General features: G+C 71.4%; 50 protein-coding genes and 1 tRNA gene (2 of these 51 running past the window's edge). 26 read left to right on the plus strand and 25 right to left on the minus strand.

The genetic code is table 11. From position 1 onward, the window contains the following. The 3 genes from ABZ642_RS31190 to ABZ642_RS31200 all read left to right on the plus strand — a co-directional run. Positions 1–881 carry the 3' portion of an alkaline phosphatase family protein gene (locus ABZ642_RS31190; protein WP_360489874.1) on the plus strand. Its footprint begins 1,873 nt before the window's first position, so the window shows 881 of its 2,754 coding nt (coding positions 1,874–2,754); its start codon lies off the left edge, out of view; it ends in the stop codon at positions 879–881. 140 nt (positions 882–1,021) lie between these two features. Further along, on the plus strand, positions 1,022–1,903 hold the full coding sequence (locus ABZ642_RS31195; protein WP_360489876.1) for an NAD(P)-dependent oxidoreductase: 882 nt from the start codon (positions 1,022–1,024) through the stop codon (positions 1,901–1,903). A gap of 94 nt (positions 1,904–1,997) precedes the next feature. Next, positions 1,998–2,273, plus strand: coding sequence for a DUF1876 domain-containing protein (locus tag ABZ642_RS31200; RefSeq protein ID WP_360489878.1), 276 nt, complete (start codon positions 1,998–2,000; stop codon positions 2,271–2,273). A 160-nt stretch (positions 2,274–2,433) separates the two neighbouring features. Here ABZ642_RS31200 and ABZ642_RS31205 read toward each other — a convergent pair whose 3' ends face one another. The 6 genes from ABZ642_RS31205 to ABZ642_RS31230 all read right to left on the minus strand — a co-directional run bounded on the left by ABZ642_RS31205 (position 2,434) and on the right by ABZ642_RS31230 (position 7,462). Next, complete coding sequence (locus ABZ642_RS31205) at positions 2,434–3,603, minus strand: serine hydrolase domain-containing protein (RefSeq protein ID WP_360489880.1); 1,170 nt, start codon at positions 3,601–3,603, stop codon at positions 2,434–2,436. A gap of 135 nt (positions 3,604–3,738) precedes the next feature. Then, the gene (locus tag ABZ642_RS31210; RefSeq protein WP_360489882.1) at positions 3,739–4,185 is read right to left on the minus strand and encodes an organic hydroperoxide resistance protein; all 447 of its coding nucleotides are present in this window, start codon (positions 4,183–4,185) and stop codon (positions 3,739–3,741) included. A 194-nt stretch (positions 4,186–4,379) separates the two neighbouring features. Beyond that, on the minus strand, positions 4,380–4,841 hold the full coding sequence (locus ABZ642_RS31215) for a MarR family transcriptional regulator (protein WP_360489884.1): 462 nt from the start codon (positions 4,839–4,841) through the stop codon (positions 4,380–4,382). A 53-nt stretch (positions 4,842–4,894) separates the two neighbouring features. Continuing rightward, a complete protein-coding gene (locus tag ABZ642_RS31220; protein ID WP_360489886.1) occupies positions 4,895–5,662 on the minus strand; it encodes an ABC transporter ATP-binding protein in 768 nt (255 codons plus the stop codon). Beyond that, positions 5,650–6,411: a cobalt ECF transporter T component CbiQ gene (gene cbiQ / locus ABZ642_RS31225; RefSeq protein ID WP_360489888.1), complete on the minus strand. Its 762-nt coding sequence runs from the start codon at positions 6,409–6,411 to the stop codon at positions 5,650–5,652. The genes ABZ642_RS31220 and cbiQ overlap by 13 nt, the downstream gene beginning before the upstream one ends. A gap of 1 nt (position 6,412) precedes the next feature. Continuing rightward, complete coding sequence (locus ABZ642_RS31230) at positions 6,413–7,462, minus strand: energy-coupling factor ABC transporter permease (protein WP_360489890.1); 1,050 nt, start codon at positions 7,460–7,462, stop codon at positions 6,413–6,415. Between the two features lie 211 nt (positions 7,463–7,673). Here ABZ642_RS31230 and ABZ642_RS31235 point away from each other — a divergent pair, with 211 nt between their 5' ends. After that, positions 7,674–8,021, plus strand: coding sequence for an SsgA family sporulation/cell division regulator (locus ABZ642_RS31235; protein WP_360489892.1), 348 nt, complete (start codon positions 7,674–7,676; stop codon positions 8,019–8,021). Positions 8,022–8,027: 6 nt separating this feature from the next. Here ABZ642_RS31235 and ABZ642_RS31240 read toward each other — a convergent pair whose 3' ends face one another. Both ABZ642_RS31240 and ABZ642_RS31245 read right to left on the minus strand, forming a co-directional pair. After that, entirely contained in the window at positions 8,028–9,695 is a 1,668-nt protein-coding gene (locus tag ABZ642_RS31240) for a penicillin-binding transpeptidase domain-containing protein (RefSeq protein WP_360489894.1), read from the minus strand. Between the two features lie 103 nt (positions 9,696–9,798). Then, positions 9,799–11,415, minus strand: a complete 1,617-nt coding sequence (locus ABZ642_RS31245; protein ID WP_360489896.1) for a penicillin-binding transpeptidase domain-containing protein — start codon at positions 11,413–11,415, stop codon at positions 9,799–9,801. A 531-nt stretch (positions 11,416–11,946) separates the two neighbouring features. On the opposite strand from ABZ642_RS31245, the gene ABZ642_RS31250 reads away from it, so the two are divergent. Next, complete coding sequence (locus ABZ642_RS31250) at positions 11,947–12,615, plus strand: hypothetical protein (RefSeq protein ID WP_360489898.1); 669 nt, start codon at positions 11,947–11,949, stop codon at positions 12,613–12,615. A gap of 224 nt (positions 12,616–12,839) precedes the next feature. Here ABZ642_RS31250 and ABZ642_RS31255 read toward each other — a convergent pair whose 3' ends face one another. Further along, on the minus strand, positions 12,840–14,630 hold the full coding sequence (locus ABZ642_RS31255; protein ID WP_360489900.1) for a phospholipid carrier-dependent glycosyltransferase: 1,791 nt from the start codon (positions 14,628–14,630) through the stop codon (positions 12,840–12,842). A gap of 126 nt (positions 14,631–14,756) precedes the next feature. On the opposite strand from ABZ642_RS31255, the gene rsmI reads away from it, so the two are divergent. The 10 genes from rsmI to ABZ642_RS31305 all read left to right on the plus strand — a co-directional run bounded on the left by rsmI (position 14,757) and on the right by ABZ642_RS31305 (position 28,051). Further along, positions 14,757–15,605, plus strand: a complete 849-nt coding sequence (rsmI, locus tag ABZ642_RS31260) for a 16S rRNA (cytidine(1402)-2'-O)-methyltransferase (RefSeq protein WP_360489902.1) — start codon at positions 14,757–14,759, stop codon at positions 15,603–15,605. A 454-nt stretch (positions 15,606–16,059) separates the two neighbouring features. After that, positions 16,060–16,497 carry a hypothetical protein gene (locus ABZ642_RS31265; RefSeq protein ID WP_360489904.1) on the plus strand — a complete coding sequence of 146 codons (438 nt, stop codon included), beginning with the start codon at positions 16,060–16,062 and terminating at the stop codon, positions 16,495–16,497. A 47-nt stretch (positions 16,498–16,544) separates the two neighbouring features. Next, entirely contained in the window at positions 16,545–17,447 is a 903-nt protein-coding gene (locus ABZ642_RS31270; protein WP_360489906.1) for a TatD family hydrolase, read from the plus strand. 157 nt (positions 17,448–17,604) lie between these two features. After that, entirely contained in the window at positions 17,605–19,107 is a 1,503-nt protein-coding gene (locus ABZ642_RS31275; RefSeq protein ID WP_360489908.1) for a ubiquitin-like domain-containing protein, read from the plus strand. Positions 19,108–19,145: 38 nt separating this feature from the next. Then, positions 19,146–20,075 carry a 16S rRNA (adenine(1518)-N(6)/adenine(1519)-N(6))-dimethyltransferase RsmA gene (gene rsmA, locus ABZ642_RS31280; RefSeq protein WP_360489910.1) on the plus strand — a complete coding sequence of 310 codons (930 nt, stop codon included), beginning with the start codon at positions 19,146–19,148 and terminating at the stop codon, positions 20,073–20,075. Beyond that, complete coding sequence (locus tag ABZ642_RS31285; protein ID WP_360489912.1) at positions 20,072–21,001, plus strand: 4-(cytidine 5'-diphospho)-2-C-methyl-D-erythritol kinase; 930 nt, start codon at positions 20,072–20,074, stop codon at positions 20,999–21,001. Before rsmA ends, ABZ642_RS31285 begins: the two co-directional genes overlap by 4 nt. 137 nt (positions 21,002–21,138) lie before the next feature. Next, positions 21,139–22,941 carry an ABC-F family ATP-binding cassette domain-containing protein gene (locus tag ABZ642_RS31290; protein ID WP_360489914.1) on the plus strand — a complete coding sequence of 601 codons (1,803 nt, stop codon included), beginning with the start codon at positions 21,139–21,141 and terminating at the stop codon, positions 22,939–22,941. Positions 22,942–23,438: 497 nt separating this feature from the next. Then, positions 23,439–25,250: a PQQ-binding-like beta-propeller repeat protein gene (locus ABZ642_RS31295; RefSeq protein ID WP_360489916.1), complete on the plus strand. Its 1,812-nt coding sequence runs from the start codon at positions 23,439–23,441 to the stop codon at positions 25,248–25,250. A 69-nt stretch (positions 25,251–25,319) separates the two neighbouring features. After that, positions 25,320–27,068 (plus strand): PQQ-binding-like beta-propeller repeat protein, encoded by a 1,749-nt coding sequence (locus ABZ642_RS31300; protein WP_360489918.1) that lies wholly within the window; start codon positions 25,320–25,322, stop codon positions 27,066–27,068. 293 nt (positions 27,069–27,361) lie between these two features. Further along, entirely contained in the window at positions 27,362–28,051 is a 690-nt protein-coding gene (locus ABZ642_RS31305; protein WP_360489920.1) for a response regulator transcription factor, read from the plus strand. Positions 28,052–28,060: 9 nt separating this feature from the next. On the opposite strand, the gene ABZ642_RS31310 is transcribed toward ABZ642_RS31305, so the two are convergent. After that, positions 28,061–28,393 (minus strand): hypothetical protein, encoded by a 333-nt coding sequence (locus tag ABZ642_RS31310; protein WP_360489922.1) that lies wholly within the window; start codon positions 28,391–28,393, stop codon positions 28,061–28,063. Between the two features lie 27 nt (positions 28,394–28,420). Next, positions 28,421–30,133, minus strand: coding sequence for a sodium:solute symporter family protein (locus ABZ642_RS31315; protein WP_360489924.1), 1,713 nt, complete (start codon positions 30,131–30,133; stop codon positions 28,421–28,423). 136 nt (positions 30,134–30,269) lie between these two features. Between ABZ642_RS31315 and galT the strand changes: the two genes are divergently transcribed. Genes galT through galK form a run of 3 tightly spaced genes read left to right on the plus strand, consistent with a single transcriptional unit; the run spans position 30,270 to position 33,444 of the window. After that, on the plus strand, positions 30,270–31,328 hold the full coding sequence (gene galT / locus ABZ642_RS31320; protein ID WP_360489926.1) for a galactose-1-phosphate uridylyltransferase: 1,059 nt from the start codon (positions 30,270–30,272) through the stop codon (positions 31,326–31,328). Then, positions 31,328–32,290 carry a UDP-glucose 4-epimerase GalE gene (gene galE, locus ABZ642_RS31325; protein ID WP_360489928.1) on the plus strand — a complete coding sequence of 321 codons (963 nt, stop codon included), beginning with the start codon at positions 31,328–31,330 and terminating at the stop codon, positions 32,288–32,290. Before galT ends, galE begins: the two co-directional genes overlap by 1 nt. After that, on the plus strand, positions 32,290–33,444 hold the full coding sequence (gene galK / locus ABZ642_RS31330; RefSeq protein WP_360489930.1) for a galactokinase: 1,155 nt from the start codon (positions 32,290–32,292) through the stop codon (positions 33,442–33,444). Before galE ends, galK begins: the two co-directional genes overlap by 1 nt. Positions 33,445–33,447: 3 nt before the next feature. Here the strand turns inward: galK and ABZ642_RS31335 are convergent, their stop codons facing one another. After that, a complete protein-coding gene (locus ABZ642_RS31335) occupies positions 33,448–33,894 on the minus strand; it encodes a GNAT family N-acetyltransferase (RefSeq protein ID WP_360489932.1) in 447 nt (148 codons plus the stop codon). Between the two features lie 272 nt (positions 33,895–34,166). On the opposite strand from ABZ642_RS31335, the gene ABZ642_RS31340 reads away from it, so the two are divergent. After that, complete coding sequence (locus tag ABZ642_RS31340) at positions 34,167–34,934, plus strand: response regulator transcription factor (RefSeq protein ID WP_360489934.1); 768 nt, start codon at positions 34,167–34,169, stop codon at positions 34,932–34,934. Here ABZ642_RS31340 and ABZ642_RS31345 read toward each other — a convergent pair. Continuing rightward, positions 34,893–35,390, minus strand: coding sequence for a MarR family transcriptional regulator (locus tag ABZ642_RS31345; RefSeq protein ID WP_360489936.1), 498 nt, complete (start codon positions 35,388–35,390; stop codon positions 34,893–34,895). The genes ABZ642_RS31340 and ABZ642_RS31345 overlap by 42 nt on opposite strands. An 89-nt stretch (positions 35,391–35,479) precedes the next feature. On the opposite strand from ABZ642_RS31345, the gene ABZ642_RS31350 reads away from it, so the two are divergent. Together ABZ642_RS31350 and ABZ642_RS31355 are read left to right on the plus strand one after the other, a co-directional pair. After that, entirely contained in the window at positions 35,480–36,295 is an 816-nt protein-coding gene (locus tag ABZ642_RS31350; protein ID WP_360489938.1) for a trans-aconitate 2-methyltransferase, read from the plus strand. After that, on the plus strand, positions 36,295–36,657 hold the full coding sequence (locus ABZ642_RS31355) for a VOC family protein (protein WP_360489940.1): 363 nt from the start codon (positions 36,295–36,297) through the stop codon (positions 36,655–36,657). The genes ABZ642_RS31350 and ABZ642_RS31355 overlap by 1 nt, the downstream gene beginning before the upstream one ends. Positions 36,658–36,729: 72 nt before the next feature. Here ABZ642_RS31355 and ABZ642_RS31360 read toward each other — a convergent pair whose 3' ends face one another. Both ABZ642_RS31360 and ABZ642_RS31365 read right to left on the minus strand, forming a co-directional pair. Then, positions 36,730–37,404: a TetR/AcrR family transcriptional regulator gene (locus tag ABZ642_RS31360; protein ID WP_360489942.1), complete on the minus strand. Its 675-nt coding sequence runs from the start codon at positions 37,402–37,404 to the stop codon at positions 36,730–36,732. Next, positions 37,401–38,411 (minus strand): fatty acid desaturase, encoded by a 1,011-nt coding sequence (locus ABZ642_RS31365; RefSeq protein WP_360489944.1) that lies wholly within the window; start codon positions 38,409–38,411, stop codon positions 37,401–37,403. The genes ABZ642_RS31360 and ABZ642_RS31365 overlap by 4 nt, the downstream gene beginning before the upstream one ends. 308 nt (positions 38,412–38,719) lie before the next feature. Here ABZ642_RS31365 and ppc point away from each other — a divergent pair, with 308 nt between their 5' ends. Then, complete coding sequence (ppc, locus tag ABZ642_RS31370) at positions 38,720–41,452, plus strand: phosphoenolpyruvate carboxylase (RefSeq protein ID WP_360489946.1); 2,733 nt, start codon at positions 38,720–38,722, stop codon at positions 41,450–41,452. Positions 41,453–41,614: 162 nt separating this feature from the next. Here ppc and ABZ642_RS31375 read toward each other — a convergent pair whose 3' ends face one another. The 6 genes from ABZ642_RS31375 to ABZ642_RS31400 form a co-directional block, all read right to left on the minus strand. After that, positions 41,615–42,124 carry a hypothetical protein gene (locus ABZ642_RS31375; protein ID WP_360489948.1) on the minus strand — a complete coding sequence of 170 codons (510 nt, stop codon included), beginning with the start codon at positions 42,122–42,124 and terminating at the stop codon, positions 41,615–41,617. A 42-nt stretch (positions 42,125–42,166) separates the two neighbouring features. After that, positions 42,167–42,775, minus strand: a complete 609-nt coding sequence (gene pth / locus ABZ642_RS31380) for an aminoacyl-tRNA hydrolase (protein WP_360489950.1) — start codon at positions 42,773–42,775, stop codon at positions 42,167–42,169. A gap of 74 nt (positions 42,776–42,849) precedes the next feature. Continuing rightward, a complete protein-coding gene (locus ABZ642_RS31385; RefSeq protein ID WP_360489952.1) occupies positions 42,850–43,449 on the minus strand; it encodes a 50S ribosomal protein L25/general stress protein Ctc in 600 nt (199 codons plus the stop codon). A 235-nt stretch (positions 43,450–43,684) separates the two neighbouring features. Beyond that, positions 43,685–44,665, minus strand: coding sequence for a ribose-phosphate diphosphokinase (locus ABZ642_RS31390; RefSeq protein WP_360489954.1), 981 nt, complete (start codon positions 44,663–44,665; stop codon positions 43,685–43,687). Between the two features lie 144 nt (positions 44,666–44,809). Then, complete coding sequence (glmU, locus tag ABZ642_RS31395) at positions 44,810–46,258, minus strand: bifunctional UDP-N-acetylglucosamine diphosphorylase/glucosamine-1-phosphate N-acetyltransferase GlmU (protein WP_360489956.1); 1,449 nt, start codon at positions 46,256–46,258, stop codon at positions 44,810–44,812. Positions 46,259–46,381: 123 nt separating this feature from the next. Further along, a tRNA-Gln gene (locus tag ABZ642_RS31400) sits at positions 46,382–46,453 on the minus strand. 417 nt (positions 46,454–46,870) lie between these two features. Between ABZ642_RS31400 and ABZ642_RS31405 the strand changes: the two genes are divergently transcribed. Next, positions 46,871–48,190 (plus strand): histidine kinase, encoded by a 1,320-nt coding sequence (locus ABZ642_RS31405; RefSeq protein ID WP_360489958.1) that lies wholly within the window; start codon positions 46,871–46,873, stop codon positions 48,188–48,190. Between the two features lie 212 nt (positions 48,191–48,402). On the opposite strand, the gene ABZ642_RS31410 is transcribed toward ABZ642_RS31405, so the two are convergent. Then, the gene (locus ABZ642_RS31410; RefSeq protein ID WP_360489960.1) at positions 48,403–48,900 is read right to left on the minus strand and encodes an SUKH-3 domain-containing protein; all 498 of its coding nucleotides are present in this window, start codon (positions 48,898–48,900) and stop codon (positions 48,403–48,405) included. 113 nt (positions 48,901–49,013) lie between these two features. After that, positions 49,014–49,553, minus strand: coding sequence for a YwqJ-related putative deaminase (locus ABZ642_RS31415; protein WP_360489962.1), 540 nt, complete (start codon positions 49,551–49,553; stop codon positions 49,014–49,016). Between the two features lie 297 nt (positions 49,554–49,850). Between ABZ642_RS31415 and ABZ642_RS31420 the strand changes: the two genes are divergently transcribed. The 3 genes from ABZ642_RS31420 (at position 49,851) to ABZ642_RS31430 (ending at position 55,079) form a co-directional block, all read left to right on the plus strand. Next, positions 49,851–50,867, plus strand: a complete 1,017-nt coding sequence (locus tag ABZ642_RS31420; RefSeq protein ID WP_360489964.1) for an SMI1/KNR4 family protein — start codon at positions 49,851–49,853, stop codon at positions 50,865–50,867. Between the two features lie 8 nt (positions 50,868–50,875). Then, on the plus strand, positions 50,876–53,893 hold the full coding sequence (locus tag ABZ642_RS31425) for an SUKH-4 family immunity protein (protein ID WP_360489966.1): 3,018 nt from the start codon (positions 50,876–50,878) through the stop codon (positions 53,891–53,893). A 313-nt stretch (positions 53,894–54,206) separates the two neighbouring features. Continuing rightward, on the plus strand, positions 54,207–55,079 hold the full coding sequence (locus ABZ642_RS31430) for a cellulose-binding protein (protein ID WP_360490088.1): 873 nt from the start codon (positions 54,207–54,209) through the stop codon (positions 55,077–55,079). A gap of 48 nt (positions 55,080–55,127) precedes the next feature. Here ABZ642_RS31430 and ABZ642_RS31435 read toward each other — a convergent pair whose 3' ends face one another. Both ABZ642_RS31435 and ABZ642_RS31440 read right to left on the minus strand, forming a co-directional pair. Then, entirely contained in the window at positions 55,128–56,738 is a 1,611-nt protein-coding gene (locus ABZ642_RS31435) for a cation acetate symporter (RefSeq protein ID WP_360489968.1), read from the minus strand. Continuing rightward, positions 56,735–56,823 carry the end of a DUF485 domain-containing protein gene (locus ABZ642_RS31440; protein ID WP_360489970.1) on the minus strand. It continues 322 nt past the right edge of the window, so only the last 89 of its 411 coding nucleotides appear in the window; its start codon lies off the right edge, out of view; it ends in the stop codon at positions 56,735–56,737. The genes ABZ642_RS31435 and ABZ642_RS31440 overlap by 4 nt, the downstream gene beginning before the upstream one ends.

The raw sequence follows: 56,823 nt of genomic DNA on the forward strand, positions 1-56,823 counted from the left end.
CGACCGGGGCCCAGACCGCCTACCCCATCAAGACGGGCTCGGCGATCCCCTCGCTCAACGACGTGTCGGTGCAGGGCTTCCCGCTGTTCGACCTCGACGTCCCGGACATCTACAAAGAGCAGATCTGGAAGCAGGACTTCGAGAAGAGCGGCCCGGCGAACCTGAACATGTTCTGGTTCTCCAACGACCACACCGGCGGCCCGGCCAACGCGGCCGCCGAGGTCGCCGACAACGACCTCGCGGTCGGCCGGATGGTCGACGAGATCACCCACAGCAAGTACTGGAAGGACTCGGCGATCTTCGTCGTCGAGGACGACTCCCAGGCCGGCCTCGACCACGTCGACGGCCACCGCGCCCCGGTCCAGGTCATCAGCCCGTACGCCCAGCACGGCACGGTCGACGACCACTACTACTCGCAGATCACCATGGTCCGCACCATCGAGCAGATCCTCGGGATCCACCCGATGAACCAGCTCGACAGCGCGGCCACGCCCATGTACGGGGCGTTCACCCGCAAGGCGGACGACACGCCGTTCACGGCGGTCCCCAACCGGACCTCCCTGACCCTCGGGGTGAACCCCCAGCCGTCCTGCGGCTCGGACACCCCGGCAGCCCAGGACACCGACGCGGCGGCCGCGCCCACGACCGTCTCCGTACCGGCCGCCGAGAAGACGCTTGCGGCACAGTGGCGGACCTGGGCCTCGCACCAGCGGCTGACCGGCCCGAACGCCGTGCCCGACTACGCCAACCCCACCCAGATGAACCGCTACACGTGGTACCAGACCCACAACTGGACCAAGCCGTACCCCGGCGACAAGAAGATCTACACGCCGGACGACGTACCGGGCGCCTACCTCCCGTCCTCGGAGAACGACGGCTGACAGCCCCACCACGCGGTCATGTGCGGGGCCCTTGGCCGGGCCCCGCACGCCCCCTCCCCGGTCCCGGGACGGCTGCCGCGCGCAGGCCGCCGCGCCATGCGCCAAGCTTGCTGCGGAACGTACGAGGACAGGGAGACGTCATGACCGACAAGCCGACCGTGGCTTTTCTGGGCACCGGCATCATGGGCGCCGCGATGGCCCGCAACCTCCTGAAGGCCGGGCACACCGTCCGCGCCTGGAACCGCACCCGTGCCAAGGCCGAACCCCTCGCCGCCGACGGCGCCCAGGTCACCGACACCCCCGCCGAGGCCGTCGAGGGCGCCGACGTCGTGCTGACCATGCTGTACGACGGCGCTACCGCCCTGGAGGCGGTCCGCGAGGCCGCCGGCGTGCTGCGGCCCGGGGCCGTCTGGGTACAGTCCACCACCGCGGGACTCGACCAGATCCCCGAACTGGCCGCCTTCGCCCGCGAGCACGGCCTGGTCTTCTACGACGCCCCGGTCCTCGGCACCCGCCAGCCCGCCGAGGCCGGACAGCTCACCGTCCTGGCCGCGGGGCCCGAACAGGGCCGGGAGACGGTCACGCCGGTCTTCGACGCGATCGGCGCCCGCACGCTGTGGACCGGCGACGACGGGTCCTCGGCCGCCGCGACCCGGCTCAAGCTGGTCGCCAACAGCTGGGTCCTCGCGGTGACGGCGGCGACCGGCGAGGTGGTGGCCCTCGCCCAGGGCCTCGACGTCGACCCGCACGACTTCTTCGACCTGATCGCGGGCGGCCCGCTCGACATGGGCTATCTGCGGGCCAAGGCCGGGCTGATCCTCGACGGCGGACTGACCCCGCCGTCCTTCGCCGTGGACACCGCCGGGAAGGACGCCCGGCTGATCGTCGCCGCCGGCGCGAGCCACGGCGTGCGCCTCGATGTCGCCGAGGCGGCCGCCGAACGCTTCGCCCGCGCCGCCGCCCAGGGGCACGCCGACGAGGACATGGCCGCCGCGTACTTCGCGAGCTTCGACGACAAGTGACCCGCGCGCGCGGGGGCGGCACGGTCCGGCGCCGACGTGACGGGCGGGGCCCCGAGGGAGCACCCTGGAAGCAGCGATTGCGGAGGTGGTCCCCATGATGCAAACCGTGGTGGGATGGCACGTCGAGCTGGAGTTCCTGGAGGACGACACGCACACGCGCGCGGTCGCCATGGTGCGTCTGCCCGACGGCACCGAGATACGCGCGCACGGTCATGCGAGCCGTCATGAATCCGACAGCAACCAGCCCAGAGTCGGGGAGGAGATCGCGGGAGCCCGCGCTATGAACGAGCTGGCCATGCAGTTGCTGAGCAAGGCGCACGGCGAGATCGACGCGGACTCCGGGCGGCACTCGCATCCGATCAACGTGTGAGGAAGCGCGGGCGCGCGGGCGTGGGCGTGCTCGCGCGGGGCGTGTGGGGTTGGCGCGCGCCGGGCGTGCAGGGCGTGCACTCGCGGCGCGCACGGCGCTGAAGCGCGGGCGCGGGTGGTGAGTCGCGTACACGGGCGCGCCGGGGTGCGTGCGGCGGTGGTTACGCCAGCGCCGTGCGCACCGCCCGCACCAGCGCCTGCGCCCGCGCGTCCGCCGTCACGCTCTTGCGGAAGCCGTTGGTGACATAGCCGAAGGCGATGCCCGACTCGGGGTCGGCGAAGCCGAGCGCGCCGCCGCGGCCCGGGTGGCCGAAGGACGCGGGGGAGAGCAGCGGGGACGCGCTGCCGTGCAGCATGTAGCCGAGCCCGAAGCGGGTGGAGACGACCAGTACCCGGTCCGGCCCCGCCGACTGCTCGGCGCGGGCCAGCTCCACGGTCTCCGCCGCGAACAGCCGCTTGCCGCCGTCGACCTCGCCGATGAGGGAGGCGTAGAAGCGGGCCAGGCCGTCGGCGGTGGCGATGCCGTTGGAGGCGGGCAGGGCGGCCGCGCGGTAGGCGGGGTCGTTCTCGTCCGGGAGCGGGCTGATCGCGCCGAACGCCCGGCGGGTCAGCGACCCGGAGTCGGCGTACGCCTCGGAGACGGCCCGCTTGGGCCGGGTCCGCAGCGCGCCGGCGGTCTCCGGGGCCTCGACGGGCCCGACCCGCCCCACGCGCGCGTGCTCCGCCTCCGGCAGCCCGAGCCACAGCTCGGCACCGACCGGTCCGGCGATCTCGTCCGAGATCCACTCGCCGACACTCCGCCCGGTCACCCGCCGCACCAGCTCACCGGTGAGCCAGCTGTAGGTCTGCGCGTGATAGCCGTGATCGGTGCCCGGCTCCCACACCGGCGCCTGCGCCGCGACCGCGGCCGCGCCCAGATCGGGGTCGGCGGCCTCCTCCGGCGTGAGCGGCCGGTCCAGCACCGGTACGCCCGCGCGGTGCGCGAGCAGGTGCCGCACCAGCGTCCGCTCCTTGCCGGCCGCCTTGAACTCCGGCCAGAGGTCACCCACCGGGGCGTCCAGGTCCAGCTCCCCGCGCTGCCGCAGAAGCAGCAGTACGGCGGCGGCGACGCCCTTGGTGGCCGAGCGCACGATCTGGGCGGTGCCGTGCTCCCAGGGTGCCTCGCCGGCGTCCCCGTCGAAGTCCCGGGCACCGCCCCACAGGTCGACGACCCGGTGCCCGTCCCGGTACACGGCGACCGCCGCGCCCCGGTCCCCGAGCAGCTCGAAGTTCTTCGCGAACGCGTCCCTGACCGGCTCGAAGCCCTCGGCCACAGTGCCGTTCACGTCCACGCCCGCCACATCCCTTCTGATCGCCTGCACCCTTGGGCGCAACGCACCCGCGGGGCCTGCGATTCCTGGGTACCGGGGCGGTACGGGCGTGAGCTGTGCCTCAGTGGGGTGCGGCTGAGTGGGAGGGGCGTCCGGTCAGCCGAGCACGATCGTCACGTCGATGTTGTCGCGGGTCGCGTTGGAGTACGGGCACACCTCGTGGGCGGCGTCCACCAGCTTCGCGGCGACGTCCGCGTCCAGGACCGGGAGCGAGACACTGAGCGCGACGGCGAGACCGTAACCGCGACTCCTGTTGGGGCCGATGCCGACCTTCGCGGCGACCGTGGAGCCGGTCAGGTCGTAGCCCGCGCGGTTGCCGACCAGGATCAGCGCGTTGTGGAAGCAGGAGCTGTAGCCCGCCGCGAACAGCTGCTCCGGGTTGGTGCCGTTGCCGTCGCCGCCCAGCGCCGGAGGCATCGCGACCTTGAGGTCGATCTGACCGTCCTGGCTGGTCACATACCCGTCCCGGCCGCCGTGTGCGGTCGCCTCCGCGACATACATGATCTTCGTCGGACGGGTGTCGACGGTGGCGCCTTCGGTCACGGCGGGACCTCCCCCAGGGCGGAAACGATGGTGGGCAACACGATGGTGTGCAAGTACATCGTGCACAAGGTACCGAGCGGTAGGAAGTCTTCGGATTACCAGGGGGTGGAAACCGTGGGTAACAGGGGGGCGGAGAGCGGTGAGAGTGGAGGTGGGGCGCGCGATGTCGGGGCGCGCGCCGGGCGCGAGCGCTGCTATGCGGGGCGCGGGGCCGCCCGGTTCGCGCGGTCCGCGAGCGCCCGCAACTCCTCGCGCAATCGTGCGACCTCCGCGCCGTCGAGTCCCGTCGTCGTGAGCAGGGCGCCGGGCACGCGCGCCGCGCGCTCCCGCAGTTCCTCCGCGCGCTCGGTGCACGCGACGAGCACCGAGCGCTCGTCCCGCTCCGAGCGCTCCCTGTGCACCAGACCCGCCGCCTCCAGCCGCTTCAGCAGCGGCGACACCGTGCCGTAGTCGAGGCGGAGCGCGCCGGCCAGTTCCTTCACCGTGGTCTCGCCCCGCTCCCACAGGACGAGCAGCACCAGGTACTGCGGGTAGGTGAGCCCGAGGTCGTCGAGGAGCGGGCGGTAGGCGGCGGTCACGGCGCGCTGCGCGGCGTACAGCGCGAAGCACAGCTGGTCGTCCAGCCGTAGCGGCCCCGTGTCCTCTTGATGCGTCACCCGCCCATTGTCACGGACGCGAGGACGCGCGGGACGGTCGTCAGGGAAACGCGTCAGGCGCCGCCGCGTCCCGCCGTCGCCGCGCGCGGGTCGAAGCCGAACGGCAGTTCCAGCCGGTGGGCGCGCATCAGGGCGTCGTCGGAGAGGAGTTCCCCGGTGGGGCCGTCGGCGGCGATCGTGCCGTCGCTGAGGATCAGGGAGCGCGGGCACAGCTCCAGGGCGTAGGGCAGGTCGTGGGTGACCATGAGGACCGTGACGTCCAGGGAGCGCAGGATGTCGGCGAGTTCGCGGCGGGAGGCCGGATCGAGGTTGGAGGAGGGCTCGTCGAGGACGAGGATCTCCGGTTCCATGGCGAGGACGGTGGCGACGGCCACCCGGCGGCGCTGGCCGAAGGAGAGGTGGTGCGGCGGGCGTTCGGCGAAGTCGGCCATGCCGACCCGTTCCAGGGCGGTACGCACGCGCGCGTCGAGTTCGGCGCCCTTCAGCCCGGCCGCCGCCGGTCCGAACGCCACGTCCTCGCGGACCGTCGGCATGAACAGCTGGTCGTCCGGGTCCTGGAAGACGATGCCGACCCGGCGCCGGATCTCCGCCATGTGCCGCTTGCCGACCGGCAGTCCGGCGACCGTCACCGTGCCCGTGCCGCCGCTCAGGATGCCGTTGAGGTGCAGCACGAGGGTGGTCTTGCCGGCGCCGTTCGGCCCGAGCAGCGCGACCCGCTCGCCGCGCGTGACGGTGAAGTCGACGCCGAACAGGGCCTGGTGCCCGTCGGGGTAGGCGAAGGCGAGGCCGGAGACCTCCAGGGAAGCAGTCACAGGGCCCATCCCAACACGCAGACGACAAGGGCGGACAAGGGCAGCGCGAGGGCGTGGGACCACTGCGCCCGGGACGCGGTCACCTCGTCGATGACCGGCATCGAACCGGCGTAGCCGCGGCTCACCATGGCCAGGTGGACGCGCTCCCCGCGCTCGTAGGAGCGGATGAACAGCGCGCCGGCGGACTTCGCGAGCACGCCCCAGTGGCGCACGCCCCGCGCCTCGAAGCCCCGCGACTCCCGCGCGATCCGCATCCGGCGCATCTCGTCGGTGATGACATCGCCGTAGCGGATCATGAAGGAGGCGATCTGGACGAGCAGTGGGGGGAGCTTCAGCCTCTGGAGCCCGAGGAGCAGTTCGCGCAGCTCCGTGGTGGCCGCGAGGAGCACGGAGGCCGCGACACCGAGGGTGCCCTTGGCGAGCACGTTCCAGGCGCCCCACAGGCCGTTCACGCTGAGCGAGAGGCCGAGGACGCCGACCCGCTCGCCCTCCGCCACGAACGGCATCAGCACCGCGAAGGCGACGAACGGCACCTCGATCAGCAGCCGGCGCAGGACGAAGGAAGCGGGCACGCGAGCGTGGTGCGCGACGCCCGCGAGGAGCACGGCGTACAGGGCGAACGCCCACATCGCCGTGCGCGGTGTCGAGACCACGACGACCACGAAGGCGAAGGCGGCGGCGAGCTTGGTGTGCGGGGGGAGCGCGTGCACGGGGGAGTGCGCGTGCCGGTAGAGCCTGTGGGTGTGCCCGGCGCCCATGTCAGAGCGCCTCGGACGGCGATTCCGCGCCCCGGCGCCTGCGTACCGCCCAGAACACCGTGCTACCGGCGACGACGGTCACGCCGACGCCGATGACGCCCGCGAGACCGCCGGAGAGACGGGCGTCGGAGACGTCCTTGACGCCGTAGTCGGCGAGCGGGGAGTCGGCGGCCGCGTGCTCCTGCGCCTTCACGTCGATGCCCTTGTCATGGGCGACCTTCTCCAGACCGTCCGGGTCGGCGGAGGCGTAGAAGCTGACGAAGCCGGCGAGGACCAGAGAGGTGGCGAGTCCCGTGATCCACAGCGCGCGCCGCGAGGTGCGCGCCGCCACGGGCGCCGTGGGCGCCGACCGCGACGGCGGCGCGTCCACCAGCACGCCGTTCACGCGCAACTTCAGCCCCTGCCGCAGCTCGCGCGCCCCGTACACCAGGTCCGGGCGCACCGCGATGACCGCACCGACCGTGAGCGCGGTGATCGCGGCCTCGCCGACGCCGATGAGGACGTGCACGCCGATCATGGCCGTGGCCACCTTGCCGATCGACACGTCGGTGGTTCCGCCGATCGCGTAGAGGAGGGTGAAGGCGACGGAGGCGGCCGGGACGGAGAGCAGGGCGGCGACGAAGGAGGCGGCGGTCACCGAACGCCGAGTGCGCGGCAGGACCTTCAGCAGACCCCGGAAGACGGCGTACGCGACGACGGTCGTCACGATCGCCATGTCGGTGATGTTGACGCCGAGCGCGGTCAGGCCGCCGTCCGCGAACAGGATGCCCTGCATCAGCAGCACCACGGAGACGCACAGGACGCCGGTGTACGGGCCGACGAGTATCGCGGCCAGCGCTCCGCCCAGGAGATGCCCGCTTGTTCCGGCCGCGACGGGGAAGTTGAGCATCTGTACGGCGAAGATGAACGCCGCCACCAGGCCGGCGAGCGGCGCGGTGCGCTCGTCGAGTTCACGGCGGGCGCCGCGCAGGCTCACTGCGAGGGCACCGGTCGCGACCACCGCGGTGACCGCGGAGGTGGGGGCGTCGATGAATCCGTCAGGTACATGCACGGTTCGATTTTAAGGTGTTGTTGCGAAGCTTTTGCAAGAGCGAGAGAGTTGTGTATCGCACACCGAGGCGGGCCGAAGCATGTGGAGGTGTACCGAGGAGTCGCATGAGATGTCACGGTCTCCACAAGCGCAATCAGGAAAATGTGCGACATTTGGATAAGAAGCGGATGCACAGCTTTCGCAAAGGTAACGGAGCGTAAAGGGCAGTCCGATGTCTGTAGTCGAGCAGTATGCGCGAGCCCACATCGTCACGGACGAGGACGCGCGGGAGGACCCGGGTGCGGTGCCCGTCGTCCTGCGCTATGACCCCGATGCCGATCCGCGATCGGTGCGGGTGGGCCTGCCCGGGACGGACGAATGGACGTTCTCGCGCGCGCTGCTGGAGCAGGGACTCAGGGCGCCGGCGGAGTGCGGTGACGTACGGGTGTGGCCGCTGGGGCGGGTGCAGGCCGTGGTGGAGTTCCACTCCGACCACGGCACGGCGGTGGTGCAGTTCGAGTCGAAGGCGCTGCTGCGCTTCCTCAGGCGCACCTACATGAGCACCCCTGTGGCCGGCTAGCGCCGCCTACAGCGACGACCCCAGCTTCAGCAGCGCCGCCACGATCGGCCCGGCCGTGTCGCCGCCGTGGCCGCCGGCCTGGACCACGCCCGCGCCCACCAGATCGCCCTTGTACGCCGTGAACCAGCCGTTCGGCTTCTTCTGCCCGTCGACCTCCGCCGAGCCCGTCTTGGCGCCGTAGTCCGGGCCGAGACCGGCCATCGCCTTGGCGGCCGTGCCGTACGCCGCCGTGTACTGCATGACCTCCTTCAGCTCGGACTGCGTCTTCGCGGACATCGTGCGCGAGGCCTTGGCGACGGTCCGGTTGTCGACCGAGGGGGAGACCAGGTACGGCTGGTGGAAGACGCCGGTCTCGACGGTGGACGCCACCGACGCCATGTTCAGCGGGTTCATCCGCACCCCGCCCTGCCCGATCAGCGAGGCGCCCATCTGCGCGCCGCTCTGCACCGGGACCGAGCCGTCGAAGGTCGGGACGCCGATGGCCCAGTTGTTCATACCGAGGCCGTAGACCTGCTGCGCCTCGGTCGTCAGGTCGCTGTTGGACAGCTTGGGCGCGAAGTTGATGAAGGCGTTGTTGCAGGACGCCCCGAAGGCCAGCTTGAACGTGCCCTTCTTGATCTCGGAGTCGTCGTCGTTGTGGAACGTCCACCCGGCCAGCTTGTAGGTCTTCGGGCAGGGGTGGGAGGCGTCCGGGGTGATGAGCCCCTTCTCGAACAGCATCGTCGAGGTGACGATCTTCATCGTGGAGCCGGGGGCCAGCGAGCCCTGGAAGGCCACGTTGAAGCCGTGGCTGGAGTTGGCCACGGCGTAGATCTCGCCGGTCGACGGACGCATCACGACGACCGAGGCGTTCTTCTGCGTGGTGACCTGCTTCTCGGCGGCCGCCTGGAGGGTCGGGCTGAGCGTCGTCCTCACCGTGCCCGGCGTGCCCTTGCTGAGCTCCAGGAGGGTCTTGTCGGACAGCTTCGCCTTCTCGGACGCCTTGCCGCGCACCACGCGCAGTTCGACGCCCGCCTTGCCGCCGGCCTTCTTGCCGAACTTCTCCCGCAGCCCGTCCAGGACCGTGCCCAGCGACGGGTACTTGGCGGTGGTGATCTCCCCGCCGTCGCGGTCCAGGGCCTTGATGGGCGGAGTACCGGACGCGCCGGTGGTGAGGGTGTCGCCGTCCGCGAGGTCCGGGTGGACGACCGCGGCGTGCCAGTCGACCACCGGCTTGCCGTCACCGGCGCGCCGCACGACGCTGAACGAGGAGTCGTACGACAGCGGCTTGCTGACGCCCTTGTACGACACCGTCGCCTTCACCGAGAACGGGACCTTGGCTCCGGTGCGCGTGCCCTCGGTGAGCGTGACGTCCTTGACGTGGGCGTCCTTGGCGTAGCCGGTGAGCAGCCTGACGCAGGCCTCGGCGTCGTCCGTGACGGCGGCGGCCTGCGGGACCTTGCCCTGCTGCCAGGACGTCAGGAAGGTCCGCGCCGTCGTCTGCACCTCGGTCGCCGACAACGGCCCGGTCTTGACGGGCTTGGCGGCCGACGCCTTCGACGCCGCGTCGGCCGCTCCGCCGCCGTACAGCGCGTAGAGGCCCAAGCCGGCGCCGCCGACCACGACGGCGATCATCCCACCGATGACGGCGGGTCTCTTCTTCCGCCGTTCGACGACGCGCCTTCTCTTGCCCACAGTTCAGTTCCTCCGCGCACTTCCCCAGGGCCCCCGCCGCCCCGTAGCCCTCACGCTCCCCAACGACTGCAACAGCCTAGAGTCCCGCCCTGTGGGAGTGACTTCAGCCACCGATCCGTAGCACACTCGCGACAATCGGACCGGCCGCGTCGATGCCGTGACCGCCGTCCTGGGTCATGGCTGCGGCCGCGACGTCGTCGCGGTAGCCGGCGAACCAGCTGTTCGACTTGGACTGCCCGTCGACCTCCGCCGAACCCGTCTTGGCGCCGATGCTGCCGTGCAGCCCGCTCATCACACCGGCCGCGGTGCCGCTGGTGGCGGTGCGGTTCATCATGGAGCGCAGCTGGCCGACCGTGTTCGCCGACAGGCCCTTCGCGGTGGCCACTTCACGGCCGTCCAGCTTCTGAGAAACGAGCACCGGCTGCCGGAAGGTTCCCGTCATCGCGGTCGCCGTCACCGATGCCATGTTCAGCGGGCTCATCTGCACCTGGCCCTGGCCGATGAGGTTGGCCGCGGTGTCCGGGCCGCCGGAGGCGGGGACACGGCCGTCGAAGCTCGGAATGCCGACCTTCCAGTCGTTGCGCCCGAGCCCGAAGCGGTCCTCGGCCTCCTTGGTGAGCGAGTCGACCTGGACGGAGTCCGCGTACTTCACGAACGCCGTGTTGCAGGACCGCGCGAAGCTGTCCGAGAGGGTGGCCTTCAGGTCCGGCTGAAGTCCCTTGAGGTTGCTGAAGGTCTGGCTCTGCCAGGTCGCGGTCGGCGGGCAGGGCGCCGGGCCGTTCATCGTGGTGATCCCGGTGTCGATAAGGGTGGCCGCGCTGATGATCTTCATGGTGGAGCCGGGCGCCAGCTCGCCGAGGAAGGCCGCGTTGAAGCCGTCCTCACGGTGGTTGGCGACCGCGAGCACCTCGCCGGTGCTGGGCTTGACGGCCACCACCGACGACTCGGCGTACTTCGTCACCGCGGTCTCGGCGGCGGCCTGCACGCGCGCGTCGAGCGTCGTGCGCAGCCTGCCCGCCCTGCCCGCCGCGAGGGTCAGCAGCGTGGTGTCGGCGGACTCCTGGGACGCGTGCTGGATCACCAGTTCCACGCCCGGGGTGCCGCCCGCCTTGTCGCCGTAGCGGCTGCGCAGCTCGTCCAGGATCGGGCCCAGGGACGGGTACTTGTCCTTGCTGAGGACCGTGCCGTTGCGGTCGACGGCCTCGATCGGCGGGCTCGCCGCCTCGCCGGTGGCCAGCGTGTCGCCGCGTCTGAGCTGCGGATGGACCACGGACGGCTGCCAGTCGACGAGCGCGCGGTGCGTGGTCTCGCCGCGCACGACCCGCAGCGTGCTCCGGTAGGTGAGCGGCTTCGACTTCCCGTCGTAGGACACCGTCCCCTTCACGCTGAATGGGACGGTGGCTCCGGTCACCTTGCCGGGCGTGATGCGCACGTCCTTGATGTGCGCGGTGGCGCTGAAGGAGGTGAGCACCGGTTCGGCGTCGGCGGAGTCGTTCGTGTACGACGCCGCGGTCACCGACTGGCCCTTCTCCCAGGCCGCGAAGAACTTGCCCGTGGTGTCCCTGATCTCGTCCGCGGTGGGCGGTCCGGTCCGTGCGGCCGGTGTGCCGCCGCCGTCGCCCCGCACCGCCGACAGCACGTTGTAGGCGCCGTATGCGGCTCCGCCCACCATCACGGTGCAGACGCTGCCGACTATGGCCGCCTTGACCCCCTTGCGCATGGTGCGAATCCCCTCCCCGTGAGCTTTTGCCGCATTTTGTGAACGCGTTCAAAAGCTGGCTGTGGTGCGCACTCTAGGCGGACGTGAGGGCCCTGTGTCAGATGTTGACTAATTGTTGTCTGAACGGAAATCAGGGATGTGGCTCATACCCAGGTATCGAGCCACATACGTGAACGCCAGGAGTCGATGGGAATCGCCGTGCCCGTGTGCAGCGGCCAGAAATAGATGAAGGTACCGCGTCGCGGTCGGCAAGGCACCTGAACAGGCACTTCACGCCGACTGGGCGCACGATCTCCACTCTGGGCCGTGTGTGGGCCGTGACTGTCGGCGGGGGCCGGGTGAGAGGGCGTGCCCTGCGTCGCATGCCGGTGAAGGCGGGGCACGTTCACCGCTCATCTAATCGGCTTGATCATTGCGCAGTTGGTCGGGCTAGGATCCGACGGCGCTTCCAGGGGTGGGGGCTCAGTCGCATGCTGGGGAGAGGCGAACGTGGAACGAAGACAGACTCTGATCGCGGGCTGGGTGGTTGTGGTGTCGCTGTCCGCGATCATGACGGGTTTGACCCACTGGTCGTCCAGGCCGGCCAAGAGCGCGCTGTCGTTCGCATATCAGCGCGAGGGGGGCGACAACTTCATCAGCCAGACATTGGCCATAAGGAACACGAACAAGGAGTCGGTCGTCCCCGTACTGGCGTTCACCGCGCTCGACCAGAACGGTGCCCCCCTGCCGAGGGTGCATGTCCGAACCGTCTACGGCAGCGACAGCGGCCGTCTGGTGGTTCCGTACGGGTCGGGTCTCGACATCCTGCGTTTCTCGGGGGCCGGTGAACACCAGGTCTATGACGTTCGCGTCACCGTCAAGCGTCTCGTCGCCGCCAAGAGCCGGGCCAGCGCGCACCCTGTGACCGTTCAGGAGCTGGACAGCGCTGGACGCACGGTGAGCAGGTTCAGACGCTTCACCACTGTGCGCGTGACGAATATCAACCCTTATCCGGTGACGACACGTGTGGCCTACCTCGTCTACGACCAGCCGGCGGAGGGCCAGACGCAGCAGGCGGTGTCCGTCACTCCCATCGGAGGGCTGGTCCTCGTCCCGGGTGGCGGCAGCGCGGTCGTCAAGGTCACCGGTGCCGCCGCCACTGCCGTGGCCAGGTATTCCGGCGGTCCGGCCGTGAGCGTCAAGGCGTACGACTCCCAGTGATCAGTGGCGGCGGGTCACTCCCGCCGCCACTCGGATCACTTACAGATACAGCTCATCCACAGACTGCGTGGAGCTGGCCCGCTGCAAATCAGCTCGCGTTCAGAGCCGGGCCGTCCTTGGGCCGTCCTCGGGCCGTCCGAGGGTGGCCCAGGACAACTGCCAACGACCAACAACGACCACGAGGGCGCGGCAGAGTGCCGCGCCCTCGTGACGTTTCTGCCCAGCTAGACCCACGTGTCCAGCCACATCCGGGAGCGCCAGGAGTCGATGGGGATCGCCGTGCCCGTGTACAGCGGCCAGAAATAGATGAAGTTCCAGACGATCAGCAGGACGAGTACGCCGGCGCCGGACGCGCCGACCAGCCGGCGGGTGTCGCTGGAGCCCGGCGGGCCGATGATCGCGCCGATCATCATCGCCACCGCCAGGCACAGGAACGGCACGAAGACGACGGCGTAGAAGAGGAAGATCGTGCGCTCCTGGTACATGAACCAGGGCAGGTAACCGGCCGCGATGCCACAGGCGATGGCACCGGCCCGCCAGTCACGGCGGAACGCCCACCGCCACAGGATGTACAGGATCGCGAAGCAGGCCGCCCACCACAGCAGCGGCGTGCCGATCGCCAGCACCTCGCGCGCGCACTTCTGTCCGGCGTCCGACGGGCAGCCGTCCGCGCCGGGGGAGGGCGACTCGTAGAAGTACGACACCGGGCGGCCCAGCACCAGCCAGGACCACGGGTTGGACATGTAGGTGTGCGGCGACGACAGGCCGACGTGGAAGAGGTACACCTCGTGCTCGTAGTGCCACAGGCTGCGCAGCCAGTCCGGCAGGAACGTCCAGTCGCCGCCCTTGCCGTCGGTGGCCGCCCAGTTGCGGAAGTAGCCGCCGCTGCCGTCGGTCGGGGACAGGATCCAGCCGATCCAGGACGTCAGGTAGACGGCGATAGCCACCGGGACCGTCGCCAGGAACGTGATCCCCGTGTCGTACTTCAGGACCGCCTTGTACGGGTGCCGGGCACCGGCCACCTTGCGGGCGCCGACGTCCCACAACACCGCCATCAGGCCGAACGCGACCATGATGTAGAGGCCGTTCCACTTGGTGCCGATCGCGAGGCCCAGCAGCACACCCGCCGCCCAGCGCCAGGGACGCCAGCCGAAGCGGAAAGCGTCGGCCACGCGCGCGTCGGGGCGGATCCGGCCGTCCGCGTCGGGCGGCAGCGCGGCCGCGAGTCTCTGCCGTGACCTGTCCCGGTCGATGACCAGGCAGCCGAACGCCGCCAGTACGAAGAACATCAGCACGCCGTCGAGCAGCGAGGTGCGGCTCATCACGAAGTGCAGCCCGTCCACCGCCATCAGGCCGCCCGCCAGGCAGCCCAGGAAGGTGGAACGGAACATCCGGCGCCCGATCCGGCACAGCAGCAGCACGCTCAGCGTGCCCAGCAGCGCCGTCATGAAGCGCCAGCCGAACGGGTCGAAGCCGAAGATCAGCTCCCCGAGCCCGATGACGTACTTGCCGACCGGCGGGTGCACGACGTACGCCGCGTCCGCCGGGACCGTGACATGGCCGTTCGCCTGCAGGATCAGATCGTTGGCGTTCTTGTCCCAGTTGACCTCGAAACCGCGGTGGACGAGCGCCCACGCGTCCTTCGCGTAGTACGTCTCGTCGAATATCACCGCCTTCGGGCTGCCCAGGTTCCAGAACCGCAGCAGGCCCGCCATCAGCGTCACCAGGAGCGGGCCGCCCCAGGCCGACCACCGCGTGATCCGCTCGGCGAGCACCGGGGGCACGCCCAGGCCGAGCCACAGCCGGGAGCTGGGCTCGGCGTACGGCGGGACCAGGCGGTCGACGACATCGGCGCTCGCGCCGGCGCCCGCGGCGCTTCTGCCGCCGGTGGTGTGCGCCGTGGGCGCCGGGCTCGCCGTGTAGCCGAATCGGCGCAGCCGCTGCTGCCACGTCGACCGCTCGTCGAGCGCTGCCTGGCCCTGCCGGGTGTCCGTGGAGGACGCGGTACTGGTCACCGCGCCATCGTAGGGAACCGTTCTGTGTGAGTCCCGTGCAATGGGGCTTAGAGGTGGGTTCCTTTGCGATCGGCGGCCGAGGTTGCCGGGGACGGTGCTGTCGGTGGCGGCTGCGAGGATGGAGGCGTGACTGGAACCCTTGTCCTCGCAGGCACCCCCATCGGCGACGTCGCGGACGCGCCGCCCCGGCTCGCGGCCGAACTGACCGGCGCCGACGTGATCGCGGCCGAGGACACCCGGCGGCTGCGGTGGCTCACGCAGGCGCTGGGCGTGACACCCAAGGGACGCGTGGTGTCGTACTTCGAGGGCAACGAGGCCGCCCGCACGCCCGAGCTGGTCGAGGAGCTTGTCGGCGGCGCGCGCGTGCTGCTCGTCACCGACGCCGGGATGCCCTCCGTCTCCGACCCCGGCTACCGGCTGGTCGCGGCTGCTGTGGAGAAGGAGATCCGCGTCACCGCGGTCCCGGGGCCGTCCGCCGTGCTCACCGCGCTCGCGCTGTCCGGGCTGCCCGTCGACCGGTTCTGCTTCGAGGGCTTCCTGCCGCGCAAGGCGGGCGAACGCCGCTCCCGGCTCCAGGAGGTCGCCGAGGAGCGCCGCACCCTCGTCTACTTCGAGGCACCGCACCGCCTCGACGACACCCTCGCCGCCATGGCCGAGGTCTTCGGCGCCGAGCGGCGGGCCGCCGTCTGCCGCGAGCTGACCAAGACGTACGAGGAGGTACGGCGCGGTCCGCTGGCCGAGCTCGCGGTGTGGGCCGCCGACGGGGTGCGCGGCGAGATCACCGTCGTCGTCGAGGGCGCTCCCGAGCGCGGGCCCGAGGAACTCGACGCGGCGGAACTCGTCCGGCGGGTGCGGGTGCGCGAGGAGGCCGGCGAGCGCCGCAAGGAGGCGATCGCGGCGGTGGCGGTCGAGGCGGGGATCCCGAAGCGGATCGTGTTCGACGCCGTGGTGGCGGCGAAGCGCGCCGACGGGTGAGGGCGTTTTCGGCGCCGTAGTCGTGGTTGCTCCTGTGTAGGGGAGCGCGGGTCGCCGGGGGCTGGTCGGGCAGTTCCCCGCGCCCCTGACGGGGCGCCCCGGGACCCGGAGTCGGCGAGGGGGCGCCCCTTGATCCTCGAGCGCGTCGCTCTTCCTCCGCGCATGCGCCTCTGACCTGCGGTGATGCGTCCTCTGAGCGGGGCGCTTCTCCTCTGAGCGCGCGCCCCACGGGACGGTAAAGCAAGGGCGGGAAACGCAAAGCCCAGCCCTACGCGACAAGGCCGATTTGGCAAGCAGACTCCAAATCGCATCCAACACTCGACAGGCCCGTCGCATTCGCGCCGGTGAAGGCGTCCACTGGTCAGCAGGGACGTACCCGTCCCTCACCTTCATGGGATTCCGGGGGGAATCCCAGCGGTCGGAGGTGCTTGTCCAGCGGACAAGAGGAGCTGGCATGAGTGAGATCGCAGGGCAGACCGGCCTCCGCGGTGCGGCCACAGCCGTCGTTCACGAGTCGTATTCCTTCGCCTGCATGCGATGCGGGCACGGCTGGGAGCAGTCGTACGAGATAGAGCACCACACGGACGCGGAGAACCACGAGTTCGTCATGTATGTGGCGAACGGCCAGGTCGTCCCGTCCCCGCTGAGCCGGCCCTCGTGCCAGAACTGCGATGGACACGTCCTGCGGATCATGCGCGCGGGCCAGGTCTCGTCGGTGCACAGTGCGGCCCAGCAGTCGTCCCGGCGACCGGTGCAGGGCGGCCTGGCCGAGGTGGCCGAGGAGACCGAGACCGGACCCGCGGCGGCGACGGAGGCCCCCGCGCAGGTCAAGGCGTCCCACCACTGGCACCTGTCCGATCTCCTGCATCCATTCCAGCGCAAGGCGAGCTGAGCCGGGCGCGGGTCCGGCGGGGCGTGCCCCTTTCGTAGGATCGGGGCATGCCTTCGAACGCCTCCGCGAACGCCACAGCCGCGGCCGACAAGAACGCGGCACCGCCGCTCCCGGAACCCCTCCGGGTACCGGTCGCCGACTCCCACACCCACCTCGACATGCAGTCCGGCACGGTCGAGGAAGGTCTCGCGAAGGCCGCCTCGGTGGGCGTGGCGACGGTGGTCCAGGTCGGCTGCGACCTCAAGGGCTCCCGGTGGGCGGCCGAGACGGCGGCCGCGCACACGAACGTCCACGCGACGGTCGCCCTGCACCCGAACGAGGCCCCGCGCATCGTCCACGGCGACCCCGACGGCTGGTCCCGGCAGGGCGCCCGCACGGCCGGCGGGGACGCGGCCCTGGACGAGGCGCTCGCCGAGATCGACCGGCTGGCCGCGCTGCCCCAGGTGAAGGGGGTCGGCGAGACCGGCCTCGACCACTTCCGCACCGGGCCCGACGGCAAGGCCGCCCAGGAGCGCTCCTTCCGCGCCCACATCGAGATCGCCAAGCGGCACGGCAAGGCCCTCGTCATCCACGACCGCGACGCCCACGCGGACGTGCTGCGCGTCCTCAAGGAGGAGGGCGCCCCCGAGCGGACGGTGTTCCACTGCTACTCCGGGGACGCCGCGATGGCCGAGGTGTGCGCCCGCGAGGGCTACTTCATGTCCTTCGCCGGCAATGTCACCTTCAAGAACGCCCAGAACCTCCGGGACGCGCTCGCCGTCGCTCCGCTGGAACTGGTCCTGGTGGAGACCGACGCGCCCTTCCTGACCCCGGCGCCGTACCGCGGACGGCCCAACGCCCCGTATCTCATTCCGGTCACGGTGCGTGCGATGGCCGCCGTACGGGGCATCGACGAGGACGCGCTGGCGACGGCCCTGGGCGCGAACACGGCCCGCGCCTTCGACTACTGAGGGTGCATCGATCATAACTGACGTATAACGCTCACGCGGGCACAGCTTGGGCCCGGTCGCGACCGTGCGTAGTCGTGCCGCTTTGGAGAGTGACCAACGCTCCGCTAGGTTCTGGGGGCCCGATCCGGACCCCTCTGGCCTTCTGGAGCGTGTCGGCGTGAGCACATCGCAGTACGAGACCTTTGAGGCGTACGACCCCTACGGTGCGCCCGGGGCGCACGGCGGGGGCGGCGCGCACGGGGCGCAAGGCGCGTACGCAGAGCACGGCGTGTACGACGCGCCCGTGGTGCCCGGCGTGCACGACGCCGTGACGCAGGGATACGGCGTGGCCGCCTACGGGGGTGACACGTACCGGCCGGCGTACGAGATCTCGGCCGAGGTGGGAGCGCGGGCCGCCGCGGCAGGGCAGGCGCAGGCGTATGCGAGCGAGCCGGGTGAGCCCGGTGAGCCGGCGCTTCCGCGTCAGGGCGGGCGCGTGCCGCAGAGCGGGGCGCCCGAGCCGGGAGTGCGCGCCGGGGCGGGCCGACGTGCCGCGCGCCGGCGGAAGGCGCGGTACATCCAGCGCCCGGATTCCGCCGTGCGCCGCCTGCTGCCGCAGGCGCTGGTCGTCGCCTTCCTCGCCGGCGGCACCACCGCGTTCCTCGCCAAGGACAAGGCGATCGAGTTGACAGTCGACGGCCGGCCGCGCGTCCTGCACACGTTCGCGGACGACGTGACCGAACTGCTCGCCGACGAAGGCGTACGAGTGGGGGCGCACGACGTGGTGGCGCCCGCCCGCGGCGCGGAGCTGGCCAGCGGGGACGAGGTCGCGGTGCGCTACGGGCGCCCCGTGCGGCTCACGCTGGACGGTCAGCGCCGCGAGGTGTGGACGACGGCGCGCACCGTCGACGGGGCGCTCACCCAGATGGGGGTGCGGGCCGAGGGCGCGTACCTGTCGGCCTCGCGCTCCCAGAACATCGGCCGCGCCGGGCTCGCGCTCGACGTACGCACCGAGCGCACAGTCACGATCCTCGCGGACGGCAGAACCCGCACCATCCGCACCAACGCCGCGACCGTCCGCGAGGCCGTCGAGGAGGCCGGGGTCACCCTCCACGGCCAGGACACCACCTCCGTACCGCAGGCCGGCTTCCCGCGCGACGGGCAGACGGTGACCGTGCTGCGCGTCACGGAGGGCAAGGAAGTGCACGAGGAGGCCATCCCGTTCGAGGTGCGCCGGACGCCGGACCCCACGGAGTTCAACGGCACCGAGGTGATCGAGCGGACCGGGCGGCCCGGGCTGCGCCGGGTCACCTACTACCTGCGGACCGTCAACGGGGTCCGGCAGAAGCCGCGCCGCGAGCGGTCCGTGATGGTCCGCGAGCCCCGCGCGCAGCTCGTGAAGGTCGGCACCAAGCCGCACCCGGACTCCGTGAAGGGCGCCGACGGCCTGAACTGGCACGGTCTCGCCGCCTGTGAGTCCGGCGGCCGCCCCGCCGCGGTGGACCCCTCCGGGACGTACGGCGGGCTGTACCAGTTCGACACTCACACCTGGCACAGCCTCGGCGGCAGCGGGCGCCCGCAGGACGCGTCGGCCGAGGAGCAGACGTTCCGTGCGAAGAAGCTCTACACGAAACGCGGCTCCACGCCCTGGCCGCACTGCGGGGCACGGCTGCACGGGTGACCGGCGGGCGGGATCCCGGCGGCCCGTACCCTAGTCCCGTGAGCAGCCCCCTCCCCGACGCCCTCCTCGGTCCGGCCGACATCCGTGAACTCGCGGCCGCGCTCGGTGTACGCCCCACCAAGCAGCGCGGCCAGAACTTCGTGATCGACGCCAACACGGTCCGCCGCATCGTCCGCACCGCGGAGGTCCGTCCGGACGACGTCGTCGTCGAGGTCGGCCCGGGACTCGGGTCCCTCACCCTCGCGCTGCTGGAGGCCGCCGACCGAGTGACCGCCGTGGAGATCGACGACGTCCTGGCGGGCGCCCTCCCCGCGACGATCACGGCGCGCATGCCGGCGCGCGCGGACCGGTTCGCGCTGGTCCACTCCGACGCGATGCACGTCACCGAACTGCCTGGGCCCCCGCCCACCGCGCTCGTCGCGAACCTCCCCTACAACGTCGCCGTCCCCGTCCTCCTCCACATGCTCGACATCTTCCCGAGCATCGAGCGGACGCTGGTGATGGTGCAGGCCGAGGTCGCCGACCGGCTCGCCGCCGCACCCGGCTCGAAGGTGTACGGCGTGCCGTCCGTCAAGGCCAACTGGTACGCCGAGGTGAAGCGCGCCGGATCCATCGGCCGCAACGTCTTCTGGCCCGCCCCGAACGTGGACAGCGGGCTCGTCTCCCTGGTCCGGCGCGCGGAGCCGCTGAAGACGACGGCGTCCAGGCGTGAGGTCTTCGCGGTCGTCGACGCGGCGTTCGCACAGCGGCGCAAGACCCTGCGGGCGGCGCTCGCCGGCTGGGCCGGATCCGCGGCGGCCGCCGAGGCGGCCCTCGTCGCCGCCGGGGTCTCGCCGCAGGCGCGCGGGGAGTCGCTGACGGTGGAGGAGTTCGCGCGGATCGCCGAGGCCGCGTCCCCGCAGGGGACACAGCATCAGACGGCCGCCGCGCCGCGGTCCGCGGCCCCGACAGAGGAGTCCGGCAAGTGAGCGTCACGGTACGCGTTCCCGCCAAGGTCAATGTCCAGCTCGCGGTGGGCGCCGCCCGCCCCGACGGCTTCCACGACCTGGCCAACGTCTTCCTCGCCGTCGGCCTCTACGACGAGGTCACGGTCACGCCGGCCGACGAGCTGAGCGTCACCTGCGAGGGCACGGACGCCGACCAGGTGCCGCTGGACCGCACCAACCTCGCCGCGCGCGCCGCGCTCGCGCTCGCCGAGCGCCGGGGCATCGACCCGGCCGTGCACCTCCACATCGCCAAGGACATCCCGGTCGCCGGTGGCATGGCCGGGGGGAGCGCGGACGGGGCGGGCGCGCTGCTCGCCTGCAACGAGCTCTGGCGCGCGGGCGCCTCGCGCGCCGAACTCCTCGCCATCTGCGCCGATCTCGGCAGTGACGTGCCCTTCAGCCTCGTCGGCGGCGCCGCCCTCGGCACCGGGCGCGGCGAACGGCTCACCGCCCTGGAGGTCGGCGGCACCTTCCACTGGGTGTTCGCGATGGCCGATCGCGGGCTGTCCACCCCGGCCGTCTTCCGTGAGTTCGACCGGCTCGCCGAGGGCCTCGACATTCCCGAGCCCGTCGCCTCCCGCGATCTCCTCGACGCGCTCGCCAAGGGCGACCCGGACGCGCTCGCCGCCGCCGTCTCCAACGACCTCCAGCCCGCCGCGCTCTCCCTCTTCCCGGAGCTCGCGCAGACGCTCGACGCGGGGCGCACGGCCGGTGCCCTCACCGCGCTGGTCTCCGGCTCCGGGCCCACGACGGCGTTCCTGGTCCGCGACACCGCGTCGGCGCAGAAGGTGTCCGAGGCGCTCCTCGCCTCCGGCACCTGCCGCGCGGTGCGCACGGCGACAGCGCCCGCGCCGGGCGCGCGGGTGATCACCACGGCGCACGACATCGGCGCGCGCACCGGCGTGTGACGCCGGAGTACGAGCCGGGCGCGTACGAGCTCCTCGACGAGGTACGCGCTCGGGCGGGCGGAAAACAGCTCGCGGCGGGACGGCCTCCCGGCGCGCATTACGCTGGGAGGCTGACCGTCCCCCTGCGCAGGAGTGAAATGGCCGTCAACCTGGTCAATGTCGAGAACGTCAGCAAGGTCTACGGCACCCGTGCCCTGCTGGACGGCGTCTCGCTCGGCGTGTCGGAGGGCGACCGCATCGGCGTGGTGGGCCGCAACGGCGACGGCAAGACCACCCTCATCCGGATGCTCGCCAAGCTGGAGGAGGCCGACACCGGGCGTGTCACGCACTCCGGCGGACTGCGCATCGGCGTCCTCACCCAGCACGACTCCCTCGACCCGGCGGCCACCGTCCGGCACGAGGTCATCGGCGACATGGCCGACCACGAGTGGGCAGGCAACGCCAAGGTCCGGGACGTCCTCACCGGCCTCTTCGGCGGCCTGGACCTGCCCGGGTTCCCCAAGGGCCTGGACACCGTCATCGGGCCGCTGTCCGGCGGCGAACGGCGCCGGATCGCGCTCGCCAAGCTGCTCATCGAGGAGCAGGACCTGCTCGTCCTCGACGAGCCCACCAACCACCTCGACGTCGAGGGCATCGCCTGGCTGGCCAAGCACCTGCGGGAGCGCCGCTCGGCGCTGGTCTGCGTCACCCACGACCGCTGGTTCCTCGACCAGGTCTGCACCCGCATGTGGGACGTGCAGCGCGGCGCCGTCTACGAGTACGAGGGCGGCTACTCCGACTACGTCTTCGCCCGTGCGGAACGCGAGCGGATCGCGGCCACCGAGGAGACCAAGCGGCAGAACCTCGTCCGCAAGGAGCTGGCCTGGCTGCGCCGGGGTGCCCCCGCCCGTACCTCCAAGCCCCGCTTCCGGGTCGAGGCCGCCAACGAGCTGATCGCCGATGTGCCGCCGCCGCGCGACAGCTCCGAGCTGATGAAGTTCGCCTCCTCCCGGCTCGGCAAGACCGTGTTCGACCTGGAGGACGTGACCGTCCAGGCCGGGCCCAAGGTGCTGCTCAAGCACGTCACCTGGCAGCTCGGGCCCGGCGACCGCATCGGCCTGGTCGGCGTGAACGGCGCCGGCAAGACCTCGCTGCTGCGCGCCATGGCCGAGGCCGCGCGTACCGAGGGCGAGGAGCAGCCGTCGGCCGGCCGGATCGCCGTCGGCCGGACCGTCAAGCTCGCCTACCTCTCCCAGGAGGTCGCCGAGCTCGACCCGAGCACGCGGGTCCTGGAGGCCGTACAGCAGGTGCGCGAGCGCGTCGATCTCGGCAAGGGGCGCGAGATGACCGCCGGGCAGCTGTGCGAGACGTTCGGCTTCAACAAGGAGAAGCAGTGGACGCCGGTCGGCGACCTCTCCGGCGGTGAGCGTCGCCGCCTCCAACTGCTGCGCCTGCTCATGGACGAGCCGAACGTCCTCTTCCTCGACGAGCCGACCAACGACCTCGACATCGAGACCCTCACCCAGCTGGAGGACGTTCTCGACGGCTGGCCCGGCTCGATGATCGTCATCTCCCACGACCGGTTCTTCGTCGAGCGGACCACCGACCGCGTCTTCGCCCTCCTCGGCGACGCCACCCTGCGGATGCTGCCGCGCGGCATCGACGAGTACCTGGAGCGGCGGCAGCGCATGGAGGAGGCGACCGCCGCCACGGTCGTGGCCCCCAAGGCCCCCACGGCCGAGCGGAGCGCCGCCGACCAGCGTGCCGCCAAGAAGGAGCTCCAGAAGATCGAACGTCAGCTGGACCGCGTCTCCGAGAAGGAGACCAAGCTGCACGACCAGATCGCCGCGAACGCCACGGACTTCGCCAAGGTCGCCGAACTCGACGCTCAGCTGCGCGACTTGGCCGGGGAGCGCGAGGAACTGGAAATGCGCTGGCTGGAGCTGGCGGAGGACGCGTAGCACGGCGTGCGCGCGGTGCCGGGCGGCGCGGCAACTCGGCGTGCGCGCGGTGCCCGCGGCGCGCAACTCGGGGTGCGCGCGGTCCCGGGTGGCGCGTAGTTCGGCGTGCGCGCCGTGCTGGTGGGCGCGCAACTCCGCGTGCGCGCCGTTCCGGTGGGCGCGCGACCCGTGGTGGCGCGCGCCCACCCCCACCCACCGGCGTGAATCGGCCGCGTACGCGCGCCACCCCACGGCGCGCACCACCCACCCCCGCGCCGCCCCCGCCCGTCGCACCCCCGCGTGCAACCCCCTTGCGTGCGCCCCGTGAAGGGAGCGTGAAGGCGCGTAACGGCCGCATCACGGCGCGGTTCTTCCTTGGGAACAGGGGCTGACGAGGGTCCTTGGCCTGTCGGTCCCGAGTGATAGAAAGGTCCGTCTGAGAGCAGTCTGAGAACGGCCTGAGGCCCGTCGGGAGCCTCGGGGCGTGGCTAAAAATCAGTAACGGGGGAAGATCGCTGATGACTCAGCCACCCAGTCAGCCGCCGCAGCAGGGCGGATTCGGCGCACCGCAGGACCAGCCGGCAGCGGGTGGTGGCTTCGGCGCCCCGCAACAGCCGCCCGCTCAGGGCGGCTTCGGTGCACCCCAGGGCACGCCTCCGCCTCCTGCCCAGCCGCCCCAGCCGGGATACGGCTATCCGCAGCAGCCGGGACCGTATGCGCAGCCCGGTCCCTACGGTCAGCCGCAGCAGCCTGGTCCCTACGGTCAGCCGCAGCAGCCCGGCCCTTACGGTCAGCCGCAGCAGGCGGGGCCGTACGGGCAGCCGCCCCAGCCGGGTTACGGCTATCCGCCGCAGTACCCGGGCGCACCCGGCGTCACTCCGCCGCCCGGGGGCGGGGGCGGCGGCCCGTTCAAGGGGAAGCCCGGCCTGGTCGTCGCGGCGGCCGTGGCCGGGCTGCTGGTCGTCGGCGGCACCGTGTACGCGGTGACCAGCGGCGGGGACGACGGCAAGAAGCCGGTCGCCCAGCAGTCCGACGACCCCAAGGCCTCCGGCACCGACACCCCGGTCGACCCGGGTGACGGCAGTGGCGACGGCGGTGCGGACCCGGAGAACCTCAACGAGGGCCGCAAGTCCGGCGAGGCCAAGGTGCTCTGGTACAAGTCGGCACCCGACGCCCCCGCGTCCGGCGCCGACGCACCCGGCATGTGGATCACCGGCAGGACCGCGGTGAAGGCGGCGTACAAGCAGGTCTTCGCCTACAAGGTGGCCGACGGCGACCCCGCCTGGGCCCCGATCACGTTCCCGCAGAAGATCTGCGCGGTCACTCCGGACCGGTCGGCCGACGGCAAGGTCGTCGTGGCGTACATGAACGGCACCAGCGACCGGGCCAAGTGCAACCAGCTGCAGGAGATCGATCTCGACACGGGCCGCAAGGGCTGGACCGCGACCGTCGCCGACGGCGGCCTGTTCGACACCGCGCTCAGCATCGAGTTGACGATCAGTGGAAAGACGCTGATGGTGGGCCGCTCCCAGTCGGGCACGGCGTACGACCTCGGCAGCGGCGACAAGCTGTACGACAAGAAGAAGTACGGCGCGTCCTGCTTCCCGACGGCGTTCGCGGGCGGCACGAACCGGCTGGTCGAGGTGGCTTCCTGCGGGGTCGGCGGCGGCAACGAGCACGACGAGATCTCGGAGCTGGAGCCGGCCACCGGCAGGGTCAAGTGGACCCAGCCGGTCAAGAAGGGCTGGTCGGTCCAGCGGATGTACTCCGTCGACCCGCTCGTGGTCTACATGACCAACGAGGCGAAGAAGGCCTGGAACATCTCGACCCTGGACGCCAAGGGCACGTTCCGGTCCGAGGTGAAGGTCGACGAGAAGTTCGCCCCCGAGTGCGGCTGGGCGATCCTCGCCCGTGACCTCCAGGGCTGCCAGGGCGTCGCCGTCGACGCGAACACCCTCTACCTGCCGACGGACACGAACAGCGGTGCCAACGAGATCGTCGCGATCAGCCTCGCCGACGGCAAGGCGAAGTGGCGTACGAAGTCCCCGACGGACGAGTCGATGTACCCGGTCAAGGTCGAGGGCGGCAGACTCGTCGCGTACGTACGGCCGTCGTACGACTCGGGTGGCCAGGTCGTGTCGATCCCGACCGCCGGCTCCGCCCACACCACCACCAGGCTGCTGCAGAACCCGCAGCACACCGCCGACATCGAGGACGGCTTCTACGACGGCGCGGTCGACTGGGTCGACGGGCGCTTCTACCTCTCCTCCACGCGGCTGACCGGCAGCGACGACGCGAAGGAGAAGCTGATGATGGCCTTCGGCAACTGAGCGGACCCGCCCCGTCCCGCACCACACCGCCCCAGCCGTCCTCCGCGTCGTCCCCAGAGGTACCCCGTCATGACCCAGCCGCCTCCGCCACCGCCCAACCAGCCCCCGCAGCAGCCCGGTTACGGCGCCCCCGCCGGCCCGCCGCAGCCGCCCGTACCCCCGGCCCCCCAGCCGGGCTACGGCTACCCGCAGCAGCCCCCGGCCCAGCAGCCCGGGTACGGCCACCCGCAGCAGCCGCCCCAGCCCCCGCAGCCCGGCTACGGCTACCCCGCCCAGCCCCCGAACCCGTACACCCAGCAGCCCCCCACCCCCGCCAACCCCTACGCCCAGCAGCCCGGTTACGGCTACCCGGGCAGCCCCACCGCCGCCCCCGCCCCCGGCTCCGCCTCCGGCAGGAACAACGCCACGCTGTTCATCATCGTCGCGGCGGTCGTCGTGATCGCGCTGATCGTCGGCGGTGGTGTCTGGTACTCCAAGTCCTCGGGCGCCGACGGCAAGAAGGACGACACCACCGGCTCCAGCAGCGGCGGCACCGGCGGCAAGGGAGGAGGCGGCGGCAGCGAGAAGGTGCCCGCGAACCCGGCCTCCAGGATCCTCTTCCAGGTCCCGCTGCCCACGGCGAACGACACCACGGTCACCGCCGGTTCCTGGCTGACCGACAAGGTGTACGCGAAGACCGGCGTCGCCCGGATCACCGGCTACGACCCGGACTCGGGCGCCGTGCGGTGGACGGTCCCGCTGCCCGGCCCGGTCTGCTACGCCACCGGACACGTCAGCGCGGACGGCAGGACGGCCGTCGTCTTCCAGCCGAAAATGCCGCCCAAGGGCTCCACGGCGGGCTGCACCCAGGTCGCCGCGATCGATCTGAACGCCGGTAAGAAGCTGTGGACGCAGACGATCAAGTCCGGTGACGTGCCGGTCAACTTCAACAACGTGACGGTCGCCGGGCAGACGGTCGCGGTCGGCGGCACCAGCGGCGGCGCCGCCTTCAACCTCGCGTCCGGCAAGGTCCGCTGGCAGCCGAAGCCGACCGACACCTGCTACGACGCGGGTTACGGCGGCGGCGCCAAACTGGTCGCGGTCCGCAGGTGCGGCAGCGGCGACACCGCGCAGCTGCACATCCAGACCATCGACCCGGTCTCCGGCAAGGTGGTCTCCGAGTACGAGATGACATCCGGCATCCCCTACGCGAGCATCGTGTCGACCGACCCGCTGGTGGTGGCCGCCGACGTCAACGACAGCGCGGGCGACGGCAGCGGCTTCTCGGACGTCTTCTCCGTCGACAACGCGACCGGGCGGCTGCGCACCCGTATCTCGACGCCGGGCAGTTCCTACGCGGCCCGCTGCGACGGCATCTACCAGGTGGAGAAGTGCCAGGGAGTGGTGGTCGGCAACGACCGGCTGTACCTGGCGACCGAGGAGCACGACGGCAGCGGGGACCTCGCGAAGACCAACGAGATCGTCGCCTTCGACCTGGCCACCGGCAAGCAGACCGGCCAGCGCGCCGACGCCGGCGACAACTGCACGATCACGCCGCTGCGCATGGACGGTCCGAATGTGATCGCGTACAAGGATCCGCCGTACGACAAGGGCGGTCAGGTCGTCAGTATCGACGGCGGTTCGTTCAAGGAGACCAAGCTGCTGGAGAACCCGGCGACCGCGGCGGTCAGGGCCGTGGAGATCGCCCTGTCCCCGGCGAACGCGGAGGTCCTCTACTCCCAGGGGCGCCTGTACCTGTCCGCGGTGTACGCCCACGCCGCCGGTTCGTCGGTGTCGGGCAAGGAGTACCTGGTCACCGCGTTCGGCACGGGCGGCTGACGGTTCGTCAAGCGGAAACGCCCGTGTCACCCGGCCCGTGATTCCGGTCCCGTCCCTGCTCAGGGGCGGGACCGGGCGCGTACCGCACCACACCCGCTCTTCACCCGCGAATACCAGAAAAGCCAGAGATTCCTCCGATCCGGGGCACTTCTCATCAGTAGGGGCAGCGCAACGTCGAACAAGCGTGTAGCTTCCGGGGGCATGAAGGACGAGGTGCCGGGGGGCCCTCTGTCCACGCGGACCAGTGGGCATCCATAGTGGGGCATCCATTGGGGGGACTGGGGGGTTGCTCTATGGGAGTGCGGCTCATGGTGGTCGACGACCACCGGCTGCTCGCCGAGGCGCTGGCCTCGGCGCTGAAACTGCGCGGCCACCGGGTGCTCGCCGCGGCGGCGCCGGCGGCGGGCGCGGCGGAGCTGGTGATCACACGCGCGCCCGAGGTGTGCCTGCTGGGTACGGCGACACCGGCCGAGCCGGGGATCTTCGACCCGGTGGTGAGGATCAAGCGGGAGCGGCCGCAGGTCGCCGTGCTCGTCCTCGGCCCGGTGCCGTCGCCGCGGGGCATCGCGGCGGCCTTCGCCGCGGGCGCCTCCGGGTACGTACGGCACGACGAGCGGATAGAGGGCGTCGAGCGGGCGATCATGAAGGCGCGGGCCGGTGAGGCGGCCGTGGCGCCCGCGCTGCTCCAGGGCGCGTTCGGTGAACTGCTCAACCCCGCCGCCCAGCCCGACGACGAGGGCCAGCGCCTGCTCCAGATGCTCACCCCGAGGGAGGTCGAGGTCCTGGTCCGGGTGGCCGACGGCGAGGACACCCGCCTGATCGCCGCGGGCATGGGCATCGCCCCGAGCACGGCCCGCACCCATGTCCAGCGGGTGCTGATGAAGCTGGGGGTGGGGTCGAGGCTGGAGGCGGCGGCCCTGGCGGCTCGTACCGGACTGCTCGACAGGGCCGGGCCTCTGAACGGCGGGACGGAGACCCCCTGAAGGGGTGCCCTACTCCGCCTCCCCCTCTTCCTCCACAGGCGGTACCGGAGGCGGAGTGGGCCGCAGCCACAGCCACACCAGGAAGAACACCCCCAGCAACAGCATCCCGATCCCGGTCCACAGGTTGATGTTGATCCCCTGTGCCTTGTCGATCTCGGCCTGCGAGTCCGTGATCCCGGTGATCGTGACGATGATCCCGTACAGCACGAACAGTCCGCCGATGATCCGCCGCAGATCGAAGATGCGCGCGGCGGTCGTGGACCTGCTCTCGAGCTCGGAGACCTCCCGGTGGACGTCCTGCTCGGAGTAGTGGAATCCGGAGTGCCCGGAGTCGTCGGTCATGGTCTCTCCATTCTCCCGGGACCGGGGTCAGAACGAGAACGGGATGTAGCACAGGGCGGCGAGGACCACCGCACCCCAGCCCAGCAGCGCCGGCCGCCGGTACCAGGCCCCGTCGCCGGGCGCGGGCGCCTCGGTCATGCCGGGGGAGCGCGTGCCGTAGACCAGGCCCGCGAGCTCCGCCTCCGGCTTGGGCGCGGTGAACAGGGACACGATCACCATCACCACCGCGCCGGCGACGAAGCCGGCGATCGCGGAGACGAAGTTGGCGCCCTGGTCCGTGGGGATGCCGATGATGTCCTTCTTGTAGAGGACGAAGTAGTTGACCATCGCGGTCACCGTCCCCGCGAGCAGCCCCCAGAAGCCGGACTTCGCCGAGGCGCGCTTCCAGAACATGCCGACGATGAAGACGACGAACATCGGCACGTTGAAGAAGGAGAACAGCGTCTGGAGGTAGCTCATGATGTTCGAGAACGACGACGCCAGGAACGCCGTACCGACGGACGCGGCCACGCCGATCGCGGTGATGAGGCGTCCGAAGCGCACGTAGTACGCGTCCTCGCGGCCCCTGACCACGTACTTCGCCCAGATGTCCGTCGTGAACACGGTGTTGAAGGACGACACGTTGGCGGCCATACCGGCCATGAAGGCCGCGAGCAGGCCGGTGACCGCGATGCCGAGGACGCCGTTGGGCAGCAGTTGGGACATCAGGTACGGGATCGCGTCGTTGTACTGGAGGTCGGAGCCGGACGTGCCGATGTCCGGCACCAGCGCGGCGGCGACCAGGCCCGGGATCATCACCAGGAAGACGATGAAGATCTTCGGGTAGGCGGCGATCAGCGGGGTGCGCTGGGCGGCGGAGAGGTTCTTCGCCGACAGGGCGCGCTGGACCTCGGCGAAGTTGGTCGTCCAGTAGCCGAAGGAGAGGACGAAGCCGAGGCCGAGGACGATGGTCAGCCAGTTCGCGCCGAGCGGGTTGACACTGCCGATGCCGGTGCCGCCCCAGGCGGTGGTGAAGTTGTGGCCGTGGGCGGCGTCGAGCTTGTCGACCAGGCCGTCCCAGCCGCCGACCTTCTTCAGGCCGAGCACGGACAGCGGGATGAGGGCGGCCAGGATCACGAAGAACTGGAGCACCTCGTTGTAGATGGCCGAGGAGAGGCCGCCGAGGGTGATGTACGCCAGCACGAACGCGCCGGCCACCACGATCGCCACCCACTGCGGCCAGCCCAGCAGCGCCTGCACGACGATCGCGAGGGCGTACAGGTTGACGCCCGCGATGAGGATGGCGGCGAAGGCGAACAGGATCGAACTCAGCAGGTGTGCGGCTCTGTCGAAGCGCAGCAGCAGCATCTCGGGGACCGAGCGGACCTTGCTCCCGTAGTAGAAGGGCATCATCACCAGGCCGAGGAAGACCATGGCCGGAATGGCGCCGATCCAGTACCAGTGCACGGTGTACGCGCCGTACTGCGCGCTGTTGGCGGCCATGCCGAGGATCTCGGTGGCGGCCAGGTTCGCCGAGATGAACGCGAGCCCGGTGATCCACGCGGGCAGTGAGCGCCCGGAGAGGAAGAAGTCGAGGCTCGTCTTCACCGAGCGGCGGGCCGCGAAGCCGATGCCCAGGACCACCACGAAGTAGATGGCGAGGATCGCGTAGTCGAGGCCGTTGGTGGGGAGCCGCAGCTCCGCCGCCAGGGATGTCGCGAGGTGTGTGGGGGATACAGGGGCATTGGTGGGGTTTTGCACCCAGTAATTCAACACTTTTGTTGTCTCACCTTGATTGATTGCGATGTTGACTCACCTGGTGAGTTGTGTTTTGGTGTGTTCGGTTCTGTTTGATGGTTGGCTGACTCGAACAACGCTCGATTTTCGGGAGTCCGCAGTGAAGAAGACCTCGACCCGGCTGGCCGACGGTCGCGAGCTCATCTACTACGACCTGCGGGACGACACCGTGCGGGACGCGGTGGACCGCCGGCCGCTGGAGCGGACGCACACCACCTCCGAGATCCGCCGGGACCCGCTGCTCGGCGACCAGGTCGCCATCGCCTCGCATCGGCAGGGCCGCACCTACCACCCGCCGGCCGACCAGTGCCCGCTCTGCCCGACCAGGGGCGACCGGCTGAGCGAGATCCCGGACTCCTCGTACGACGTGGTGGTCTTCGAGAACCGTTTCCCCTCGCTGGCCGGCGACTCCGGGCGCTGTGAGGTGGTCTGCTTCACCTCGGACCACGACGCGTCCTTCGCGAGCCTCACCGAGGAGCAGGCGCGCCTGGTCCTGGACGCGTGGACCGACCGGACCTCGGAACTGTCCCATCTCCCCTCCGTCCAGCAGGTGTTCTGCTTCGAGAACCGCGGCGAGGAGATCGGCGTGACGCTCGGTCACCCGCACGGCCAGATCTACGCCTACCCCTTCACCACCCCCCGCACCGCGCTGATGCTGCGTTCACTCGCGACCCACAAGGAGGCGGCCGGCGGGGAGAACCTCTTCGACGCCGTCCTGGCGCATGAACTCGCCGGCGAGCGCGTCGTCCTTGAGGGTGAACACTGGGCCGCCTTCGTGCCGTACGCGGCACACTGGCCCTACGAGGTCCACCTGTACCCGAAGCGCCGCGTCCCCGACCTGCTCGGTCTCGACGAGGCGGCACGCTCAGAGTTCCCCCAGGTTTATCTGGAACTCTTGAGGCGCTTCGACCGTATCTTCGGTGAGGGTGAACCTCCCACGCCCTACATCGCCGCCTGGCACCAGGCGCCGTTCGGGACGCTGGAGGAGTTCGAGGGGGTCACGCGCGACGACTTCGCGCTGCACCTCGAGCTTTTCACCATCCGCCGAACGTCCGGCAAGCTGAAGTTTCTCGCGGGTTCCGAATCCGGCATGAACGTGTTCATCAACGACGTGCCGCCGGAGCGCGCGGCCGAGCGACTGCGAGAGGTAGCGAGTTGATGAAGTACCTGGTGACGGGCGGGGCGGGTTACGTCGGCAGCGTGGTGGCCCAGCACCTGCTGGAGGCGGGCCACGAGGTCACCGTCCTCGACAACCTCTCGACGGGCTTCCGGGAAGGCGTCCCGGCGGGCGCGGCCTTCGTCGAGGGCGACATCCGCGACGCCGCCAAGTGGCTCGACTCCTCGTACGACGCGGTGCTGCACTTCGCCGCGTTCTCCCAGGTCGGCGAGTCGGTCGTGAAGCCCGAGAAGTACTGGGACAACAACGTCGGCGGCACCATGGCGCTGCTCGGCGCGATGCGCGAGGCCGGCGTCCGCACGCTCGTCTTCTCCTCCACGGCGGCCACCTACGGCGAGCCGGAGCAGGTCCCGATCGTCGAGACCGCCCCGACGAAGCCGACCAACCCGTACGGCGCCACCAAGCTCGCCGTCGACCACATGATCACCGGCGAGGCCGCCGCCCACGGCCTGGGCGCGGTCTCCCTGCGCTACTTCAACGTGGCCGGCGCGTACGGCGCGCAGGGCGAGCGCCACGACCCCGAGTCGCACCTGATCCCGCTGGTCCTCCAGGTCGCCCAGGGCAGGCGGGAGGCCGTCTCCGTCTTCGGCGACGACTACCCGACGCCCGACGGCACCTGCGTCCGCGACTACATCCACGTCGCCGACCTGGCCGACGCCCACCTGCTGGCCCTGACGGCCGCACGGCCCGGCGAGCACCTGATCTGCAACCTCGGCAACGGCGAGGGCTTCTCGGTCCGCGAGGTCATCGAGACCGTCCGCCAGGTCACCGGCCACCCGATCCCCGAGGTCGTGGCCCCGCGCCGGGGCGGCGACCCGGCCGTCCTGGTCGCCTCGGCGGCCACCGCCCGGGAGAAGCTGGGCTGGAACCCGACCCGCGCGGACCTCGCGGGAATCGTCGCGGACGCCTGGGAGTTCGCACAGCACGTCTCTAGGGAGCAGTAGTGGGGGCACAGCAGGTCCGGGACGGTTTCACGGAGCTCTACGGAACCGCGCCCGAAGGGGTCTGGTCGGCACCGGGCCGGGTCAACCTGATCGGTGAGCACACCGACTACAACGACGGCTTCGTGATGCCGTTCGCGCTGCCGCACGTGACGACGGCCGCGGTCTCCCGCCGCACCGACGGCTTGCTGCGCCTGCACTCCGCCGACATCGAGGGCGGAGTCGTCGAACTCGCCCTGGACGCCCTGGAACCCGGCACCGACCACGAGTGGACGGCGTACCCGGCGGGCGTGGTCTGGGCGCTGCGCGAGGCCGGCCACCCGGTCACCGGCGCCGACGTCCACCTGTCCTCCACCGTCCCGACCGGCGCCGGCCTGTCCTCCTCCGCGGCCCTGGAGGTGGTGATCGCCCTCGCCCTCGACGACCTGCACGGACTGGGCCTGGCCCGCTGGCAGCTGGCCCGCCTGTGCCAGCGCGCGGAGAACGTCTACGTCGGGGCGCCGACCGGCATCATGGACCAGACGGCGTCCGCCTGCTGCGAGCACGGCCATGCCCTGTTCCTGGACACCCGGGACCTGTCGCAGAAGCAGATCCCCTTCGACCTCGCGGCCGAGGGCATGCGCCTGCTGGTGGTCGACACCCAGGTCAAGCACGCCCACAGCGGCGGCGAGTACGGCAAGCGCCGGGCCGGCTGCGAGAAGGGCGCGGCCCTGCTGGGCGTGGACGCGCTGCGGGACATCGCCTACGACGACCTCGGCGCGGCGCTCGACCGGCTGGGCGACGAGGAGGAGGTACGACGCCTGGTCCGGCACGTGGTCACCGAGGACCACCGCGTGGAACGCGTCGTCGCCCTGCTGGAGGCTGGCGACACCCGCGCCATCGGACCGGTCCTCACCGAGGGCCACGCCTCGCTGCGCGACGACTTCCGGATCTCCTGCCCGGAGCTGGACCTGGTCGTGGACACCGCCCTCGCCACCGGCGCCCTGGGCGCCCGGATGACCGGCGGCGGCTTCGGCGGCTCGGCGATCGTCCTCGCGGAGGTGTCCGACGTCGACACGATCACCAAGGCGGTCGAGGAGGCGTTCGCGGCGGCCGGTTTCAAGGCGCCCCGGACGTTCGAGGCGGTGCCGTCGGCGGGCGCCCGCCGGGAGAGCTGAGGCTCAGCCCAGCCGCTTCGTGAGGGTGTACTCCGTGGTCCCCGGCGGATAGTCGGGGACCACGCACACCACGACGTAACCCTGCTTCCGGTAGAAGTCCGGCGCCTGGAAGTCCCAGGTCTCCAGACGCGCGGCGGTGCAGGCACGGTCCTGCCCGGCGATGCGCTCCGCCTCGGCCAGCAGCCGGGCGCCCAGACCCGCGCCGCGACGGCCCGCGTCCACCCACAGATAGGTGACGTGCAGCCAGGTCGCCCAGGTGTGCCCCACCAGACCGCCCGCCAGCTCGCCCGACTTCTCGTCCATCGCCCAGACGTGCAGCGGAACTTGGCGTTCGCCGGGGGTGCCGCGCAGGGCCGCGAGGACCGGGGAGGCCGCCGTGTTGTCGTCCAGCAGCCGGGTGCGGAGCAGTTCCCGCCGTTCTTTGTCGACTTCCGCCTCAATACGAAACATGCGGCACACCATAAACGCGTCGGCCGGGCAGTTCTGCAAATTGCCTTCCGCTCCCGCCCCCCTTCCGTACCCTGAGGAGCAGCACCGGTGGGGGCCGGTGCTGATCAGGGGGCGAGACAAGTCGGGTACGACACCCGCGGTGGGGGTAGCAGTTCAGGCACGGCGGCGGCCGTGCGGTTCGGTCCTCCCGCGGGTGTCGTGTCCGTGTGACCCGTCGTTCTGAGCACCTTGGGGTATCCCCTGCTCGTGAAGAGCTCGGGGAAGGGGGTTTCGTGGTTCGTATCCGAGTTCTGGTCGTCGATGACCACCGTATCTTCGCCGAGTCGCTCGCCGCGGCGCTGGCCGCCGAGCCCGACGTCGACGTGTCCGCGGCCGGCAGCGGTCCGGCGGCGTTGCGCTGCCTGGAGCGCGCGGTCGCCGAGGGCCGCCGCTACGACGTGCTGCTCGCCGACGCCGATCTGGGCGGCCAACTGCCCGGCGGCCGCCCGGCGGTACCGGTGCAGGAGGGCAACGAGGAGGGTCTGGTCGACGGGATATCCCTGGTCGCCGGGGTCCGCTCGGCCCACCCCGCCGTCCGTGTCGTCGTGCTCGCCGAGAAGGACGATCCCAGGCGTGCGGCCCTGGCCCTGCAGGCCGGTGCCTGTGGCTGGGTCGCCAAGGACTGCTCGCTGTCCCGGCTGCTGAACGTCATCCGGGGGGTGCTGCGCGACGAGACCCATCTGCCGCCCGCCCTGCTGACCGGGGTCCTGCGGGAGTTGACGGCCGCGCGCAAGCACCGCACCGAGAGCGAACGGCTCGTGGAGTCCCTCACGCCGAGGGAGCGGGAAGTCCTCCGGTGCATGGTGGCGGGCCTGGGGCGCAAGGCGGTCGCCGAGCGCCTGTTCCTGTCCCCGCACACCGTCCGCACCCATATGCAGAACGTGCTCGGCAAGCTGGGCGTCCACTCAACCCTGGCAGCCGTCGCCCTCGCCCGCCGGGCCGGGGTCGGTCCGGCCGACCTAACCGGGGATGTTGTCGAACGGGGCGGTCAACTGGCGTAGCAGGCCGGCCAGTTCGACGCGCTGGGTGCGGGAGAGTTCGGCGAGGATCGCCCGTTCCTGGTCGAGGAGTCCGGCCAGGGCCTGGTCCGCGCGGTCCTGGCCCTCCTCGGTCAGCCGCACCAGCACGCCCCGCCGGTCGCTCGGGTCCGGCAACCGCTCCACCAGGCCCTTCTTGGCCAGCCGGTCGATCCGGTTGGTCATCGTCCCCGAGGTGACCAGGGTCTGGGTCAGCAGCTGCCCGGGGGAGAGCTGGTACGGCGTCCCCGCGCGCCGCAGCGCGGTCAGCACGTCGAACTCCCAGGGTTCCAGGCTGTGCTCCGCGAAGGCCAGCCGACGTGCCCGGTCCAGGTGCCGCGCCAGTCGGCTCACCCGGCTGAGCACCTCAAGCGGTTCCACGTCGAGGTCCGGGCGCTCCCGGCGCCACGCAGCCACCAGCCGATCGACCTCGTCCTCCATGGCGATCAGTGTAGTGGTTGTGTCGACATGAAGTCTCTTGATGTCGAGCTTCTTGACATCAAGATATCGGGACGGGGAAGGTGGGACCCATGACGATTCCTGCCTGGGACCCCACCCAGTACCTCCGGCACGCCGACCACCGCGCCCGCCCCTTCACCGACCTCCTCGCCCGGATCCCCGCGCTCCCCGGCGAGCCCCCGGCCGTCGCCGACCTCGGCTGTGGCCCCGGCAACATGACCGCCCTGCTCGCCGAACGCTGGCCCACCGCCCACATCACCGGCTACGACAACTCGCCCGAGATGCTCGACAAGGCACTCGTGGAGTACGAGGGCCGCACGGCCGGCGGCGGCCGCCTGGACTTCTCCCACGCCGACGTCCGCACCTGGGCGCCCGAGCGGCCGTACGACCTGATCGTCAGCAATGCCACGCTCCAGTGGGTCCCGGGGCACGCCGAGCGGTTCGCCGAGTGGATCGCCGGCCTCGCCCCCGGCGGCACCCTCGCCTTCCAGGTCCCCGGCAACTTCACCGCCCCCAGCCACCGGCTGATGCGCACCCTCGCCGAGTCCCCCCGCTGGCGGGGCCGCCTCGCCGAGGCCCTGCGCCACGACGACGCCGTCCACACCCCCGAGGCCTACCTGGAGCGGCTGACCGCGCTCGGCTGCGCCGCCGACGTCTGGGAGACGACGTACATCCATCTGCTCACCGGCGAGGACCCGGTCCTCGACTGGGTGAAGGGCACCGGACTGCGCCCGGTCCTCACCGCCCTCGCCGACGATCCCGGGGCCCGTGACGCCTTCCTCACCGAGTACCGGACCGCACTGCGCGAGGCCTACCCGGCCGGCCCGCACGGCACCCCGTTCCCGTTCCGGCGCATCTTCGCCGTCGCCCACAAGGAGGAGAACTGATGCTCGCCGCCCTCGACCACGTCCAGCTCGCCGCCCCGCCCGGCTCCGAGGACCGGCTGCGGACGTTCTACGTGGACACCCTCGGCATGACGGAGGTCCCCAAACCGCCCGTGCTCGCGGCGCGCGGCGGCTGCTGGTTCCGGGCCGGCGAGATCCAGCTGCACGTGGGGATCGAGCAGGAATTCCGGCCGGCCAGGCAGGCCCACCCGGGCCTGCTGGTGACGGGCATCGAGACGTACGCGGCCCGGCTCACCGCCCACGGCACGCCCGTCGCCTGGGACGGTGACCTCCCCGGCCACCGCCGCTTCTACTGCGAGGACCCCGTCGGCAACCGCCTGGAGTTCCTGGAACCAATCCGCTGAGCCGCCGTTGGCCCCGGCACGGTCCCGGTTACCCGGCGGGGGACGCCGGCCGGCCGGCGCGGCGGGGCGGTCTCACGCCTTGCGGTGCCCTATCAGCCGCGGCTTCGGCTCCAGGCCGTCCAGGCCGTGCCAGGCCAGGTTGACCAGGTGGGCGGCGACCTCCGCCTTCTTCGGGCGGCGCACGTCCAGCCACCACTGGCCGGTCAGCGCCACCATGCCCACCAGCGCCTGCGCGTACAGCGGCGCCAGCTTCGGGTCGAAGCCGCGCGACTTGAACTCGCGCCCCAGGATGTCCTCCACCTGGGTGGCGATGTCCGAGATGAGGGACGCGAAGGAACCCGTGGACTGCGGGATGGGGGAGTCCCGCACCAGGATCCGGAACCCGTCCGTGTACTCCTCGATGTAGTCGAGCAGGGCGAACGCGGCCTGCTCGCACAGCTCACGCGGATGGCCGGCGGTGAGGGAGCCGGTCACCATGTCCAGCAACCGGCGCATCTCCCGGTCGACCACCACCGCGTACAGACCCTCCTTGCCGCCGAAGTGCTCGTACACCACCGGCTTGGAGACCCCGGCCTTCGCCGCGATCTCCTCCACCGAGGTGCCCTCGAAACCCTTCGCGGCGAAGAGGGTGCGACCGATCTCCAACAGCTGCTGGCGGCGCTCCGCACCGGTCATCCGGGTGCGACGTGCCCGCCGCGGCTTTTCGGGACTGGGGGTGCTGGAGTCGGTCGCCACGGCGTCAATCATGCCGCCTCGACGCTCTTCGCCCCTCGTCGGGAGCCGCCTTCCCCGCTGTTACGGCGCGAATCGATACGTGAGCGTGACGGCCACCGCACGTCGTACGCCCAGCCCAGTTGCTCGCACCAGCGGATGATCCGCGCCGACGAGTCCAGCTGCCCGCGCTCCACCCCGTGCCGGGCCGAGGTCGGGTCGGCATGGTGCAGGTTGTGCCAGGACTCGCCGCAGGACAGGACCGCCAGCCACCACACGTTGCCCGACTTGTCCCGCGACTTGAACGGCCGCTTTCCCACGGCGTGGCAGATCGAGTTGATCGACCAGGTCACATGGTGCAGCAGCGCCACCCGGACGAGTGAACCCCAGAAGAACGCGGTGAACGCGCCCCACCAGGACATGGTCACCAGACCGCCGATCAGCGGCGGCAGCCCCACCGAGAGCGCCGTCCAGAGGATGAACTGGCGGGAGACCGCCCGGATCGCCGGGTCCTTGATCAGGTCCGGTGCGTACTTCTCCTGCGAGGTCTGCTCCTCGTCGAACAGCCAGCCGATGTGCGCCCACCACAGGCCCTTCATCAGCGCCGGCATGGTCTCGCCGAACCGCCACGGCGAGTGCGGGTCGCCCTCCGCGTCGGAGAACTTGTGGTGCTTGCGGTGGTCGGCCACCCAGCGCACCAGGGGCCCCTCCACCGCCATCGAACCCGCGATCGCCAGCGCGATCCTGAGCGGCCGCTTGGCCTTGAAGGAGCCATGGGTGAAGTAACGGTGGAAACCGATCGTCACGCCATGGCAGCCCAGATAGTAGAAGAACACCATCAGGCCCAGGTCGAGCCAGCTCACGCCCCAGCCCCACGCCAGCGGCACCGCCGCCAGCAGCGCGAGGAACGGCACGACGATGAACAGCAGCAGGGCGATCTGCTCGACCGAACCCTTCTTCTCGCCGCCCAGCGTGGCGGACGTGGCCGCAGCGTCGGCCGGCTTGTGGGCGTCGTCGATCACATCGGAACTAGACGAGGTCATGCGCGTCCCCTGGGGGGTCGAGGGTTGAGACAGGTGCCGATCCGCGGCGACCGGACGGGACGATAAGGGTTCTTCCCTACGGTTCCGTAACCTACGGCGACGTAAGTATGGCAGCGAGGCGTCTCGCGGCAAGAGCCCCATAGCCTGCGCGTCCTCATGGACACCTATCCTTGGAGTCGGTCGGACAGCGCGGTCCGCTCTGTTTCCTTCCCGGAAGTCCGGCCCGTATGCGGACAGGCCCCGCCTGCCGCCCGGCCGACGGACGGGTCCCCTCCAGACGAGCTTCAACACTGCAAGGAGCCGCACCTGTGAGCAGTGCCGACGACCAGACCACCACGACCAGCAGTGAGCTGCGCGCCGACATCCGCCGGCTGGGTGACCTTCTCGGCGAGACCCTCGTCCGGCAGGAGGGCCCCGAACTGCTGGAACTCGTCGAGAAGGTCCGCCGTCTCACCCGCGAGGACGGCGAGGCCGCCGCCGAACTGCTGCGCGGCATCGAACTGGAGACCGCCGCCAAGCTGGTCCGTGCCTTCTCCACCTACTTCCACCTGGCCAACGTCACCGAGCAGGTGCACCGCGGCCGCGAACTGCGCACCCGCCGCGCCGCCGAGGGCGGCCTGCTCGCCCGCACCGCCGACCGGCTCAAGGACGCCGACGCCGACCACCTGCGTCAGACCGTCCAGAACCTCAACGTCCGCCCGGTGTTCACGGCCCACCCCACCGAGGCCGCGCGCCGCTCGGTCCTGAACAAGCTCCGGCGCATCGCCGCGCTGCTGGACACCCCGGTCATCGAGTCGGACCGCCGCCGTACCGACATCCGCCTCGCCGAGAACATCGACCTGGTCTGGCAGACCGACGAACTGCGCGTCGTACGCCCCGAGCCGGCCGACGAGGCCCGCAACGCCATCTACTACCTGGACGAACTGCACGCCGACGCGGTGGGCGACGTCCTGGAGGACCTGACCGCGGAGCTGGAGCGGGTCGGCGTCAAGCTCCCCGACGACACCCGGCCCCTCACCTTCGGCACCTGGATCGGCGGCGACCGCGACGGCAACCCCAACGTCACCCCGCAGGTGACCTGGGACGTCCTCATCCTCCAGCACGAGCACGGCATCAACGACGCCCTGGAGATGATCGACGAACTCCGCGGCTTCCTGTCCAACTCCATCCGCTACACGGGTGCGACGGAGGAACTGCTGGAGTCGCTCCGCGCCGACCTGGAGCTGCTGCCCGAGATCAGCCCCCGCTACAAGCGGCTCAACGCCGAGGAGCCCTACCGGCTCAAGGCCACCTGCATCCGGCAGAAGCTGGTCAACACCAAGCGGCGCCTCGCCACCGACACCCCGCACCAGGCCGGCCGTGACTACCTCGGCACCGCCGAACTCCTCGGCGACCTGCGGCTGATCCAGGCCTCCCTGCGCGAACACCGCGGCGGTCTGTTCGCCGACGGCCGCCTCGCCCGTACGATCCGCACCCTGGCCGCGTTCGGCCTCCAGCTCGCCACCATGGACGTCCGCGAACACGCCGACGCCCACCACCACGCCCTCGGCCAGCTCTTCGACCGCCTCGGCGAGGAGTCCTGGCGCTACGCCGACATGCCCCGCGAGTACCGCGCCAAGCTTCTCGCCAAGGAGCTCCGCTCGCGCCGGCCGCTCGCACCCACCCCGGCGCCGGTGGACGCGGCCGGGGAGAAGACCCTCGGGGTCTTCCAGACCGTGAAGAAGGCCCTGGAGGTCTTCGGGCCCGAGGTCGTCGAGTCGTACATCATCTCCATGTGCCAGGGCGCCGACGACGTCTTCGCCGCCGCCGTCCTGGCCCGCGAGGCCGGGCTGATGGACCTGCACGCCGGCTGGGCCAAGGTCGGCATCGTCCCCCTCCTGGAGACCACCGACGAGCTCAAGGCCGCCGACACCATCCTGGAGGACATGCTCTCCGACCCCTCCTACCGGCGCCTGGTCGCGCTGCGCGGAGACGTCCAGGAGGTCATGCTCGGCTACTCCGACTCCTCCAAGTTCGGCGGCATCACCACCAGCCAGTGGGAGATCCACCGCGCCCAGCGCCGGCTGCGCGACGTCGCCCACCGCTACGGCGTACGCCTGCGGCTCTTCCACGGCCGTGGCGGCACGGTCGGCCGCGGCGGCGGCCCCTCCCACGACGCCATCCTCGCCCAGCCCTGGGGCACCCTGGAGGGCGAGATCAAGGTCACCGAGCAGGGCGAGGTCATCTCCGACAAGTACCTGATCCCCTCCCTGGCCCGGGAGAACCTGGAGCTGACGGTCGCGGCGACCCTGCAGGCCTCCGCGCTGCACACGTCCCCCCGCCAGTCCGGGGAGGCCCTGGCCCGCTGGGACGCCGCCATGGACGTGGTCTCCGACGCGGCCCACGGCGCCTACCGGCGCCTGGTCGAGGACCCCGACCTGCCCGCGTACTTCTTCGCCGCCACCCCCGTCGACCAGCTCGCCGACCTGCACCTGGGCTCCCGCCCCTCGCGGCGCCCGGACTCCGGCGCCGGTCTGGACGGTCTGCGGGCCATCCCCTGGGTGTTCGGCTGGACCCAGTCCCGGCAGATCGTGCCCGGCTGGTTCGGCGTCGGCTCCGGGCTGAAGGCGCTGCGCGAGGCGGGCCTGGACACCGTCCTCGCCGAGATGCACGAACAGTGGCACTTCTTCCGCAACTTCGTCTCCAACGTCGAGATGACCCTCGCCAAGACCGACCTGCGGATCGCCCAGCACTACGTCGACACCCTCGTCCCCGACGAGCTGAAGCACGTCTTCGACACCATCCGGGCCGAGCACGAGCTGACCGTCGCCGAGGTCCTCAAGATCACCGGCGAGAGCGAACTGCTGGACGCCACCCCGGTGCTCAAGCAGACCTTCGGCATTCGTGACGCCTACCTGGACCCGATCTCCTACCTCCAGGTCACCCTCCTCAAGCGCCAGCGCGACGAGGCCGCCGCCGGCGCCGAACCCGACCCGCTGCTCGCCCGCGCCCTGCTCCTCACGGTCAACGGCGTGGCGGCCGGCCTGCGCAACACCGGCTGACCGGCGCAACACCGACTGACCAGCGCCACCGCACACGGCTGTGCCCCCGGGTCGTACACCCGGGGGCACAGCCGTATGCGCTCGCAGCGGTATGTGTTCGCAGGCCGTATGTGCTCACAGCCCTGTGTGCTCACAGCCGTGTGTGCTCGCAGCCGTACGTGCTCACTGCACCGCGAAGAAGGCCGCCGTCAGCAGCGCGATTCCCGAACCGCCCAGTCCCCACGCCATGCGGGTCAGCCGCAGTCCTCCGGCCACCACCACCGACGCCAGCAGCAGCGCGCCGCCGAGCGGTACCCAGGCGAGCAGGATCCCGGCGGGGCCGGACCGGACCACGTCGTCGGTACCGGGCTTCACGATCACGTCGTAGGTCTGCCCCTTGCGCACCGCCACCGACTTGTCGATGACCACCCTTGAGCGCGCGGAGGCGCCGGACGAGACCGGGGTGAACGGGCCCGCGCAGGTGTCCGCACCGCACGCGGTCACCGCGATCGTGCCCCGCTCCTTGCCCTTCGTCAGCATCACGTGCTGCGCCGTGCCCCAGGAGCCCCACACCCCGCCGACCAGGATCAGCACGGCGACCGCGCCCATCGACACGACCCGGCCGAACCGCAGCGCGGCGACCGGAGGCGTACGGGAGGAGGGGACCGAGGCAGCAGGCATGGCCGGGATCATTGGCCATGTCCCTACGGCCGGTCAACTGCGGTGGGGGACAAGTCAGGAGTTGTACGAGCTTTGCGCCCGCTCCAGTCCCTCGGTGACCAGTGCCTCCACGGCGTCGGCCGCCCGGTCCACGAGGTAGTCCAGTTCCTTGCGCTCGGCCGAGGAGAAGTCCTTCAGCACGAAGTCCGCGACCTGCATACGGCCCGGCGGGCGTCCGATCCCGAACCGCACCCGGTGGTAGTCGGCGCCCATCGCCTTCGTCATCGACTTCAGCCCGTTGTGGCCGTTGTCGCCGCCGCCGAGCTTGATCCGCAGGACGCCGTAGTCGATGTCCAGTTCGTCGTGGACCGCGACGATGTTCGCCACCGGCACCTTGTAGAAGTCGCGCAGCGCGTTGACCGGACCGCCGGACAGGTTCATGTACGACATCGGCTTGGCCAGGATCACCCGCCGGCTCGCCGGACCCGGCGCCCCGAGCCGCCCCTCCACGACCTGCGCCTGCGCCTTGCCGGCCCGCTTGAACTTCCCCCCGATCCGCCCGGCGAGCAGGTCCGCGACCATGAAACCGACGTTGTGCCGGTTCATCGCGTACTCCGGTCCGGGGTTGCCGAGGCCGACGATCAGCCAGGGGGCGTTGGCGGCTGCGGGGGTGGTCACGTCCATGTCTCCTTGATACGCGCCAGCCGCCGCTCCCGGGAGGAAGCAGCGGCTGACGGACGATGAAACGAAGGTGAGGATCAGGCCTCGGCGACTTCCTCGCCCGCCGCGCCCTCTTCGCCCGCAGGGGCCTCCTCGGCCTGCGCGGCCAGGACCTGCAGGACGACCGCGTCGTCCTCGACGGCCAGGGTCACGCCGGACGGCAGGGTGATGTCCTTGGCGAGGACGGAGGCGCCGGCCTCCAGGCCCTCGACGGAGACGGTGACGGACTCGGGGATGTGGGTGGCCTCGGCCTCGACCGGCAGCGCGTTCAGCACGTGCTCGAGGAGGTTGCCGCCCGGGGCCAGCTCACCCTCGGTGTGCACCGGGATCTCGACGTTGACCTTCTCGCCGCGCTTGACCAGCAGCAGGTCGACGTGCTCCAGGTAGCCCTTGATCGGGTCGCGGACCACGGACTTCGGGATCGCCAGCTCGTTGGACTTGCCGTCGATGTCCAGGGAGATCAGGACGTTCGGGGTACGCAGGGCGAGCAGCAGCTCGTGGCCCGGGAGGGTCAGGTGGATCGGGTCCGAACCGTGGCCGTACAGGACACCGGGGACCTTGCTGTCGCGGCGGATACGGCGGGCGGCGCCCTTGCCGAACTCGGTGCGCGACTCGGCGGCGATCTTCACCTCGGACATGGTGATCACTCCTCGTAGAAATAGGAACGGACGTGGTCACCCGGCCACGAACGGCCTGCTACGAAGAGCGCGTCGATAACGGACCGCCGACACCTGCGCGAAAACAGGTACGGCCTCCCTCGCCGAGCAACTGGAGCAGTCTACTCGGAGGGGAGGCCGTACCCAAAAGGATCTCCACCGGCAGCTGACGCGGCCGGTGCAGAAACCTCACTGCACGGTCTTTACGAAGCGCCGCTCACTGCTCGTCGAAGAGGCTCGTCACCGAACCGTCCTCGAACACCTCGCGCACCGCGCTCGCGATCGTCGGCGCGATCGACAGCACCGTGATCTTGTCCAGGTCGCGGTTCAGCTCACCCGGCGTCGGCAGCGTGTTCGTCAGCACGAACTCGCTCACCCGCGAATTCTTCAGCCGGTCGGCCGCCGGACCCGACAGCACACCGTGCGTCGCCGTCACGATCACGTCCTCGGCGCCGTGCGCGAACAACGCGTCCGCCGCAGCGCAGATCGTGCCGCCGGTGTCGATCATGTCGTCGACCAGGACACAGACCCGGCCCTTGACCTCGCCCACGACCTCGTGGACCGTCACCTGGTTCGCCACGTCCTTGTCACGGCGCTTGTGCACGATGGCCAGCGGCGCACCGAGCCGGTCGCACCAGCGGTCCGCGACCCGGACCCGGCCGGCGTCCGGGGACACGATCGTCAGCTTGTCCTTGTCCACCTTCGCGCCCACGTAGTCCGCCAGCAGCGGAAGCGCGAACAGGTGGTCCACCGGCCCGTCGAAGAACCCCTGGATCTGGTCCGTGTGCAGGTCCACGGTCAGGATCCGGTCCGCACCCGCCGTCTTCATCAGATCGGCGATCAGCCGCGCCGAGATCGGTTCACGGCCCCGGTGCTTCTTGTCCTGCCGGGCGTAACCGTAGAACGGCACGATCACCGTGATGGAACGCGCCGACGCGCGCTTCAGCGCGTCGATCATGATCAGCTGCTCCATGATCCACTGGTTGATCGGAGCCGTGTGGCTCTGGATCACGAAACAGTCGGCACCGCGCGCCGACTCCTGGTAGCGGACGTAGATCTCGCCGTTCGCGAAGTCGAAGGCCTTCGTCGGGACAACCCCGACACCCAGCTGGTGGGCGACCTCCTCGGCAAGCTCGGGGTGGGCGCGGCCGGAGAAGAACATCATCTTCTTCTCGCCGGTCGTCTTGAACCCGGTCACAGCACTGTCTCCTCAGAGGTGTCTCAGCCGTACAGCCTGCTGGCTGCCAGCGACCCCTCGGCTGGGCGCGAGAGGCCGAATCAGCTGGTTAGGTGCGGGTGTGCACTTATCACGGTACGACGTCTTCGGCGTACCTGTTTCCGGTCAGTCCTCGTTCGTGCCCTGACGGGAGGCCGCCTCGGCGGCCTTCGCCGCCGCACTTCCCGGACGCTTCCGGGCCACCCAACCCTCGATATTCCGCTGCTGGCCGCGGGCGACGGCCAGCGAACCGGGCGGTACGTCCTTCGTGATCACGGACCCGGCGGCGGTGTACGCGCCGTCCCCGACCGTGACAGGCGCCACAAACATGTTGTCCGAACCCGTCTTGCAGTGCGACCCGACGGTGGTGTGGTGCTTGCTCTCGCCGTCGTAGTTCACGAACACGCTCGCCGCACCGATGTTCGAGTACTCGCCGATCGTCGCGTCGCCGACATAGGAGAGGTGCGGAATCTTGGTCCCCTCGCCGATCGAGGTGTTCTTGGTCTCCACATAGGTGCCGATCTTGCCCTTGGCCCCCAGCCGCGTCCCCGCCCGCAGATAGGCATACGGTCCCACGGACGCGTTCGGACCGACATGGGCGGAATCGGCCACCGTGTTGTCCACCCGCGCCCCGGCCCCGACCCGGGTGTTCCTCAGCCGGCTGTTCGGCCCGACCTCGGCACCCTCGCCGAGGTGCGTGGAGCCCTGCAGCTGCGTCCCCGGGTGGACGACGGCATCCTGCTCGAAGGTGACCGTCACATCGACCCACGTGGTCGCCGGGTCCACGACGGTCACGCCGGCCAGCATCGCCCGCTCCAGCAGCCGGTCGTTGAGGATCCGGCGGGCCTCCGCCAGCTGCACCCGGTTGTTGATCCCGGCGATCTCGCGGTGGTCGGCGGCCACCGAGGCGCCGACCCGGTGCCCGGCCTCGCGCAGGATCCCCAGCACGTCCGTCAGGTACTCCTCGCCCTGGCTGTTGTCCGTGCGCACCTTGCCCAGCGCGTCCGCGAGCAACTGCCCGTCGAACGCGAACACACCCGAGTTGATCTCCCGGATCGCCCGCTGGTCGTCGGAGGCGTCCTTGTGCTCGACGATGGCCGTCACCGCGCCGGACGAGTCGTCGCGCACGATCCGGCCGTAACCGGTCGCGTCCGGGACCTCGGCGGTCAGCACGGTCACCGCGTTGCCGTCGCCGTGGTGCGTCTCGGTGAGCCGGGCGAGGGTCGCACCGGTGAGCAGCGGGGTGTCCCCGCAGACGACCACGACGGTCCCCTGGACCGTGCCGCCCAGCTCCTCCAGCGCCATCCGTACCGCGTGCCCGGTGCCGTTCTGCTGTTCCTGCACGGCCGTACGGGCGGCGGGGTCGACCGCACCGAGATGCGCGCCGACCTGCTCACGCGCGTGCCCGACGACGACGACGAGGTTCTCGGGGTTCAACTCGCGGGAGGCGGCGAGCACATGGCCCACCAGGGAACGGCCACAGATCTCGTGCAGGACCTTGGGTGTGGCCGACTTCATACGGGTGCCCTCACCCGCTGCGAGAACGACGACGGCTGCCGGGCGAATGGCGCTCACGGAGTTGCCCTTCGGCTTTTGGATGGGTGGGGGTGACATCCGCAGGATACCGGGGCGTTTCATGGGGGACATGAGAGTGGGCCCTGACGGAGCTGTCGGCGGTCAGGGCCCTGATGAGTGCGGCTCCCCCGCCAGGACTCGAACCCGGACAGATGGCACCAAAAGCCACAGTGCTGCCAATTACACCACGGGGGAACATGTCGACCAAACCAGACATTTAGCCCGGCTGTCGAATGGCGCCTCCTACTATGCCGTACCAGGCGCCTTCCACGCGACGATACAAGTCCGCGCTCTGGAGCACATAGACGGTCAGGCAACCTCGGTATGTCTCCGAGGCGTTCTCGGGCTCGTCTTCTTTGGTGTCGGCCGAGTCCGGCCCGCCGCAGCGCCACCGCCCGCTCCCGGAGGCCCTCGAAGTCCCGGTACTTGCTGTCCGAATGCGCCATGGGCACACCGTCTGGGCGGAATGATCGATTCCGAGGCTGAACGGTCATGGTTCAGCGGTTCGAGGGATACCAGTGGGTTTCGGTGTTGTTCGGTTACGGAGGGTGGTGTAGGCCAGTAGACGAAACTCACCGGAAAAGCCCACCCCCGCGCCCGTAGGCTGGACGCATGACCACGACGGGGGCAGACCGCACGACGGCCTTGGCAGGGCCGTGGTGGTGGTCGCGGTGGCGTAGTGCGGTACTGGACGGTGGTCTGGCACTGGTGTCGGCGCTGGAGTGCGGCGCCGAGGGGATCCCCTTCGCTCGGGACGCGGGTGTTCCGGTGTCGGCCGGGATCGTGTTCGGTCTGCTGGCCGGTTCGGTGCTGTTGCTGCGCAGGAAATGGCCGATCGCAGTCGTACTCGTGTCGATCGCGATCACACCGGCCCAGATGGGCTTCCTGATGGGCATCGTCGGCCTCTACACCCTCGCCGCGGCCGAGGTGCCGCGACGGATCATCGTGGCGCTGTCCGGAATGACGTTCCTCGGCACGCTGATCGTCACGTTCGTGCGGGTCCGGCAGAGCATGGCGCGCGGGGATCTGACGATGGGGGACTGGTTCGTCCCCTTCGCGTCGCTGGCGACCTCGCTGGGACTGACCGCGCCCCCGGTGCTGCTGGGCCTGTACGTGGGTGCGCGGCGGCGGCTTATGGAGAGCCTGCGGGAGCGCGCGGACAGCCTGGAGCGGGAGCTGCAGCTGCTCGCGGAGCGCGCGGAGGAGCGTGCGGAGTGGGCGCGGGGCGAGGAACGGACCCGGATCGCGCGGGAGATGCATGACGTCGTCGCGCATCGGGTGAGCCTGATGGTGGTGCACGCGGCGGCCTTGCAGGCGGTGGCGCGGAAGGACCCGGAGAAGGCGGTGAAGAACGCGGCACTGGTCGGTGACATGGGGCGCCAGGCGCTGACGGAGCTGCGGGAGATGCTCGGGGTGCTGCGCTCCGGGGACGGCGTCCGGCGTCGTACGGCGCCGGCGCCGGCGTCCGCGTCGTTGCCGTTGGCCGCGGTGGGGGCGGCCGCCGCGGCGGCCGCCTCGCGGGTGGCCGAGGAGGAGGGGCCGTACCTGTCGGAGCTGGAGGAGCTGATCGGGCAGTCGGCGGCGGCCGGGATGGTGGTCGACCTGTCGGTGGAGGGGGACGTGCGGTCGTATGCGGTCGCGGTCGAGCAGACGGCGTTCCGGGTGGTGCAGGAGGCGTTGACGAACGTCCACAAGCACGCGGCGGGCGCCAAGACCCATGTGCGGCTGGCGCATCGGGTGGCGGAGATCGCGATGCAGGTGGAGAACGAGCCACCGCCGGAGCCGGCGTCGGCGGCCTCGGCGGGCCTGCCGTCGGGCGGGAACGGTCTGGTGGGGATGCGCGAGCGCGTGCTGGGGCTGGGCGGGGTGTTCGTGTCGGGCCCGACGGACGCGGGAGGTTTCCGGGTGTCGGCGGTGATTCCGGCGGCGTGAGCGGGTGGTCGGTGATCCCGGCGGCGTGAGCGGGTGTGGTGAGCGGGTGTCGCGGATGGGTGTGGTGGGTGGGTGAGTGGGGGCGTGGTGGGTGGTGCGTGAGTGGGTGAGTGGGGGCGTGGTGGGTGAGTGGGTGAGTGGTTTCGGTGGGTGGTGCGTGGGTGGGTGGGTGGGTGGGTGGGTGGTGAGTGGTTTCGGTGCGGGGGTGCCGGTCAGGCGTGGGTGGTGAGGCGTTGGGGTTCGACGCCTGCGATGAGGGTGGTGAGGCCGTGGTCGATGTCAGGGCCCACGTACCAGTCGCCGGTGTGGTCGAGGGTGTAGACGCGGCCCTCGGTGTCGATGGCGAGCAGGGAGCGGGTCTCGGTCTCCTCGCCCAGGGGGCAGACCTCGGTGTCGAGGGCGCGGCCGAGGTCGCCGAGGGTGCGGGCGAGGTGCAGGCCGTGCAGGGGGTCGAGGTGGAGGGCGGCGGGGGCGATCTGGCGGCCGGGCCCGGTGGGGGTGATGTGCAGGCCGCCGAATTCGGCCCAGGCCTCCACGGCGGCGGGGAAGACGGCATGCCGGTGTCCGGCGGGTGAGGTGTGCTCGCGGAGGGCGTCGGCCCAGACCTCGGCCTGTTTTATGTCCCAGCGTCCGGGTTGCCAACCGGCGGCGCGCAGAGCCGCGTCGACGGGCACCGAGAAGCGCGTGGTGGAGGTGCGGTCGGGGTGCATCTGCCCTTCGTTCGTTTGGTGCGGGTGCTGCGTGTGGCGTGGCGTGACGTGGGGGCGTGGGGGGCGTGTGGTGTTCGGTGCGGGGTGTTGGGTGCTGTGCGGGTGGGGGCGCGTCAGTCGTCGGTGGCGGTGGGGTCGACGATGCGGACGCCGAAGTGGGCGGTGAGGGCGGCGCAGGCCCGGCAGGGGGCGGCGAAGCTGCCGTGCAGGGGGTCGCCGTCCTCGCGTATGCGGCGGGCGGTGAGCTTGGCCTGCTTGAGGGCCTTGCGGGCCTCACCGTTGGTCATGGGTTTGCGGACGGCGCGTTTGCTGCGGGCGCTGTCGGCGGAGGCGATGTGCCGTGAGATGAGGATGGCCTCGGCGCAGCGCCCGGTGGAACGGTCGCGTTGTCCACTGGGCAGGGTGTCGAGGAACTCCTGGACCAGCGGGTGCAGCGGAGGCGGCTGGTCGCCGCGGGCCGCGGTGCCGGTGAGGGTGGCGCCGCGGACGGACAGGGCGGCCGCGACGGTGGGCAGGATGCCGTCGCGGCGGTGCCGGAGGGTGGGCGCGGGAGGTATTTCGGTGCTGCTCCAGCCGATGCGGGGGTCGCCGTTGATGGCGCCGTGACCGGCGCCGGGCATCGCGGTGTGCGGTCCCGTCTGTGTGGCGTTCATGATCGCCTTCCCCTCCCGGGCATCCCCCGAAAGTCACAGACTGCCAAATCCCGTGGCGGGTGCGGAAGCTGGGGCGGTGCGACACGCCCGGGTTTGGGCAGGCTGTCACGGCGGGGTGACGGCTGGTCACGGAAGCGGAGGCCCGGTGACCGGGGTTCGCGTACCGCATAGGCTGTCGGCACCGCGATGGGCGCGGTCGACGCGTCTGGGACGTGGGAGAGACAGCCGGATACGGGCCGGGGCGCGCCTTTGGGGTGTGGTTTCGGTTCGTACAGAGTGCCGCAGGGGGCAACCGTCATGACGACAGGTCGGCTCGGGATGGGGGCACCGCCCAGCCGCCAGGCCGGGGGACAAGCCGTGCCGCCGAACTCGGCCTACGCCGGGCAGGTCGTGCACTTCCCGGATCCGGTCCGGGCGGCACGTCACCCGAGAGGGGTACGTGTCGACGAGCAGGGCTACCCCGATTTCTCGCCCTACGCGCGCGCGGCGGCGGAGATCGCGGACCCGCCGGAGGGTTTCGGCGTCGACGAGTTGCGGCTGACGGACTACGTGTCGGCGAACGCGGTGTTGTCCGCCTCGGGTCATGAACTGTGGGACACGGTGCCGGCGGTGGCGACGCCGCACGGCTGGACGTGGCATCACGTGGCCGGGTCGCGACGGCTGGAGCTGGTCCCTGTCGAGGTGAAGGCGTTGCTGCGGCACCACGGCGGGGTGGCGACGGCCCGGGTGGACCAGGGCAAGCGGGGCACGCGGCCGTTGCAGGAGACCCGCCCGGCCCATGTCGGGCTGCCCAAGTCGGGCGTGGCGGTGTCGGAGTCGCAGGTGCAGGGCGTCGAGGAGGACCTGGGCTACCGGTTGCCCGGTGCCTACCGCTCCTTCCTGAAGGCGGCGGGCGGCTGCGCGCCGGTGGGCACGGCGCTGGACGCCGAACTCGGTCTGCTGCTGGACCAGCCGTTCTTCACGGTCCGCGACGAGGCGGCGGTCAACGACCTCGTCTACGTCAACAAGTGCCTGCGCGACCATCTGACCAAGGACTACCTGGGCGTGTGTTTCGTGCAGGGCGGTCTGCTGGCGGTGAAGGTGAAGGGCGACCGGCTCGGTTCGGTGTGGTTCTGCGCGTACGACGATGTGCGCGACGTGGATCCGTCATGGCCGCCGGCCGAGCGGGTGGAACGGCTGCTGCTGCCCTGCGGTGAGGACTTCGACGTGTTCCTGTCCCGGCTGGCGGGTTCCCCGCCGGAGTTGGAGACGGTGGCGAACCTGATGGTGGACGGCGGTTTCGCCCGTGCCGTCTCTGTTGGCTCGGGGGAGTGAGTTTCGGCATGGTGACGTTCGCGCAGGCGCAGGAGCGCGCGGAGGAGTGGATCAACGGCGACGTGCCGGCGTACCAGCACCGCGAGGTGCGGGTACGGGAGTTCGGCCTCGGGTTCGTGGTGTGGGGCGAGGACCGTGCCGAGGGCCCGCGTTCGGACGCGGGCGGGCAGCGGCTGGTCATCGCCCGGGACACCGGCGACGCGACGCTGTGGCCGGCGCTGCCGGTGGGCGAGGTGATCCGCCGCTACGAGGAGGAGTACGGCCGTGAGGCGGAGGTCGCCGACGCGGTACCGGCGCCCGCGGCGCGGGTCGACCTGAACCAGACCTCGTTCCTGCTGAGCCCCCCGGAGTGGCTCCAGGAAGCGGCGGACAAGCTGGGGATCCCGGATCGGCGAGCGGGGAGTGACGGGCCGTCGGCCGAGGGTGCGGCCGGCGGTGCGGCCGGGGGTGCGGCCGGGGAGTCCGGGACTGGCTCAGGTGTGGGTTCCGGCACGGGGCCGGGTGTGGGTTCCGGTGGGCTTGCGGAGACGCAGGCGGGCGTGCCCGCGGGTGCCGGTGGGGCTTCCTGGCCGGCGGCCGGGGGCGGTGCGGGCGCGGGCGCCGGGGCGGCTGTGGGGGCGCAGGGTGCGCCCGCTGCGCCGGGCGTGCCCAACGTGCCTGCCGGCGCTACTCCTTGGGCGGGCACCGACACGAACGCCGACGCCGGTGAGGACCGTTCCGTTCCGCTGCCCGCGACGGTGTTCGCGCCGCCGCTGAGTGACTCCGACAACGGTGCGCTGGGAGACGCCGAGACGGCGCTGATGTCGGGGGGCAGCCAACTGCCGCGCACGGCGGTGTCTCCGGCGCTCGACGACGCGAGCGCGCCGGGTGTGCAGGGCGCGCAGGGTGTGCACGACGGGCAGGGTGGTGTGTCGGGGGCGCGTGGAGCTGCTGGTGCGCCGGGGGTGCCGGGTGCGCCCGGGGCGCACGGTGCGTCCGTCGCGCCTGGCGCGCCGCAGGGCAGTACGCCTCCACCGCCTCCGCCGGGCGCCCCGACGTACGGCTATCCGCAGGGTCCGGCGGCGGCTCCGGGCGCGCCCGCGCCGGGCGGGCCGGCCAATCCGCCGGCGCCCGCGGCTCCGCCCGCGCCCTCTTACGGCTATCCGAAGAGCCCCGCCGCCTCGAGCTACGGCTACCCGCAGGGGTCGGCCGGTGCTCCGGGCGTGCCTCAGCCTCCGGCGGGTCCGGCCACTCCGAGCCGCCCGCTGGCACCGAACGCCAGTGACATAGCGGATGCCGCGACGAGCCGGGCCGCACCTCCGCCGCGCAAGGCGCGTGGCGCGGCCGGTGCGCCGCCTCCGCCGCCGGGCGCACCTGGAACGCCGGGCGCGCGCCCCGGGGTTACGCCTCAGCCGCCCGCGCCGGGTGCGCCGGCGGGCGGGTATGTGCCGACGCAGATGGTGTCGGCACTGGGTCCCGAGGGGCCTGGGGGTCCGGCCCAGGCGCCGGGCGCGCAGACGCCACCGGGCGCCCCCAACCCGCCCGGTACGCCGGGCACCCCGGGCGGCACGCCCCCCGGCGATGCCCATCGTTCGACCACGATGCTGGCCGACCCGAACGCGAGGGGCGGGGGCGCGCCTCAGCCCCCGGGCGCCCCGGGCATGCCGAACCCGCCCGGCGCTCCAGGAGCCCCGGGCGCCCCGGGTGTACCCCACGCGCCCGGCGCACAGCCGCCGTCGTACGCCCCCGGTGCACCCTTTGCGCCGGGCGCACCGCAAGCCTCGGGCGCCCCTGGCGCACCGCAGCCCCCTGGCGCCCCTGGCATGCCTCCCGCGCCGGGTGCGCAAGGCTCCGCCGGTGGTGCGCATGGGGCGGTTCACCACGCGGAGACCGTGCTGGCCGGGCCCCCGGTGGGCGCCCCTGGCGCACCGCTGCCCCCGCCCGCCCCCGGCGTACCGGCGGCACCGGGCGCCCCGCAGATGCCGCCGCCGATGCCGGCCGGCGCGATGCCGCCGCCCGGGCAGCCTGTGCCGGGGCAGCAGCCGCCGGCTTACGGCTACCCGCAGCAGGGCCAGCCGACCGTGGGCCCCGGCTACCAGGCGGTGCTGCGCTACCGCGCACAGGACGGTTCGGAGCAGCAGCTGATCCGGCGTTCGGCGCCGGGGACGCCGCACCCGGAGTGGCAGATCTACCACGAGCTGCGGGCGATGAACGTGCCGCCGGACCAGGTGCTGGAGCTGCACACGGAGCTGGAGTCGTGCGAGCTGCCCGGTGCCTACTGCGCGCGGATGATCCGGGAGCAGTGGCCGCAGGCGCGGCTCGCGAGCATCGCGCCGTACGGGACGGATCACGCGAGCCGGCAGCAGGGGATGCGGGAGTTGCTGGCGCACCAGGGCGAGCTGCACCAGGTGGCGGCGGGTCCGGCGCGGCCCGCGCCGGTGCGGGCGCCGTTGCCGCCGGTGCAGGCGGCGCCGCCGTTGCCGCCGGAGGCGATCGCGCAGGAGCTGGGGGCGGCGTTCGGGCCGGGCGTGTTCCGGTTCGAGCAGGCGGCGGTGTCGCGGCAGGGGGTGCCGCCGGTCGTGGCGCACACGCTGGTCGCGGCCGGACTGCCTTTGGACATGGGGCCGTTCTTCTGGGCGCAGGCCCAGCCGGGCCGTCCGGTGCCGACGCTGGCCGAGCTGGCGCAGGAGCGGGGGGTGCAGCCGGCGCCGGACGCCGGGTCGTACCTCGTGATGGGTACCGACTTCGGCAAGGCGATCTGTGTGCAGTACGGCACCGCGAACATCGTGGCCGTACCGGTGGAGGCGGGGCCGGGCGGGGCGTCGGTGCCGCCGCAGTTCGTCAACACCGGGCTGCCGGAGTTCGCGCGCTGCTTGGCGCTGCTGGGCCGGATGTGGCGGCTCAGGTTCGGCCTGAACCAGGAGCAGGCGGGCCGCTGGACCGTCGACTTCCAGGCACAGCTGGCCTCCCTGGACCCGGCGGCGCTCGGTTCGCCGGAGAGCTGGTGGTCGGTGCTGCTGGAGCAGATGTGGGACGGCCTGTTGTAGCTCGGCGGTAGGAACAGCCGGTGGGGGCCGGTCCGGTCGGGTGAACCGGACCGGCCCCCACGCGTGCGTGCACGCCTCTGTCCGGGACCGGGTCGGGGCGGTGGTGCCGAGCCGGTACCGCGGGGGCGCGCGGCTGAGAGTTCACGCCTCCTGGTGCTCTCGCGGGCCCGGATGCGATGCGCGGCGCTCCGGCCGTGACATGTCTGCGGAGTGTCGCGTTATGAACACTTACGCCCTATCCATCAAGATGTGCGCGAAATCATCATTTCGTGCGGGTCCGGCGGAGAGGGGTTCCAAGGTGAGCAGCGCATCGATGCCGCCGTACGACTTCGTGACCGTCCGCGGGCGTGGTTACCGCCCCGAACAGGTCGACACGTTCCTGGCGGCACTCTCGCAGGACCGGGACGCGGCGTGGGAGCGTGCTGCGCGCCTCACCGTGCTCGCCAAGGACATGGAGGCGGAGTCCGCACGCCTGCGTGCCGTCGTCGAGCAGCTGCCGCCCCAGACCTACGAGACGCTGGGGGACCGCACGCAGCGTATTTTCCGGCTCGTGGTGGACGAGGCGACGGCGCTGCGCGAAAACGCCCGGCGCGCTCTGATCGACGGGGTTGTGCAGGCAGAGGCGAGCGCCGAGAACGAGCGCTGTGCGGCGCGTGAGGAGGCGGACGCACTCCGCGCGAGCACCGAGGAGCGCGCCCGCCAACTGCTGCTCGCCGCGCAGGCCGAGGCCGAGGAGATCCGTATCGGCGCCCGGCTGGAGGTGAAGGAGGCGCGCGGCGAGGCTCTCGCGGCCTTGCGCGAGCTGCGGCAGCGCACCACCGGGATGCTTGCCGAGCAGGCCAAGGAGCACGCCGAACGCTGGATCGAGGCGGAGGACGAGGAGGCCGCGCGCGCCGCCGAGGCCGATGCCCAGATGGCCGACCGCATCGCCCGCGCGGAGGCCGCCCTGTCCGAGGCGAAGCGTGCCCTGGGCGAGGCGGAGGAGTGGGAGCACCGTTCCCAGGAGGCGGCACGGGTGCGTGCCGAGGAGATTCTCGCGGAGGCGCGGATCCGGGAGGAGCGCATCGCGCGGGAGACCGAGCGGGTGCTGCGTGAGCACGGGGAGACCTGGGACGACGTACAGGCGCACATGGACCACATGCGTGACAGCCTCATGTCCCTCACGGGGCGTGCGTCGGCCGAATAGCGCCCTGCTCCGCGCCCTCGCGCCTCCATTCCACCCCCTCCGCTCCGTTCAGGCCCCCCGGCGCCCGGCGCCCGCGAGGATCCAGCCCTCCACGGCCTCGTACTGCCTGCGCTGTTCCGCCGCCCCGCGCCGGCCGGAGGCGACCGTCCCCAGCCATCCCAGGAGGAAGCCGGCCGGGATGGAGACGATGCCGGTGGTGGTGAAGGGGAACCAGTTGAAGTCGGCGTGCGGGAAGGCGGCGCCCGGCGAGCCGGAGACCAGGTTCGTGCCCGGCATCAAGAGGAGCACGGTGAGGGTGCCGCCGAGGAGGGTGCACATCAGGCCGGTGCGGGTGTAGCGGCGCCAGAAGAGGCCGTAGACCAGGGCGGGGGCGAGGGCGGAGGCGCCCAGGCAGAAGGAGAGGGTGGCCAGGGGCTGCAGGCTGTGGTGCTGGACCAGGGTCGCCAGCAGGATCGTGGGGACTCCTATGGCGAGCGCGCAGACGCGGGCGAGTTTCATCTCGCGGCGGGCCGGTGTCTCCTGGGCGCGGGTCGCGAGGACGTCGTGGGCGAGGGAGTTGGCGCAGGCGAGGATCATGCCGGCGACGGAGGCGAGCAGGGTGAGGAAGATCGCCGTGGTGACGGTGGTGAAGAGCAGGGTCCCCGCCGTCGACACGTCGGTTCCGAACGCCGCGCGCGAGCCCAGCAGGTAGGCGGTGTTGCCCTGCGGGTCGGCGGCGGTGATGGCGCCACGGCCGACCAGGGCGGTGGCGCCGAAGCCGACGACGCTGATGATCAGGACGAACAGGGCGACGCTCGACACGGCCCAGGACATGGAGCGGCGGACCTGGCGGGCACCGGAGGCGGTGTACATGCGCATGGTGATGTGCGGCAGGCAGGCGCCGCCGAGGACGATGGTCAGCTCTGAACTGATCATGTCCAGGCGGGGGTTGGGGCCCGCGGCGAACTGCAGGCCGGAGTGCAGGTAGGCGGTTCCGGCGCCGCTGCCCCGGGCCGCGGCGGCGAGCAGGGCGCCGGGGTCCCAGTCGAAGCGGCGCAGGACCAGCAGGGCGACCGCGGTGCCGGAACCGAGCAGCATCACGATCTTCATGATCTGGATGAGGGCGGTGCCCTTCATGCCGCCGATGGCCGCGTAGCTGATCATCAGCGCGCCGAGGCCGATGACGCAGCAGGTCTGCACGGACTCGTCGGAGAAGCCGAGGATGAACGCCATCAGCTGGCCGGCGCCGGCGAGCTGGACCAGCATCAGCGGCAGCAGGGCGGCGATGGTCACCGCGCAGGCCGTGATCCGTACGCACCGGCCGGGCATCCGGCGGGCCAGCGCGTCGCCCATGGTGAACCGGCCCGCGTTGCGCAGCGGTTCGGCCAGCAGGAACATCAGCAGCATCAGCGACAGCGCGGTGCTGAGGGCGAGGACGACACCGTCGTAGCCGCACAGGGCGATCACGCCGCCGGTGCCGAGGACGGTGGCCGCGGAGATGTAGTCGCCGGCGATGGCGAGGCCGTTGCGCAGCGGGGAGAGGGAGCCGTAGCCGGTGTAGAACGCGTCGAGGTCGTCGCGGTCCGGGCCGGTCAGCACGCACAGCAGGAGGGTGAGGGTGGCGACGGCGGTGAAGGCGACCAGGGACATGGCCTGCGAGGAGTCGCTGAAGCCGGTCACCGTACGGCTCCTCGCCTGGCGTCCAGTTCGGCCGTTCTGCGGATGCGGTCGGCGAGCGGGTCGACGTGGCGGCGCGCGGTGTGCT

It is taken from the genome of Streptomyces sp. NPDC007157 (assembly GCF_040634235.1).
Taxonomy (GTDB): domain Bacteria; phylum Actinomycetota; class Actinomycetes; order Streptomycetales; family Streptomycetaceae; genus Streptomyces.

What these genes read in the sequence shown, in the direction of transcription:
- ABZ642_RS31220 (WP_360489886.1), bottom strand. Translation starts at nt 5,662, where the DNA reads ATGGGCCCTGTGACTGCTTCCCTGGAGGTCTCCGGCCTCGCCTTCGCC.
- ABZ642_RS31375 (WP_360489948.1), bottom strand. Translation starts at nt 42,124, where the DNA reads ATGATCCCGGCCATGCCTGCTGCCTCGGTCCCCTCCTCCCGTACGCCT.
- ABZ642_RS31245 (WP_360489896.1), bottom strand. Translation starts at nt 11,415, where the DNA reads ATGCGCAAGGGGGTCAAGGCGGCCATAGTCGGCAGCGTCTGCACCGTG.
- ABZ642_RS31305 (WP_360489920.1), top strand. Translation starts at nt 27,362, where the DNA reads ATGGGAGTGCGGCTCATGGTGGTCGACGACCACCGGCTGCTCGCCGAG.
- ABZ642_RS31420 (WP_360489964.1), top strand. Translation starts at nt 49,851, where the DNA reads ATGACGACAGGTCGGCTCGGGATGGGGGCACCGCCCAGCCGCCAGGCC.
- ABZ642_RS31355 (WP_360489940.1), top strand. Translation starts at nt 36,295, where the DNA reads ATGCTCGCCGCCCTCGACCACGTCCAGCTCGCCGCCCCGCCCGGCTCC.
- ABZ642_RS31335 (WP_360489932.1), bottom strand. Translation starts at nt 33,894, where the DNA reads ATGTTTCGTATTGAGGCGGAAGTCGACAAAGAACGGCGGGAACTGCTC.
- cbiQ (WP_360489888.1), bottom strand. Translation starts at nt 6,411, where the DNA reads ATGGGCGCCGGGCACACCCACAGGCTCTACCGGCACGCGCACTCCCCC.
- ABZ642_RS31350 (WP_360489938.1), top strand. Translation starts at nt 35,480, where the DNA reads ATGACGATTCCTGCCTGGGACCCCACCCAGTACCTCCGGCACGCCGAC.
- ABZ642_RS31290 (WP_360489914.1), top strand. Translation starts at nt 21,139, where the DNA reads ATGGCCGTCAACCTGGTCAATGTCGAGAACGTCAGCAAGGTCTACGGC.
- ABZ642_RS31345 (WP_360489936.1), bottom strand. Translation starts at nt 35,390, where the DNA reads ATGGAGGACGAGGTCGATCGGCTGGTGGCTGCGTGGCGCCGGGAGCGC.
- ABZ642_RS31265 (WP_360489904.1), top strand. Translation starts at nt 16,060, where the DNA reads ATGAGTGAGATCGCAGGGCAGACCGGCCTCCGCGGTGCGGCCACAGCC.
- ABZ642_RS31360 (WP_360489942.1), bottom strand. Translation starts at nt 37,404, where the DNA reads ATGATTGACGCCGTGGCGACCGACTCCAGCACCCCCAGTCCCGAAAAG.
- ABZ642_RS31200 (WP_360489878.1), top strand. Translation starts at nt 1,998, where the DNA reads ATGATGCAAACCGTGGTGGGATGGCACGTCGAGCTGGAGTTCCTGGAG.
- ABZ642_RS31405 (WP_360489958.1), top strand. Translation starts at nt 46,871, where the DNA reads ATGACCACGACGGGGGCAGACCGCACGACGGCCTTGGCAGGGCCGTGG.
- ABZ642_RS31365 (WP_360489944.1), bottom strand. Translation starts at nt 38,411, where the DNA reads ATGACCTCGTCTAGTTCCGATGTGATCGACGACGCCCACAAGCCGGCC.
- ABZ642_RS31195 (WP_360489876.1), top strand. Translation starts at nt 1,022, where the DNA reads ATGACCGACAAGCCGACCGTGGCTTTTCTGGGCACCGGCATCATGGGC.
- ABZ642_RS31310 (WP_360489922.1), bottom strand. Translation starts at nt 28,393, where the DNA reads ATGACCGACGACTCCGGGCACTCCGGATTCCACTACTCCGAGCAGGAC.
- ABZ642_RS31300 (WP_360489918.1), top strand. Translation starts at nt 25,320, where the DNA reads ATGACCCAGCCGCCTCCGCCACCGCCCAACCAGCCCCCGCAGCAGCCC.
- ABZ642_RS31235 (WP_360489892.1), top strand. Translation starts at nt 7,674, where the DNA reads ATGTCTGTAGTCGAGCAGTATGCGCGAGCCCACATCGTCACGGACGAG.
- ABZ642_RS31295 (WP_360489916.1), top strand. Translation starts at nt 23,439, where the DNA reads ATGACTCAGCCACCCAGTCAGCCGCCGCAGCAGGGCGGATTCGGCGCA.
- ABZ642_RS31385 (WP_360489952.1), bottom strand. Translation starts at nt 43,449, where the DNA reads ATGTCCGAGGTGAAGATCGCCGCCGAGTCGCGCACCGAGTTCGGCAAG.
- ABZ642_RS31430 (WP_360490088.1), top strand. Translation starts at nt 54,207, where the DNA reads ATGCCGCCGTACGACTTCGTGACCGTCCGCGGGCGTGGTTACCGCCCC.
- ABZ642_RS31270 (WP_360489906.1), top strand. Translation starts at nt 16,545, where the DNA reads ATGCCTTCGAACGCCTCCGCGAACGCCACAGCCGCGGCCGACAAGAAC.
- ABZ642_RS31415 (WP_360489962.1), bottom strand. Translation starts at nt 49,553, where the DNA reads ATGAACGCCACACAGACGGGACCGCACACCGCGATGCCCGGCGCCGGT.
- ABZ642_RS31425 (WP_360489966.1), top strand. Translation starts at nt 50,876, where the DNA reads ATGGTGACGTTCGCGCAGGCGCAGGAGCGCGCGGAGGAGTGGATCAAC.
- galE (WP_360489928.1), top strand. Translation starts at nt 31,328, where the DNA reads ATGAAGTACCTGGTGACGGGCGGGGCGGGTTACGTCGGCAGCGTGGTG.
- pth (WP_360489950.1), bottom strand. Translation starts at nt 42,775, where the DNA reads ATGGACGTGACCACCCCCGCAGCCGCCAACGCCCCCTGGCTGATCGTC.
- ABZ642_RS31410 (WP_360489960.1), bottom strand. Translation starts at nt 48,900, where the DNA reads ATGCACCCCGACCGCACCTCCACCACGCGCTTCTCGGTGCCCGTCGAC.